At 73.4% G+C, this 57,010-nt stretch carries 53 protein-coding genes (1 of these 53 cut by a window edge); 44 read left to right on the forward strand and 9 right to left on the reverse strand.

Going from position 1 to position 57,010, the window contains the following annotated elements; translation table 11 throughout:
* Positions 1–176 (forward strand): carboxyl transferase domain-containing protein (locus ACZ50K_RS30970; RefSeq protein WP_366481243.1); only part of this gene is annotated, 176 nt, incomplete at its 5' end.
* Between the two features lie 261 nt (positions 177–437).
* On the opposite strand, the gene ACZ50K_RS30975 is transcribed toward ACZ50K_RS30970, so the two are convergent.
* Complete coding sequence (locus ACZ50K_RS30975; RefSeq protein ID WP_468909115.1) at positions 438–1,346, reverse strand: sigma-70 family RNA polymerase sigma factor; 909 nt, start codon at positions 1,344–1,346, stop codon at positions 438–440.
* Positions 1,347–1,765: 419 nt separating this feature from the next.
* Between ACZ50K_RS30975 and ACZ50K_RS30980 the strand changes: the two genes are divergently transcribed.
* The gene (locus ACZ50K_RS30980) at positions 1,766–3,283 is read left to right on the forward strand and encodes an MFS transporter (RefSeq protein ID WP_468909118.1); all 1,518 of its coding nucleotides are present in this window, start codon (positions 1,766–1,768) and stop codon (positions 3,281–3,283) included.
* 72 nt (positions 3,284–3,355) lie between these two features.
* A complete protein-coding gene (locus ACZ50K_RS30985) occupies positions 3,356–3,772 on the forward strand; it encodes a pyridoxamine 5'-phosphate oxidase family protein (protein ID WP_468909121.1) in 417 nt (138 codons plus the stop codon).
* A gap of 105 nt (positions 3,773–3,877) precedes the next feature.
* Here the strand turns inward: ACZ50K_RS30985 and ACZ50K_RS30990 are convergent, their stop codons facing one another.
* Positions 3,878–4,345: a nuclear transport factor 2 family protein gene (locus tag ACZ50K_RS30990; protein ID WP_468909123.1), complete on the reverse strand. Its 468-nt coding sequence runs from the start codon at positions 4,343–4,345 to the stop codon at positions 3,878–3,880.
* Positions 4,346–4,489: 144 nt separating this feature from the next.
* Here ACZ50K_RS30990 and ACZ50K_RS30995 point away from each other — a divergent pair, with 144 nt between their 5' ends.
* From ACZ50K_RS30995 to ACZ50K_RS31050, 12 genes are all read left to right on the forward strand, one after another.
* Positions 4,490–5,962 carry an FAD-dependent monooxygenase gene (locus ACZ50K_RS30995; protein WP_468909126.1) on the forward strand — a complete coding sequence of 491 codons (1,473 nt, stop codon included), beginning with the start codon at positions 4,490–4,492 and terminating at the stop codon, positions 5,960–5,962.
* A 44-nt stretch (positions 5,963–6,006) separates the two neighbouring features.
* A complete protein-coding gene (locus tag ACZ50K_RS31000) occupies positions 6,007–6,705 on the forward strand; it encodes an antibiotic biosynthesis monooxygenase family protein (RefSeq protein ID WP_468909128.1) in 699 nt (232 codons plus the stop codon).
* Between the two features lie 111 nt (positions 6,706–6,816).
* Positions 6,817–7,146 carry a TcmI family type II polyketide cyclase gene (locus ACZ50K_RS31005; RefSeq protein WP_468909131.1) on the forward strand — a complete coding sequence of 110 codons (330 nt, stop codon included), beginning with the start codon at positions 6,817–6,819 and terminating at the stop codon, positions 7,144–7,146.
* Positions 7,143–8,414 (forward strand): beta-ketoacyl-[acyl-carrier-protein] synthase family protein, encoded by a 1,272-nt coding sequence (locus tag ACZ50K_RS31010; protein ID WP_468909133.1) that lies wholly within the window; start codon positions 7,143–7,145, stop codon positions 8,412–8,414. Before ACZ50K_RS31005 ends, ACZ50K_RS31010 begins: the two co-directional genes overlap by 4 nt.
* A complete protein-coding gene (locus ACZ50K_RS31015) occupies positions 8,411–9,622 on the forward strand; it encodes a ketosynthase chain-length factor (RefSeq protein ID WP_468909135.1) in 1,212 nt (403 codons plus the stop codon). The genes ACZ50K_RS31010 and ACZ50K_RS31015 overlap by 4 nt, the downstream gene beginning before the upstream one ends.
* Before the next feature lie 65 nt (positions 9,623–9,687).
* Positions 9,688–9,963, forward strand: a complete 276-nt coding sequence (locus ACZ50K_RS31020; protein ID WP_468909137.1) for a phosphopantetheine-binding protein — start codon at positions 9,688–9,690, stop codon at positions 9,961–9,963.
* Between the two features lie 16 nt (positions 9,964–9,979).
* Complete coding sequence (gene fabG, locus ACZ50K_RS31025) at positions 9,980–10,771, forward strand: 3-oxoacyl-ACP reductase FabG (protein ID WP_468909139.1); 792 nt, start codon at positions 9,980–9,982, stop codon at positions 10,769–10,771.
* A 56-nt stretch (positions 10,772–10,827) separates the two neighbouring features.
* Positions 10,828–11,763, forward strand: coding sequence for an aromatase/cyclase (locus ACZ50K_RS31030; protein ID WP_468909141.1), 936 nt, complete (start codon positions 10,828–10,830; stop codon positions 11,761–11,763).
* An 11-nt stretch (positions 11,764–11,774) separates the two neighbouring features.
* Positions 11,775–13,304: an FAD-dependent oxidoreductase gene (locus ACZ50K_RS31035; RefSeq protein ID WP_468909341.1), complete on the forward strand. Its 1,530-nt coding sequence runs from the start codon at positions 11,775–11,777 to the stop codon at positions 13,302–13,304.
* Between the two features lie 65 nt (positions 13,305–13,369).
* Positions 13,370–14,875, forward strand: coding sequence for an FAD-dependent monooxygenase (locus tag ACZ50K_RS31040; protein WP_468909144.1), 1,506 nt, complete (start codon positions 13,370–13,372; stop codon positions 14,873–14,875).
* A gap of 59 nt (positions 14,876–14,934) precedes the next feature.
* Positions 14,935–15,927, forward strand: coding sequence for an alpha/beta hydrolase (locus ACZ50K_RS31045; protein ID WP_468909147.1), 993 nt, complete (start codon positions 14,935–14,937; stop codon positions 15,925–15,927).
* A 10-nt stretch (positions 15,928–15,937) separates the two neighbouring features.
* Positions 15,938–17,269 carry an MFS transporter gene (locus tag ACZ50K_RS31050; protein WP_468909149.1) on the forward strand — a complete coding sequence of 444 codons (1,332 nt, stop codon included), beginning with the start codon at positions 15,938–15,940 and terminating at the stop codon, positions 17,267–17,269.
* A gap of 55 nt (positions 17,270–17,324) precedes the next feature.
* On the opposite strand, the gene ACZ50K_RS31055 is transcribed toward ACZ50K_RS31050, so the two are convergent.
* Positions 17,325–17,726, reverse strand: coding sequence for a RidA family protein (locus ACZ50K_RS31055; protein ID WP_468909152.1), 402 nt, complete (start codon positions 17,724–17,726; stop codon positions 17,325–17,327).
* 112 nt (positions 17,727–17,838) lie between these two features.
* On the opposite strand from ACZ50K_RS31055, the gene ACZ50K_RS31060 reads away from it, so the two are divergent.
* Together ACZ50K_RS31060 and ACZ50K_RS31065 are read left to right on the forward strand one after the other, a co-directional pair.
* Positions 17,839–18,813: a helix-turn-helix transcriptional regulator gene (locus tag ACZ50K_RS31060; RefSeq protein ID WP_468909154.1), complete on the forward strand. Its 975-nt coding sequence runs from the start codon at positions 17,839–17,841 to the stop codon at positions 18,811–18,813.
* Between the two features lie 20 nt (positions 18,814–18,833).
* Entirely contained in the window at positions 18,834–19,175 is a 342-nt protein-coding gene (locus ACZ50K_RS31065; RefSeq protein WP_468909157.1) for a hypothetical protein, read from the forward strand.
* 120 nt (positions 19,176–19,295) lie between these two features.
* Here ACZ50K_RS31065 and ACZ50K_RS31070 read toward each other — a convergent pair whose 3' ends face one another.
* Complete coding sequence (locus tag ACZ50K_RS31070) at positions 19,296–20,381, reverse strand: methyltransferase (protein ID WP_468909159.1); 1,086 nt, start codon at positions 20,379–20,381, stop codon at positions 19,296–19,298.
* A gap of 231 nt (positions 20,382–20,612) precedes the next feature.
* On the opposite strand from ACZ50K_RS31070, the gene ACZ50K_RS31075 reads away from it, so the two are divergent.
* The 15 genes from ACZ50K_RS31075 to ACZ50K_RS31145 all read left to right on the forward strand — a co-directional run bounded on the left by ACZ50K_RS31075 (position 20,613) and on the right by ACZ50K_RS31145 (position 39,883).
* Positions 20,613–21,743: an inositol-3-phosphate synthase gene (locus ACZ50K_RS31075; RefSeq protein WP_468909162.1), complete on the forward strand. Its 1,131-nt coding sequence runs from the start codon at positions 20,613–20,615 to the stop codon at positions 21,741–21,743.
* On the forward strand, positions 21,740–23,065 hold the full coding sequence (locus tag ACZ50K_RS31080) for an SCO3242 family prenyltransferase (RefSeq protein WP_468909165.1): 1,326 nt from the start codon (positions 21,740–21,742) through the stop codon (positions 23,063–23,065). The genes ACZ50K_RS31075 and ACZ50K_RS31080 overlap by 4 nt, the downstream gene beginning before the upstream one ends.
* Positions 23,066–23,372: 307 nt before the next feature.
* A complete protein-coding gene (locus ACZ50K_RS31085) occupies positions 23,373–24,215 on the forward strand; it encodes a sugar phosphate isomerase/epimerase family protein (RefSeq protein WP_468909167.1) in 843 nt (280 codons plus the stop codon).
* Entirely contained in the window at positions 24,212–24,829 is a 618-nt protein-coding gene (locus ACZ50K_RS31090; protein WP_468909169.1) for an EboA domain-containing protein, read from the forward strand. The genes ACZ50K_RS31085 and ACZ50K_RS31090 overlap by 4 nt, the downstream gene beginning before the upstream one ends.
* On the forward strand, positions 24,829–25,719 hold the full coding sequence (locus tag ACZ50K_RS31095) for a TatD family hydrolase (protein WP_468909172.1): 891 nt from the start codon (positions 24,829–24,831) through the stop codon (positions 25,717–25,719). Before ACZ50K_RS31090 ends, ACZ50K_RS31095 begins: the two co-directional genes overlap by 1 nt.
* Positions 25,720–25,722: 3 nt before the next feature.
* Positions 25,723–26,901: a metabolite traffic protein EboE gene (gene eboE, locus ACZ50K_RS31100; protein WP_468909175.1), complete on the forward strand. Its 1,179-nt coding sequence runs from the start codon at positions 25,723–25,725 to the stop codon at positions 26,899–26,901.
* Positions 26,898–28,358 carry a nucleotide pyrophosphatase/phosphodiesterase family protein gene (locus ACZ50K_RS31105; RefSeq protein ID WP_468909178.1) on the forward strand — a complete coding sequence of 487 codons (1,461 nt, stop codon included), beginning with the start codon at positions 26,898–26,900 and terminating at the stop codon, positions 28,356–28,358. The genes eboE and ACZ50K_RS31105 overlap by 4 nt, the downstream gene beginning before the upstream one ends.
* 62 nt (positions 28,359–28,420) lie before the next feature.
* A complete protein-coding gene (locus ACZ50K_RS31110; protein ID WP_468909180.1) occupies positions 28,421–29,896 on the forward strand; it encodes an FAD-dependent monooxygenase in 1,476 nt (491 codons plus the stop codon).
* Between the two features lie 156 nt (positions 29,897–30,052).
* Positions 30,053–30,889: an NAD(P)H-binding protein gene (locus tag ACZ50K_RS31115; RefSeq protein ID WP_468909183.1), complete on the forward strand. Its 837-nt coding sequence runs from the start codon at positions 30,053–30,055 to the stop codon at positions 30,887–30,889.
* Between the two features lie 45 nt (positions 30,890–30,934).
* Positions 30,935–31,855, forward strand: coding sequence for an alpha/beta fold hydrolase (locus tag ACZ50K_RS31120; RefSeq protein WP_468909185.1), 921 nt, complete (start codon positions 30,935–30,937; stop codon positions 31,853–31,855).
* Positions 31,856–31,891: 36 nt separating this feature from the next.
* Positions 31,892–33,409, forward strand: a complete 1,518-nt coding sequence (locus tag ACZ50K_RS31125) for an FAD-dependent monooxygenase (RefSeq protein ID WP_468909187.1) — start codon at positions 31,892–31,894, stop codon at positions 33,407–33,409.
* A 208-nt stretch (positions 33,410–33,617) separates the two neighbouring features.
* The gene (locus ACZ50K_RS31130; RefSeq protein ID WP_468909190.1) at positions 33,618–34,253 is read left to right on the forward strand and encodes a hemerythrin domain-containing protein; all 636 of its coding nucleotides are present in this window, start codon (positions 33,618–33,620) and stop codon (positions 34,251–34,253) included.
* A gap of 162 nt (positions 34,254–34,415) precedes the next feature.
* Positions 34,416–36,239, forward strand: a complete 1,824-nt coding sequence (locus ACZ50K_RS31135) for an FAD-dependent monooxygenase (protein ID WP_468909191.1) — start codon at positions 34,416–34,418, stop codon at positions 36,237–36,239.
* A 258-nt stretch (positions 36,240–36,497) separates the two neighbouring features.
* On the forward strand, positions 36,498–38,459 hold the full coding sequence (locus ACZ50K_RS31140) for an FAD/NAD(P)-binding protein (protein WP_468909194.1): 1,962 nt from the start codon (positions 36,498–36,500) through the stop codon (positions 38,457–38,459).
* Positions 38,460–38,491: 32 nt separating this feature from the next.
* Positions 38,492–39,883: a nitrosuccinate lyase gene (locus tag ACZ50K_RS31145; protein WP_468909344.1), complete on the forward strand. Its 1,392-nt coding sequence runs from the start codon at positions 38,492–38,494 to the stop codon at positions 39,881–39,883.
* A gap of 43 nt (positions 39,884–39,926) precedes the next feature.
* Here the strand turns inward: ACZ50K_RS31145 and ACZ50K_RS31150 are convergent, their stop codons facing one another.
* The 4 genes from ACZ50K_RS31150 to ACZ50K_RS31165 form a co-directional block, all read right to left on the reverse strand.
* Positions 39,927–40,385 carry a carboxymuconolactone decarboxylase family protein gene (locus ACZ50K_RS31150; protein WP_468909196.1) on the reverse strand — a complete coding sequence of 153 codons (459 nt, stop codon included), beginning with the start codon at positions 40,383–40,385 and terminating at the stop codon, positions 39,927–39,929.
* Positions 40,386–40,595: 210 nt separating this feature from the next.
* Positions 40,596–40,757 (reverse strand): hypothetical protein, encoded by a 162-nt coding sequence (locus tag ACZ50K_RS31155; RefSeq protein ID WP_468909354.1) that lies wholly within the window; start codon positions 40,755–40,757, stop codon positions 40,596–40,598.
* 80 nt (positions 40,758–40,837) lie between these two features.
* Positions 40,838–41,590, reverse strand: a complete 753-nt coding sequence (locus tag ACZ50K_RS31160) for an SDR family NAD(P)-dependent oxidoreductase (protein WP_468909199.1) — start codon at positions 41,588–41,590, stop codon at positions 40,838–40,840.
* A 40-nt stretch (positions 41,591–41,630) separates the two neighbouring features.
* A complete protein-coding gene (locus ACZ50K_RS31165) occupies positions 41,631–42,623 on the reverse strand; it encodes a ScbA/BarX family gamma-butyrolactone biosynthesis protein (RefSeq protein ID WP_468909201.1) in 993 nt (330 codons plus the stop codon).
* A 566-nt stretch (positions 42,624–43,189) separates the two neighbouring features.
* Between ACZ50K_RS31165 and ACZ50K_RS31170 the strand changes: the two genes are divergently transcribed.
* The 5 genes from ACZ50K_RS31170 (at position 43,190) to ACZ50K_RS31190 (ending at position 47,584) form a co-directional block, all read left to right on the forward strand.
* On the forward strand, positions 43,190–44,320 hold the full coding sequence (locus tag ACZ50K_RS31170) for a cytochrome P450 family protein (RefSeq protein WP_468909203.1): 1,131 nt from the start codon (positions 43,190–43,192) through the stop codon (positions 44,318–44,320).
* A gap of 166 nt (positions 44,321–44,486) precedes the next feature.
* Positions 44,487–45,149, forward strand: coding sequence for a ScbR family autoregulator-binding transcription factor (locus tag ACZ50K_RS31175; RefSeq protein WP_468909206.1), 663 nt, complete (start codon positions 44,487–44,489; stop codon positions 45,147–45,149).
* A 218-nt stretch (positions 45,150–45,367) separates the two neighbouring features.
* Complete coding sequence (locus tag ACZ50K_RS31180) at positions 45,368–46,195, forward strand: AfsR/SARP family transcriptional regulator (RefSeq protein ID WP_468909209.1); 828 nt, start codon at positions 45,368–45,370, stop codon at positions 46,193–46,195.
* 52 nt (positions 46,196–46,247) lie between these two features.
* Positions 46,248–46,922: a ScbR family autoregulator-binding transcription factor gene (locus ACZ50K_RS31185; RefSeq protein WP_468909212.1), complete on the forward strand. Its 675-nt coding sequence runs from the start codon at positions 46,248–46,250 to the stop codon at positions 46,920–46,922.
* Positions 46,923–46,933: 11 nt separating this feature from the next.
* Positions 46,934–47,584: a phosphopantetheine-binding protein gene (locus ACZ50K_RS31190; RefSeq protein WP_468909214.1), complete on the forward strand. Its 651-nt coding sequence runs from the start codon at positions 46,934–46,936 to the stop codon at positions 47,582–47,584.
* A gap of 88 nt (positions 47,585–47,672) precedes the next feature.
* On the opposite strand, the gene ACZ50K_RS31195 is transcribed toward ACZ50K_RS31190, so the two are convergent.
* The gene (locus ACZ50K_RS31195) at positions 47,673–48,689 is read right to left on the reverse strand and encodes an AfsR/SARP family transcriptional regulator (RefSeq protein ID WP_468909216.1); all 1,017 of its coding nucleotides are present in this window, start codon (positions 48,687–48,689) and stop codon (positions 47,673–47,675) included.
* A 364-nt stretch (positions 48,690–49,053) separates the two neighbouring features.
* Here ACZ50K_RS31195 and ACZ50K_RS31200 point away from each other — a divergent pair, with 364 nt between their 5' ends.
* The 7 genes from ACZ50K_RS31200 to ACZ50K_RS31230 form a co-directional block, all read left to right on the forward strand.
* On the forward strand, positions 49,054–50,010 hold the full coding sequence (locus ACZ50K_RS31200) for an aromatase/cyclase (RefSeq protein WP_468909217.1): 957 nt from the start codon (positions 49,054–49,056) through the stop codon (positions 50,008–50,010).
* Positions 50,011–50,175: 165 nt separating this feature from the next.
* The gene (locus ACZ50K_RS31205) at positions 50,176–52,299 is read left to right on the forward strand and encodes a condensation domain-containing protein (RefSeq protein ID WP_468909347.1); all 2,124 of its coding nucleotides are present in this window, start codon (positions 50,176–50,178) and stop codon (positions 52,297–52,299) included.
* Between the two features lie 601 nt (positions 52,300–52,900).
* Positions 52,901–54,058, forward strand: a complete 1,158-nt coding sequence (locus ACZ50K_RS31210; RefSeq protein WP_468909219.1) for a bifunctional DNA primase/polymerase — start codon at positions 52,901–52,903, stop codon at positions 54,056–54,058.
* A complete protein-coding gene (locus tag ACZ50K_RS31215; RefSeq protein ID WP_468909221.1) occupies positions 54,055–55,572 on the forward strand; it encodes a DNA primase family protein in 1,518 nt (505 codons plus the stop codon). Before ACZ50K_RS31210 ends, ACZ50K_RS31215 begins: the two co-directional genes overlap by 4 nt.
* Positions 55,569–55,970 (forward strand): DUF6009 family protein, encoded by a 402-nt coding sequence (locus ACZ50K_RS31220; protein ID WP_468909223.1) that lies wholly within the window; start codon positions 55,569–55,571, stop codon positions 55,968–55,970. The genes ACZ50K_RS31215 and ACZ50K_RS31220 overlap by 4 nt, the downstream gene beginning before the upstream one ends.
* A 120-nt stretch (positions 55,971–56,090) precedes the next feature.
* Positions 56,091–56,675: an O-methyltransferase gene (locus ACZ50K_RS31225; RefSeq protein WP_468909226.1), complete on the forward strand. Its 585-nt coding sequence runs from the start codon at positions 56,091–56,093 to the stop codon at positions 56,673–56,675.
* Positions 56,676–56,941: 266 nt separating this feature from the next.
* Positions 56,942–57,010: the 5' portion of a nucleotide-binding protein gene (locus ACZ50K_RS31230; protein ID WP_468909228.1), read on the forward strand. It continues 663 nt past the right edge of the window; 69 of the gene's 732 nt are visible here — the first part of the coding sequence; its start codon is at positions 56,942–56,944; the stop codon falls past the right edge of the window.

A 57,010-nucleotide genomic window follows, 5' to 3' on the forward strand; every position in this document is an offset into this window, starting at 1 on the left:
TGGTCAAGGAGTACAAGGCCGAGCTGATGCACCCGTACTACGCGGCCGAACGCGGCCTCGTCGACGACGTCATCGACCCCGCCGAAACCCGCGAGGTCCTCATCCGGTCGCTGGCGATGCTGCGGAACAAGCACGCCGACCTGCCGTGCCGCAAGCACGGCAACCAGCCCCAGTAACGACCGGGGCACCCCCGGGAGCCGGACGCCGCATGGCGTGCGGCCGAGGGCGGGGGACGCCACCACGGCCGCACGCCGTCGGTGCGTCCCGCCGGCCGCGGGTCACCCGGGGGTGCTGCGGCAGGACGCCGGGCCACCGTGGCCCGGCCGGGAAGAGTGCGGCTGGAGCGGCATCGGACCGCCCGGGCCGCCCGCGGGACCGGGAAACGGCGAAGGGCCGTACGGACACGTCCACCGTGTCCGTACGGCCCTTCGCGCGTGTCAGCCGGCGGACTCCGGGACGGCCACCTCCAGGCGGACCACCTCGGACTGGGCCATCACCACCGACACCTCGGTGATCCGCTCGTCCGCGACGGTGAACATCATCACCCGGACCTCGCCGCCGACCCGGGCGACCACCCCGACCCCGCCGTTGACCAGGGCCACCTGCGCGCTCTGCGCGAACTGGGCGAAGGTGGCCGCCTGACGGGCCACCAGGGCGGCACCGCGGACCGCGGTGAGGGCGCCCGGTATGCCGCTGTCGGACCGCGAGACGACGTCAGGGTCGAGGACCTCCAGCAGTGCCTCGAAGTTCCCGTCGCGGGCCGCCGAGAGGAACGCGTCCACCACCTTGCGGGTCCGGGTCAGATCGGCCGCCGGCAGGGTGTCCGCGCCGCGCACCCGGCGCCGGGCGCGGCTGGCCAGCTGCCGGGCCGCGGCGGGGGTGCGCTCCACGATCGGCGCGATGTCCTCGAAGGGGACGGCGAACAGGTCGTGCAGGACGAACGCGAGCCGTTCCGCGGGGGCCAGCTTGTCGAGGACCACCAGCATGGCCACCCCCACCGAGTCGGCGAGCAGCGCCTCCTCCTGCGGATCGGGCTGCCGCGGCCGGCCCGGGCCGGCCGAGCCCGCCCGGTCGGTGGGACCCGGCTCCGCCGGGCGTACGTCGAGGGGCTCCTCGCGGCGGGAGGTGCGGGAGCGCAGCAGGTCCAGGCAGACCCGCCCGACCACCGTGGTGAGCCAGCCGGCCAGGTTGTCGATGTCCCGGGCGTCGGAGCGGCTGAGCCGGAGCCAGGCCTCCTGGACGGCGTCCTCGGCCTCGGTGAGCGAGCCGAGCATCCGGTAGGCGACGGCCCGTAACCGGCCCCGTTCCTCCTCGAAGCGCTTCGCCAGCCACTCGTCCTCGTGCATGTATTCCGTCCTCGGCTCTCGTCCGCTCTCGTCCGCCCGGCAGGTGACGCACCGTCATGTCATGGGCGACCCGGGGTGATTCTGTCAGTCTCCGCCGCCTTTTCGGGATCCGTTACCGAGCGGGTCTCCAGTGTTCCCCGACCGGCTTTCGAGCGTGCCTTGACACGGTGATGCCATCGGACACGCAGAGGAGGAGCTGATGTACGACAGCCACGAAGCACCGCCGATCCGACTTGCCGGGGCCGAAGAGGACGAATGGTCCGACTCGCACATCGTCCGCGGGATCGACTGATCGGCGATCGGTCCGGCGGGACTCAAGGAGGAGTCGAGGGAGTCCGGGCAGGCTGCCTGGCAGCAGCCCGGCATCGCCGGCGACCGCTCTCACACACTCGATTTCTGCTTAGCTGAGGAGTTACGCAATGGCTGCCCCCGACTTGGTCAAGAGCGGGACAGGAGCAGGGGCCGGCTACAAGGCCGGCACCATCCTGGCCTTCGTCTGCCTGGCCCAGTTCATGGTCTTCCTCGACGTGTCGATCGTGAACCTGGCGCTGCCGTCCATTCAGGACGGTCTGGGCATGTCCGATGTCAGTCTGGAATACGTCGTCACGGCGTACGCCACCGTGCTCGGCGGATTCCTGCTCCTGGGCGGTCGGCTCGCCGACCGCTACGGACGCCGGAAGCTTCTGCAGACAGGTCTGACGATCTTCGCCCTGGCCTCGTTGATGGCGGGTCTGGCGGACAACGGAAGCTGGCTGATCGCCGCCCGCGCGGTGCAGGGCTTCGGCTCCGCGATGATCGCCCCCGCCGCGCTGTCCATTCTCACCAACACCTTCCCCGAGGGCCCCGAGCGCAACAAGGCGCTGGGCCTGTGGGGTTCGCTCTCGGGCATCGCCTCCATCGTGGGCGTCATCCTCGGCGGCGTCCTGGCCGACAGCGTCGGCTGGGAGTACATCTTCTGGATCAACGTGCCGATCGGTCTGATCGCCGCACTGCTGGCCCCGAAGATCGTCCCGGACAGCAAGGCCGAAGGCCCGCGCACCCGGTTCGACTTCTTCGGCGCCACCTTCCTCACCGGCGCCCTGCTGCTGCTGATCTTCACCCTCGGTGAGGCCACGCACGTGGGCTGGGGCTCCGGCCGCACCCTCGGCAGCCTGGCCGCCGTGGTCGCACTGCTCGCCACCTTCCTGGTCATCGAGACCAAGGTCGAGGCGCCGGTGATGCCGCTGCGCGTCTTCAAGCTCAAGTCGGTGAGCACCGCGAACATCGCCGCCGTGGCCGTCTTCGGTGCCTTCTCCGCCCTGTTCTTCTTCGCCAGCATCTTCATGCAGCAGGTCTACGGGTACTCCCCGCTGAAGGCCGGCTTCGCCTACGTGCCGCTGGCCCTCTGCGTCGCCGTCGGCGCCGGCGTGGCCTCCGGCCTGATCGCCAAGGTCGCGGCCCGGATCATCCTGATCATCGGTCTGGCCACCACCATCGGCGGCCTGCTGCTGCTCTACCGCGCCCCGTCCGGCGGCAGCTACGCGGTGGACCTGCTCCCCGGGTTCATCCTGCTCGGCCTCGGCTGCGGCATGTGCTTCGTGACCCTGCAGATCGCGGCCTTCGCCGGGATCAGCGACCAGGAGGCCGGCGTCGCCGCCGGTCTGATCAACACCAGCCAGGAGGCCGGCGGCGCGCTCGGTCTCGCCGTCATCGTCACCATCGCCTACAACGGTCTGGCCGGGAAGCTCGCCGAGACCGGCGGGGACGCGGCCCGGATCATCGAGGTCCAGGAGAACGCCAACCACAACGCCTTCCTCGCGGCGGCCTGCTTCGCCGGAGTGGCCCTGCTCATCGCGGCCTTCGCCTTCCCGAAGGCCAAGCCCGTCCAGCCGGCCCCGCCGGCCGCGGGCGGCACCGGGACGCCGGCTCCGGCCACGGAGACCGTCACCACCGTCTGATCCACGGCCGCGCCCCCTCCCCGCCGGGGAGGGGGCGCGGTCTTCCGCGTCGTACTGGAGAAGGAAGAACTCGTGTCGCAGTCCACGGCCCGCGCGGCCGCGCTCGCGGTGTCGGCCCAGGTCGACGCCTTCCTCTCGGAACCGGAGATCGCCACCCTCACCACCCTGCGGCCGGACGGCTCGCCGCACGTGGCGCCGGTCCGGTTCACCTGGGACCGGGAGGCGGGCCTGGCCCGCATCATGACGGTGGCCACCTCCCGCAAGGCCCGCAACCTCCTGGCCACCCCGGGCAGCCGGGCCGCGCTCTGCCAGGTGTCCGGGTTCAGCTGGGTCACCCTGGAGGGCACCGCCCGGGTGGTGGAGGAACCGGGCCGGGTGCACGACGGGGCCCGGCGCTACGCCAAGCGGTACTGGTCGGCCCCGCCGAACCCGCCCGGCCGGGTGGTCATCGAGATAGCGGTCGACCGGGTGCGCAGCCTGAACGTCTGAACGTTCCGTACGTCCCGGATGTCACGGGCACGACGAGGAGGGCGGCGGTACCGGGAGGGAACTCCCGGTACCGCCGCCCTCGTGCGTACCACGGGCCGCGCGGGTTCAGCGGACGGCCGGCGGGGTGCCGTTCGTCCAGACCACCTCGAAGGAGAGCGCGGACAGCCGCCAGCCCTCCGGGGTCTCGCGGGCCTCGCCGCGGACGAAGGTGCCCGCCTGGAAGACGGGGGCCGGGGCGTCCTCCGGGGTGCCGGCCGGCCGGTGCAGCACATGGGTGGCGATGACGTTGGCGCGCAGCCCCGCCCGGTCGCCGGAGACCTCGACCACCGCGGGGGATCCCATGTGCTGGTGCCGGGCGAACTTGGCGAGGGAGATCCGGTGGAATTCCGGTACCCCGTCGATACCTTCCTGGCGGGCGTTCGGCGGAAAGGCGATCACCACGTCGTCCGTGAAGATCCGCTTGGCCCATCCGGCGTCTGTCGAGTCATCGTCAAGGCCGATGAGATAAGCGTCGAGAAGGGCCGCGACTTCGGCAGTCGATTGACTCGACCGGCTTGATTGGCTAGTAGTCATGCCTCAGGATGAGCTCGAATGAGGCTGGTGGCCAAGGCCTTGCGCAAAGGATATGACGTTCCTGTAGAAAACCTGTACTAGTGGCTATTTACTGTCCTGGTAGCCCCTCGCAATACTGGTAAAACACCAGTCGGAAGAGGGCAGATGGACACCTTTGACGCAGACGTAATCATCGTGGGAGCCGGCCCCACCGGACTCATGCTCGCAGGCGAGTTGGGTCTGAATGGAGTTTCGGCCACCGTCGTCGAGCGGCTCGCCGAGCCGATGCAGCAGTCGCGTGCCCTCGGATTCTCGGCGCGGACCATCGAAGAATTCGACCAGCGCGGGCTCCTTTCTCGCCTCGGCGAGGTCGACGTCATTCCTTTCGGGCACTTCGGTGGAGTTCCCATCGACTACCGGCTGCTTGAGGGCGGCTCGTACGGCGCTCGTGGAATTCCGCAGTCCCGCACCGAGGGAATGCTGGCCGGCTGGGCAGCCGAGAAGGGCGCCCAGGTGCGCCGCGGCGTCGAGGTCACCGGTCTGGAGAGCGACGATTCGGGGGTGACCCTGACGGTCACCACCCCCGAGGGCGAGAGCACCCTGCGCGCCCGCTACGTGGTGGGCTGCGACGGAAGCCGCAGCGTGGTCCGCAAGCTGGCCGGCATCGAGTTCACCGGCACCGACGCGGCCATCGAGCTGCGCTTCGCGGACGTGGCCGGAGTCCCGCTGCGGCCCCGGTTCAGCGGCGAACGGGTGCCCGGCGGCATGGTGATGGTGCTCCCGATCGGCCCCGACCGCAGCCGGGTCATCTACTTCGACCGTGCGGAGCCGCTGCGCACCAGCCCGGACCCGATCACCTTCGAGGAGGTCTCGGCCGCGTTCCAGCGCCTCACCGGCGAGGACATCAGCGGCGGGACCCCGCTGTGGGTCAGCTCGACCACCGACACCAGCCGGCAGGCCGCCCAGTACCGGAGCGGCCGGGTGTTCCTGGCCGGCGACGCCGCCCACATCCACCTGCCGATCGGCGCGCAGGGCATGAGCGCCGGCGTGCAGGACGCGGTGAACCTGGGCTGGAAGCTGGCCCTGGACATCAAGGGGCAGGCCCCCGAGGGGCTGCTCGACACCTACCACGCCGAGCGGCACCCGGTCGGCGCCCGGATCCTGGCCAACACCCTGGCCCAGCGGATCCTCTACCTCGGCGGCGACGAGATCACCCCGCTGCTGGAGGTGTTCGCCGAGCTGGTGGACTTCCCGGCGGTGCAGCGCCACCTCATCGGGATGGTGACCGGACTCGACATCCGGCACGAGGTCGGCCCCGGCGAGCACCCGCTGCTCGGCCGCCGGCTGCCCGGCCGCGAGGTCGTGGTCAAGGGCGACAAGCGCAGCAGCCTGGAGCTGCTGCACGCCGGCCGCGGCGTCCTCCTCGACCTGCACGACAACGCCGCGCTGAGGGCCGCCGCCGACGGCTGGGCCGACCGCGTGGACGTGGTCACGGTCGTCAACTTCGACTGCGACGCCCCCCTCGACGGCCTGCTGATCCGCCCCGACGGCTACGTCGCCTGGGCCCCGCCGCAGGGCGAGCCCACCGAGGGCCTGACCGAGGCGCTGTCCCGCTGGTTCGGCCCGGCCTCCGCCTGACCTTTCCCGTCTGCCCCATCCGTTCTACCGAGGAAGCGAAGAAGATGCCCAAGATCTCCACGCAGGACAACCACCTCACCGTCCTGAACCTGTTCACGACGGATGTCCCGGAGAACCAGGACAAGCTGATCGAGGAGATGACGAAGATCGTCAACGCGGCGACGTACGAGGGCTGGATGTCCAGCACCGTGCACGCCGGCGTCGACAAGCCGGGCACCGCGAACTTCATCCAGTGGCGCAGCGGCGAGGACCTGGAGAAGCGCTACGCCGGCGACGAGTTCAACCACCGCACCATGCCGGTCTTCGGCGAGATCACCACCTCCATCAAGCTCCTCCAGAACGAGGTGGCCTTCACCCAGGAGCACCCCTCGCTGGGCGGCACCATCGAGATCGGCCCGCAGCGCGACGACTACACCGTCATCGCCGTCTTCCCGGTCCTCAAGGAGAACCAGGAAGAGCTGATCGACGCCCTCGGCCCGGCCCAGGAGTACTTCCTCCAGTCCCCCGGGTTCCGCTCCCACGTGGTGCTGCGCGGCCTCCGCGCCCGCGGCCTGGAAGGCTCCTTCGCCGTCTCCTACTCCCAGTGGGACAGCCAGGAGAACTGGGAGGCGCACCGCGACGTCCCGCAGGACCAGAAGCCGGAGGCCCGGGTGAAGGCCGAGGGCCGCATCCGCGCCGTGGTCGCCGGGATCCCCGACATCAACACCTACCGGGTCGTGCACACCCGCTCCGCCGGCGAGTAGTCCGCTCCGCCGTCCCGGAACCACCACGAACGCCCGGCTCCCCCCGGGGGCCGGGCGTTCCCGGGCGAACCGCCCGTTCCGACACACGAAACCGCTGAGGAGCGAGACCGTATGCACAGCACGCTGATCGTCGCCCGGATGGACCTGGCCTCAAGCGCGGACGTGGCCCGGCTGTTCGCCGAATTCGACGCGACGGAGATGCCCCAGCGGATGGGAACGCGGCGGCGCCAGCTGTTCTCCTACCAGGGCCTGTACTTCCACCTGCAGGACTTCGACACCGACAACGGCGGGGAGCTGATCGAGGGCGCCAAGTCCGACCCGCGCTTCGTGCAGATCAGCGAGGACCTGAAGCCGTTCATCGAGGCCTACGACCCGAAGACCTGGCGGTCCCCGGCCGACGCCATGGCCACCCGCTTCTACAACTGGGAGGGGAAGGCGTGACCGGGCGGCGAGTGGTCATCACCGGAATGGAGGTGCTCGCGCCCGGCGGAGTCGGCCGCGAGAACTTCTGGAACCTGCTGAGCGACGGCCGGACGGCCACGCGCGGCATCACCTTCTTCGACCCGGCGCCGTTCCGTTCGCGGGTGGCGGCCGAGGTTGACTTCGACCCCTACGACCACGGCCTGACCCCGCAGGAGGTCCGGCGGATGGACCGGGCCGCCCAGTTCGCGGTGGTGGCCTCGCGCGGCGCGGTCGCCGACAGCGGCCTGGAGGTCGGCTCCCTGGACCCGTACCGGATCGGGGTGACCGTCGGCAGCGCCGTCGGTGCCACCATGGCGCTGGACGAGGAGTACCGGGTCGTCAGCGACGCCGGCCGGCTCCCGCTGGTCGACCACCGGTACGCCTCCCCGCACCTCTACAACCAGATGGTGCCCAGCTCCTTCGCGGCCGAGGTCGCCTGGGGCATCGGGGCGGAGGGCCCCAGCACGGTGGTCTCCACCGGCTGCACCTCCGGCCTGGACTCGGTCGGCTACGCGGTGGAGCTGCTCCGCGAGGGCGCCGCCGACGTGATGATCGCCGGTTCCTCGGACGCGCCGATCTCCCCGATCACCATGGCCTGCTTCGACGCGATCAAGGCCACCACCCCGCGGCACGACGAGCCGGGCCGGGCCTCCCGCCCGTTCGACGGCACCCGCAACGGGTTCGTGCTGGGCGAGGGCGCCGCCTTCTTCGTCCTGGAGGAGCTGGAGAGCGCCCGGGCCCGCGGGGCGCACATCTACGCGGAGATCGCCGGGTACTCCACCCGCTCCAACGCCTACCACATGACCGGTCTGCGCCCCGACGGGGTGGAGATGGCCGAGGCGATCCGGCTGGCGCTGGACGAGGCGCGGATGAACGGCGACGAGATCGACTACATCAACGCGCACGGCTCCGGCACCAAGCAGAACGACCGGCACGAGACCGCCGCGTTCAAGCGGAGCCTGGGCGACCACGCCTACCGGACCCCGGTGAGCTCCATCAAGTCGATGGTGGGGCACTCGCTGGGCGCGATCGGCTCCATCGAGATCGCCGCCTCGGCGCTGGCCATGGAGTACGACGTGGTCCCGCCGACGGCGAACCTGCACACTCCGGACCCGGAGTGCGACCTCGACTACGTCCCCCTGACCGCGCGCGAGCAGCTGACCGACGCGGTGCTGACGGTGGGCAGCGGCTTCGGCGGCTTCCAGAGCGCCATGGTGCTGGCCAACCCCGAGAGGAGCCTGGTATGAGCACGTCGGTCGTGGTGACCGGCCTCGGTGTGGCCGCCCCCAACGGGCTGGGCGTGCAGGAGTACTGGGCGGCACTGCTCGGCGGGAAGAGCGGCATCGGCCGGATCACCCGCTTCGACCCCTCCGACTATCCGGCGAAGCTGGCCGGGCAGATCCCCGGCAGCGTCGCCGAGGACTCGCTGCCCAGCCGGCTGCTGCCGCAGACCGACCGGGTGACCCGGCTGGCCCTGGTGGCCACCGACTGGGCGCTGGAGGACGCCGGGATCGTGCCCTCCGAACTCCCCGAGTTCGACATGGGCGTGGTGACCGCGAGCGCGGCCGGCGGCTTCGAGTTCGGCCAGGGCGAGCTCCAGGCGCTGTGGAGCAAGGGCAGCCAGTACGTGTCGGCGTACCAGTCGTTCGCCTGGTTCTACGCGGTGAACAGCGGTCAGATCTCCATCCGCAACGGGATGAAGGGCCCCGCCGGTGTGGTCGTCAGCGACGAGGCGGGCGGCCTGGACGCCCTCGCCCACGCGCGGCGGCAGATCCGCAAGGGCACCAAGGTCGTGGTGTCCGGTGCGGTGGACGCCTCGATCTGCCCGTGGGGCTGGGTGGCGCAGATCGCCAGCGGCCGGCTGAGCACCTCGGAGCAGCCGGACAGCGCGTACCTGCCCTTCGACCGGGACGCGCACGGGTTCGTGCCGGGCGAGGGCGGCGCGATCATCATCGCGGAGTCCGCCGAGTCGGCCCGCGAGCGCGGGGCGCACGTCTACGGGGAGATCGCCGGCTACGGCTCCACGATCGACCCGAAGCCGGGCAGCGGCCGGGAGCCCGGTCTGCGCAAGGCCATCGAGATCGCCCTCGGCGACGCCGGGATCCAGCCGGGCGACGTGGACGTGGTCTTCGCGGACGGTGCGGGCGAGCCGCAGCTGGACCGGGCCGAGGCCGAGACCCTGAACGCGGTGTTCGGGGCGCGCGGGGTCCCGGTGACCGTGCCGAAGACGATGACCGGACGGCTGTACTCCGGTGCCGCCCCGCTGGACCTGGCGGCGGCGTTCATCTCCATGCGGGAGGGCATCATCCCGCCCACCGTCAACGTGGACCCCTGCCCGGAGTACCAGCTCGACCTGGTGCTGGGCGAGCCGCGCACGGCCGACGTCCGCACCGTGCTGGTGCTGGCCCGCGGCCACGGCGGCTTCAACTCCGCGATGGTGGTCCGCTCCGTCTGACCGATCCGTCCACACCACACCCCGGGCACGCCGCGGCGGCGTCCCGTACCGATGAAGGGAACGACATGGCCAGCAAGTCTTTCACCCTGGACGATCTGAAGCGGATCCTGCTGGGTGCCGCCGGTGTGGCGGAGGGGGTCGACCTCGACGGCGACATCCTGGACTCCACCTTCGCCTCGCTGCAGTACGAGTCCCTGGCGCTGCTGGAGGCCGGCAGCCTGATCGAGCGCGAGTACGGCATCTCGCTGGACGACGAGGCGGTCGACGACACGATCACCCCCGCCGCCCTGATCGCGGCCGTCAACCGCCAGCTGGCGTCCACCGACGCCGTGGCCGCGTGAAGGGGCTGACGCGACGATGAGCACTCAGAACGACAACGGGCGGGTCGCGCTGGTCTCCGGCGGGACGAGCGGCATCGGGCTGGAATCGGCGCGGCTGCTGGCGGCGCAGGGCCACCGGGTGTTCATCGGTGCCCGCAACGCGGAGAACGTGGCGGCCACCGTCAAGGAGCTCCAGGCCGAGGGCCTGAACGTGGACGGCGGGGTCCTCGACGTCCGCGACGGAGACTCCGTCAAGGCGTTCGTGCAGGCCGCCGTGGACCGGTTCGGGACCGTGGACGTGCTCGTCAACAACGCCGGCCGGTCCGGTGGCGGGGTCACCGCTGACATCGCGGACGAGCTGTGGGACGACGTCATCGACACCAACCTGACCAGTGTGTTCCGGCTGACCCGGGAGGTGCTCAACACCGGCGGGATGCGGCACAAGGACCGCGGCCGGATCATCAGCATCGCCTCCACGGCCGGCAAGCAGGGCGTGGTGCTCGGCGCCCCCTACTCGGCTTCCAAGCACGGGGTCGTCGGCTTCACCAAGGCCCTGGGCAACGAGCTGGCGCCGACCGGGATCACCGTCAACGCGGTCTGCCCCGGATACGTCGAGACGCCGATGGCGGCGAAGGTCCGGCAGGGCTACGCGGCCGCGTACGACACCTCCGAGGACGCGATCCTGCAGAAGTTCCAGTCGAAGATCCCGCTGGGCCGCTACTCCACCCCGCAGGAAGTGGCCGGTCTGGTCGGCTACCTGGCCTCGGACTCCGCCGCGTCGATCACCTCGCAGGCGCTGAACGTCTGCGGCGGCCTCGGCAACTTCTGACCCGCCCGGACCCCGTACCGGACCCCCGTACCGCACCCTTGTAGAGGACACCGAAGATGACGACCCGTGAGGTTGAGCACGAGATCACCATCGGCGCCCCGGCCGGGGCCGTCTACCGGCTGCTGGCCGAGGTGACCAACTGGCCGCGGATCTTCCCGCCGACCATCCACGTGGACCGGGTGGAGGCCGACGGGGCCGAGGAGCGGATCCGGATCTGGGCCACCGCCAACGGCGACGCCAAGAACTGGACCTCGCGGCGGACCCTCGACCCGGAAGGCCTGAAGATCACCTTCCGGCAGGAGGTGCCGGCCCCGCCGGTGGCCGCGATGGGCGGCACCTGGATCCTGGAGCCGCTGGGCGAGGCCGAGACCCGGGTCCGGCTGCTGCACGACTACAGCGCCATCGACGACGACCCGCACGACCTGCTGTGGATCGAGCGGGCGGTGGACAAGAACAGCCTGTCCGAGCTCGCCGCGCTCAAGAAGAACGTGGAACTGGCGCACGCGGCGGAGGAGCTGACGTTCTCCTTCACCGACACCGTGCAGATCAACGGCTCCGCCAAGGACGCCTTCGACTTCATCAACGAGGCGGACCGGTGGGCCGAGCGGCTCCCGCACGTCGCCGTGGTCCGGCTGGACGAGGACACCCCCGGCCTCCAGACCCTGGAGATGGACACCCGCGCCAAGGACGGCTCGGTGCACACCACCAAGTCGTACCGGGTGGTGTTCCCCGACCACAAGATCGCCTACAAGCAGGTCACGCTGCCCGCGCTGATGGTGCTGCACACCGGCGAGTGGACGTTCGTGGAGACCGACGGGGTCACCGCCGCGTCCTCCCAGCACACCGTCACCCTCAACACGGACAACATCGAGAAGATCCTCGGTCCGGAGGCGACGGTCGCGGACGCCCGCGCGTACGTGCACACCGCGCTCAGCACCAACAGCACGGCCACGCTCAACCACGCCAAGGCCTACGCCGAGCAGAAGAGCTGACCGTGACCGAGGTGCCGGACCTGGACACCCAGGTCGTGGTGGTCGGCGGCGGCCCGGTCGGGCTGCTGCTGGCCGCGGAACTGAAGCTGGCCGGCGCCGAAGTGGTCGTACTGGAGCGCCGGCACTCCCCCAGCACCGAGTCGAGGGCGTCCACGCTGCACGCGCGGACCATGGAGATCTTCGACCAGCGCGGACTGATGCCGGACTTCGGCACCCCGCCGAACGAGCCCCGCGGCCACTTCGGCGGGCTGCCGCTGGACCTGACGCTGCCCGGCCCCTGGCCGGGCCAGTGGAAGGTCCTCCAGACGAAGACCGAGGCGGTCCTGGAGGAGTGGGCGCTCGCCCTGGGCGTGGACGTCCGCTGCGGACACGAGCTGACCGCCCTGGCCGAGACCCCGGACGGGGTCACGGCCGAGGCGGTCGGCCGGGACGGGGCCGCCCTGCGGGTCCGGGCCCGCTACCTCGTCGGCTGCGACGGCGAGGACAGCACGGTCCGCCGGCTGACCGGGGCGGCGTTCCCCGGGCACAACGCCCGGCGGGAACTGATCCGTGCCGACGTGGACGGCATCGAGGTGCCCAACCGGCGGTTCGAACGGCTCCCGCAGGGACTGGCCATCGCGGCCCGCCGCCCCGACGGGGTGACCCGGGTGATGGTGCACGAGTTCGGCTCCACCGCCCGGCCGAGGACCGCCGAGGCGGAGTTCGCCGAGGTCGCCGACGTCTGGAAGCGGGTCACCGGGGAGGACATCTCCGACGGCACCCCGCTGTGGGTGAACTCCTTCGGGGACGCCAACCGGCAGCTGGAGCGGTACCGGCACGGCCGGATCCTGTTCGCCGGGGACGCCGCCCACCGGCAGATGCCGATCGGCGGCCAGGCCCTCAACCTGGGCCTCCAGGACGCCTTCAACCTGGGCTGGAAACTGGCCGCCGAGGTGGCCGGCACGGCCCCGCCGGGCCTGCTGGACAGCTACCACACCGAACGCCACGCGGTGGGCCGGCGGGTGCTCGCCAACATCGAGACCCAGGCCGACCTGCTGCTCGGCGGCAGCGAGGTGGAACCGCTGCGCGCGCTGCTGGGCGAGCTCATCGGCCACGAACCCGTACGGGCCCATCTGGCGGGCATGATCAGCGGCCTCGACATCCGCTACCCCGTCCGGGACGGCGGCGACGGGAACGACGGGGACGGCGGCGGAGACGGGGACGGCGGCCCGGCGCACGAGCTGGTCGGGGCGCGGCTGCCCGCCCTCCGGCTGCTCTCCGCCGAGGGCGCGGCGGGAGCCGCGCTCAGCACCCCCGAACTGCTGCGCACCGGCCGCGGCCTGCTGCTGGACCTGCGGGGCGGCGCCGAGGTGCCGGCCGCGGTGCGCGGCGGCTGGGCCGACCGGGTCGCCGTGGTCGCGGGGCGGCCGGAAGGGCCGGGACCGCTGGACGGCACCGGCTGCGTACTGGTCCGCCCGGACGGCTACGTCGCCTGGGCCGGGCCCGGAAGCGGCGGCGGGCTGCGGGCCGCCCTGGAGCGCTGGTTCGGCCCGGCCCGCTGAGCCACCCGGCCACGGCCCGCCGGACGCACGAACGGACAGGACTCACACCGGAGAAGAGGAACACCATGGTAGGGACAGCCGCTGACGCGGACGTCATCATCGTCGGCGCGGGTCCGACCGGGCTGATGCTCGCCGGGGAACTGCGCCTGGGCGGGGCCAGCGTCATCGTCACCGAACGACTGGCGGAGCCGACCGGGCAGTCCCGCGGCCTGGGCTTCACCGCGCGCGCCATGGAGGTGTTCGACCAGCGGGGCCTGCTCCCCCGGTTCGGCCAGGGCGAAACGCTGGAGATCAGCCCGCTGGGCCACTTCGGCGGGGTGCAGTTCGACTACACCGTGCTGCCCGGCGCCCACTTCGGGGCCCGCGGCATCCCGCAGAACATCACCGAGAAGGTCCTGGAGGACTGGGCCACGGAGCTCGGCGCCGACATCCGGCGCGGCTGGGAGTTCCTCGACCTGTCCGAGGGCTACCTCGACGGCGAGGACGTCGAGATCACCGTCAGCACCCCGGACGGGATCCAGCGGCTCCGCGCCTCCTACCTGGTGGCCGCCGACGGCGGCCAGAGCAGCGTCCGCAAGGCCGCCGGCTTCGACTTCCCGGGCAGCGCGGCCACCAAGTCGATGTTCCTCGCCGATGTCACCGGCTGCGCGCTGCGGCCCCGGTTCCTCGGCGAGCGGCAGCCCAACGGCATGGTGATGGCGGCCCCGCTGGCCGAGGGCGTGGACCGCATCATCGTCTGCCCCGACGGCACCCCGGCCCGCGGCCGGGACGCCGAACCGGTCACCTTCGCCGAGGTCGCCGCCGCCTGGCAGCACATCACCGGCGAGGACATCAGCGGCGGCGGCGCCGAATGGGTCAGCTACTTCACCGACGCGGCCCGGCAGGCCACCGAGTACCGGCGCGGTCGGGTGCTGCTGGTCGGCGACGCCGCCCACATCCACCTGCCGGCCGGCGGACAGGGCCTGAGCACCGGGGTGCAGGACGCCGCCAACCTGGGCTGGAAGCTGGCCGCGGTGGTGGCCGGCGGCGCCCCGGACGGCCTCCTCGACACCTACCACGGGGAACGTCACCCGGTCGGACAGCGACTGCTGATGAACACCAGCGCCCAGGGCACCGTCTTCCTCGGCGGACCGGAGGCGGACCCGCTGCGCGCCCTGTTCTCCGAGCTGATCCAGCACGACGTGGTCAAGCGGCACCTGGCCGGCATCGTCAGCGGCCTGGACATCGCCTACGAGTTCGGCGACGGCGGCCACCCCCTCCAGGGGCTGCGGCTGGCGAACCGGGCCCTGGTCGCCGCCGACGGCAGCGAGACCACCACCACCCGCCTGCTGCACCCCGGCAAGGGCGTCCTCCTGGACCTCGCCGACCGGGCCGACCTGCGGGAGGCGGCAGCCGGATGGCGGGACGCGGTGACGGTCACCACCGCCACCGCGAAGCCCCTGGAGGGCGAGGACCCGCTGGACGGTGCGACCGCCCTGCTGGTCCGCCCCGACGGGCACGTGGCCTGGGCCGGAGACAGTATCGAGGAACTGACCGACGCGCTGCGCCGCTGGTTCGGCGACGCGCGATGACCGCACGCCGCCGCGGTCCGTCCTGCGGGCCGCGGCGGCCGGCCGTACGGGGGTAACCGATGGACAGCACGATGACCGCGGCGTCCGTGGAGTCGCTCGCCTCGCTCGCGCTCGCCACGGCGGGCCGGCCGGAGTCCGCGACGCCCTCCCGGGCGGGCACGGCCACCGCCGTCGCACCGGCCGTCGCACAGGACCCCGGGCTCTCGCCGGGAGTACGCCGGATCACCCTCGACGCGGGCGGCGTCACCCTGTCGGCCCTGTTGAGCACACCGGACCGCGAAGAGCCCCGGGCCACCGTGGTCGCCGTGCACGGCGGAGGCATGACCGCCGGCTACTTCGACGGGCAGGCACACCCGGAGACCTCGCTGCTGACGCTCGGCGCGAGCCTGGGCTACACCGTCCTCGCCGTGGACCGGCCCGGCTACGGGGACTCCGCCGCACTGTTCCCGGACGGGCTGGCCCTGGCCGAGCAGGCGGTCCTGCTGCGCGCCGCCCTCTCCGACTTCACCTCCCGCTACTCCGCCGGGGCCGGACTGTTCTGGCTGGCCCACTCGTACGGCGGCAAGCTCGCCATGTCCACCTGCGCCGGACTGACCGGCCGGGACGGGCTGCTGGGGATGGACATCTCCGGCTGCGGGCACCGGTTCGCGCCGAGCGACCCGCACGAGGGGCTCAAGCAGACCCAGCGGCACTGGGGCCCGCTGCGGCTGTACCCGCAGGGCACCTTCCGTACGAGCACCTCGGTGGTGGCGCCGATGCCGCCGCTGGAGGCCGGGGAGCTGGGGCACTGGACGGAGCTCTTCGCGGCACTGGCGCCGCGCATCCAGGTCCCGATCCGGCTGACCTTCGCCGAGCACGAGGCCTGGTGGCACCACGGGGACCACGACCTGGCGGACCTGGCGAGCCGGCTCACGGCGGCACCGCGGGTGCAGATCGACCGGCAGCCGGACGCCGGGCACAACATCAGCCTGGGCTGGGCCGCCCGGTCCTACCACCTGCGGGCGCTGGCCTTCCTGGAGGACTGTGTGACCCGCACCGGACGCGCGGCGTGACCCTCCGACCGTGAACCGCCGCGAACGGGGCTACCCGGTCCCCTTCCGCTCGCTGTCCGTCCGCAACTTCCGGCTGTTCGTGTCCGGTCAGGTGGTGTCGGCGGCGGGCACCTGGATGATGGTGGTGGCCCAGGACTGGCTGGTCCTGGGTCTCACCGGCGGTTCCGGGACCGCCCTGGGCCTGGTCACCGCCCTGCAGTTCACCCCGCTGCTGCTGACCCTGTACGGGGGCCGGCTCGCCGACCGGTACGACAAGCGGATGCTGCTGACGGTCGCGAACCTGGTCTCCGGGCTGCTGGCCCTGGCACTGGCCGTGCCGGCCCTGACCGGGCAGGTGCGGCTCTGGCACATCTGGGTGTGCGCCTTCGGACTGGGGCTGGTCAACGCGGTGGAGGTGCCGACCCGGCTGTCGTTCGTCAGTGAACTGGTCGGACCGGACCTGCTGCCGAACGCCTCCGCGCTCAGCGGCGCCTACTTCAACATCGCCCGGGTGGCCGGTCCGGCGCTCGCCGGGGCGCTGATCACCGCGGTGGGCACCGGCTGGGTGATGGTCCTCAACGCGGGCAGCTATCTGGCGACGGTGGCCGGCCTGCGGATGATGCGGCCGGCCGAGCTGGTGCGCGGCCCGCCCCCGAGCGGGCAGAGCCGGGTGTCGGACGGGATCCGCTATGTGCGGGGCCGCCGGGACCTGGTGATGCCGGTGGTGCTGGTCGGGGTGATCGGCCTGTTCGGGCTGAACTTCCAGCTGATGCTGCCGCTGCTGGCGAAGACGGTCTTCCACGCGGACGCGGCCTCGTTCGGGCTGCTGACCACCGCCTTCGCGGCGGGCGGACTGCTCGCGGCCCTGCTGACCACGGCCCGCAGGGGCCGGCCGGCGGCCCGTACGGTGGTGCTGGCGGCGCTGGCCTTCGGTGTGGTGGAGACCGCCACCGCCTGGGCGCCGGGGTTCGCGGCGGCGCTGGTGATGCTGTTCCTGACCGGGTTCGCGGCCCTGTACTTCGCGCAGGCCGCCAACCACCGGATCCAGCTGGGCAGCGATCCGGCCTACCGGGGCCGGGTGATGGCCCTGTACACGCTGATCCTCCAGGGCAGCACCCCGCTGGGGAGCCTGCTGTCCGGCTGGTTCGCGGAGCATCTGGGGGCCCGTTCGGTGCTGTTCGTCGGCGGGCTGGTGTCGGTGGCGGCGGCGCTGGGCGCGGCCTTCGCGGAACGCCGTGCGGCCGTCCGCCGGCCCACCGGTCCGGCCCCGGCCGAAGCGGTGACCGATCCGGCGGCCGATCCGGCGGCCGGGGCCGCCCCGAGGGAGGCCCGGGACCGGCGGGACCCGATAGCGCCGGGCTGACCGGGACGCACCCCCGTGGTGCCCCGGTCGGCCGGGTGGCGGCGGTCGGTCGGGGTCAGGCGGCGGCGGTGGCCTCCAGTTCGACGAGTTGGCCGGGGACGGCCAGCCGGGTCACGCCGAGCATGGTGGTCGCCGGGGCGGCGCCGGCGGCGGCCAGGCGGGCCGTCAGGACCCCGTAGTGCGGGAAGAGCAGGTCGACGTCCGTGGTGTAGACGTTGAGCCGGACCAGGTCCGCGAGGGTCATGCCGGCCCCGCCCAGCACCGCCTCCACGTTGTCGAGGCTCAGGGCCAGCTGGGCCGCCATGTCGCCCTCGTGCAGGGGCACGCCCTCGCCGCTCATCGCGGTCTGCCCCGAGACGTGCAGGGTCCGGGTGTGCCCGGAGACCAGCTCGCCCTGGTTGAACCCCATCGGCAACGACCAGGTCACCGGGTTGACCGCGGTCCGTCGTATCGCCATGCCGTCTGCTCCGTCCGTACGTCCGTCCGTGCGCACGGTTCGTGCGCTCGCTACGCAGAGCCTCGCAAGGCATCACGACATCCACCGTCAGGTATTCCGATAGTGTTTTCGGATGCGCGCCGATCGGCTGGTCTCCCTGGTGCTGCTGCTCCGCCGACGCGGCCGGCTCACCGCCGACACCCTGGCCCGCGAGCTGGAGGTGTCCACCCGAACCGTCCTGCGCGACATCGAGGCACTGTCCGCGGCCGGGGTCCCGGTCCACTCAGAACGCGGCCGGTACGGCGGGTTCGTCCTCGCCCCCGGCTTCCGGACCGAGCTCACCGGCCTCAACCACGAAGAGGCGCTGGCCCTGCTGACCGCCGGAAGCGGTCGCGGCGAGCTGGTGTTCGGGCTGGGTTCGGCGCTGGCCTCGGCGATGCGGAAGGTCGTCGACGCGATGCCCGAGGGCCAGCGGGCCACCGCGGACGACGCCGTCGGACGGTTCCTCGTCGACCCGGAGACCGATCTGCTCTCCCGTCGGCCCGTCACCGAGCAGGTGCCCGGCGGCACGATGACCGAAGTGCGGCGCGCGGTGCTCGCCGGCCGCAAGCTGCGCATCCTCTACACGCCCGCCGGCGGGACCGCGCAGTGGCGCACGGTGGACCCGATCGGGCTGGTCACCGTCCGGGACCGGGCCTATCTGCTGGCCACCAGGGAAGGCGAGGACCGCACCTACCGGCTGTCGCGGGTCTCGGCCGCCGAGGAACTCGGGGAGCCGGCGCTGCGGCCGGGCCGGGTGGACCTGGAGCGGATCTGGCGGCAGCGCTCGGCGGACTTCCTGGCCGGCGGCGACCACCTCACCGTCCTGCTGCGGGTGGCCCCGGCCCGGCGGGAGGAACTCCTGGACACGGCACTGGCCGTCCGCGCGGAGGAACCCGAGCCGGACGGCCGGCTCCGGCTGGAGGTCACCTTCCAGGACGCCCGCCACGCCGAATGGGCCCTGTGGCAGCTCGCCACCGACGCCGAAGCCCTCTCCCCCCAGTCCCTCCGCACCGCCCTCCACCACCGAGCCACCACCCTGGCCGCCCGGTATCGGCCCGCCCCCTGACGGGTTCGTATCGTGAGGTCGTGAAGACGATGGAGCGCGTCACCTATTCGGAACTCTCCAAACGTCCCGGAGACGTCGCCGAGCGCCTCACCCGCGCCGACCGGATCCGTATCGAACGGCGCGACGGCGCCGACCTGATACTGACCACAGTCGAGCGCGAGGAGCGCCGCGAACAGGCCGTCGACACCATGGCCGCCACCTTCTCCGCGCTCATGAGAACCGAAGCCGGCGCCAGCGCACTGCTGGCCGCGCTCCCGGAGATCTTCCCCTGGGTCCGGCACCTCGATTCCGAGGAGTACGCCGAAGCCATCCGGCTCCGCGCCGACCGGGACACGGACTACGGCCCGGTGACCGCCCCGTGACCCCCAAACGGGGAGACCGGGCGGCAGCACCACCGGTCGGCGACGAATGGGACATCCGGTTCGACAACGCCGAGGCGGCGAAGGGACCGCCCGGCGGGGCCGGCCGGGTGGGGGTGGGGGTCAGATGGGGCGGGCTTCGATGATGGAGATGGCCGCGGCGGTCTGGTGGACCTTCTCCAGGGCGAAGCCGGCCTGGGCGAGGAGTTCGGCGTACTGCTCGGGGGTGCGTTCCTTGCCGCCGACCAGCAGCATCAGCCACAGGTCGATCAGCTTCGCGGAGTGCGGGCTGTTGCCCGGGGTGGGGACCATCTCCATCAGGAGGACCTTGCCGCTTCCGCCGCCGATGGCCGTGCGGACGTTGCGGAGGATCTCCAGGGCCTGGCCCTCCGGCCAGTCGTGGACGATGTGCTTCAGGAGGTACGCGTCCCCGCCGGACGGCGGTACGTCGAACAGGCCCCGGTTCTCCACCGCGCAGCGGTCGGCGACCCCGGCCCCGGCGAGGAACTCCTGGGCGCCGTTGGTGTCCACCCGGGGGTCGACGAGGATGCCGCGGCTGTTCGGGGCCTTCTCCAGGATGCCGGCCAGCAGACCGCCCTGGCCGCCGCAGAAGTCGACGATGGTGGCGTACTTGGAGAAGTCGTACGCGGACACCAGCGGCAGGGTCTCGGTGACCGACATGCCGCCCATGCCCCGGGTGAACACCTCCCCGTACTCGGCGTTGAGCTCCAGGTACTCGAAGGCGCCCATGCCGCGCCGCTTGGGGAGGCTGGCCTCGCCGCTGCGGACCGCGTCCACCAGGTAGGCCCAGTCCTCCCAGTGGGTGGGGTGGCCCATCAGGATCGCGGTGTCCCGCATGGACATCGGGACGTCCGAGCGGAGTGCGCTGCCCATGGGGGTGAGCGCGAACCGGCCGTCCTTCTGCTCGGTGAATATCGAGTAGCTGGCGAGCAGCCGCAGCAGCCGGTAGAGGGACTCGGGGTGGGCGTCGAGTTCGGCGGCCAGCTGGTCGACGGTCAGCGGGCCGTCCGCGAGGGCGTCGGCGACGTTGAGTTCGGCGGCCGCGTAGATGGCCTGGGTGACCATGGAGCCCTGGGCGAGTTCCAGCAGCGCGAACGGGGCGGGCGCGAGCTTGCGCGTCAGGCTCTGCAGACCCGACCGCACCCCTTCTACGGTGCGGACGACGCGCGGGGGTGGCAATGCGGGCATGAGATCTCCTCGGGAGCCGGCCGACAATCCTGCTGACAGCGTGGATCCGGCCGCATGGAAACGTCTCGGGCCGGGCTCGATCGCGCCTTGAGAACGGGACTCGGCACGGCCGGGCGGCGGCATGCCGGAGTTACCGTTTCGTCCCGCGGACCGGGATCGAACATCGAGTTCGAGCCAGTCGTTGCCGTCCGCGTCCCCCGCGAAGCGCCGATGTGCCCTGGAGGCCGGCCCATGAAGCGTCATACGGATGGAACGGATGGACCCAGGACCGGGGTGTGGCTGATCGGGGCGCGCGGTTCCGTGGCCACCACGGTGGTCGCCGGGTGTGCCGCGCTTTCCGCCGGACTGTGGCCGGCGGCCGGGATGGTCACCGGCACCGCGGCGTTCGAGGGGGCCGGGCTGCCGCCGCTGGACGCGCTGGTGTTCGGCGGGCACGACACGGCGGCCGGACCGCTGCCGAAGCGGGCCGAGGAACTGGCCGCGGGCGGGGTCCTGCCGTACGGGCTGCCGGCGGCCGTCCACCGGGAACTCGTGGAAGCGGACGCGGAGATACGCCCGGGCGGGCCCCTCCCGGACGACGGCCGGACGGACGAGGAGCTGATCGGGGCGTTCGCCGCGGACATCGCGGACTTCGTGCGGCGGCGCGGGCTGGCGCGGGCGGTGGTGGTCAACGTGGCCTCCACCGAACCGGTCCCGGACGGCGGGGAGCGGTGGCCGGCCAGTTCGCTGTACGCGGCGGCGGCGCTGCGGGCCGGCTGCGGATACGTCAACTTCACCCCGTCGGCGGGGCTGCGGCATCCCGCCCTGGCGGCGGCGGCCGCCGCATCCGGGCTTCCGTACGCCGGCCGGGACGGCAAGACCGGGCAGACCCTGCTGCGTTCGGTGCTGGCCCCGATGTTCGCGCAGCGGGAGCTGCGGGTGCGGGCCTGGTCGGGCACCAACCTGCTGGGCGGCGGGGACGGGGCGGCGCTCAGCGAGCCCGCCGCGGCGGCCGCGAAGAACGCCGGGAAGAACCGGGTGCTGGAGGACGCGCTGGGCGGACTCCCGGAGGGCGCCACGCACATCGACGAGGTTCCGGCACTGGGCGACTGGAAGACCGCCTGGGACCACGTCGCCTTCGAGGGCTTCCTCGGCACCCGGATGGTCCTCCAGACCACCTGGCAGGGCTGCGACTCGGCGCTGGCCGCACCGCTGGTGCTGGACCTGGCCCGGCTGCTGGCCCGCGCCCACGAGGCGGGACTGGCCGGTCCGCGCCCGGAACTCGGCTTCTACTTCAAGGACCCGGACGGTACGGGCGCCTCCCTGGCCCACCAGTACGAGGAACTCCTCGGCCTCGCCGCACTGCTGCGGAACCCCGCGTGAGCGGCGGCGGCGTGCGCCGGACCGGGGGCGGCGGGTCCGGCACCGGCCGGGCCTGGGCGGAACTGCTGCGGGTGTCCGCGCTGTTCACGGTGCCCGGGGACGCGCTGGCCGGCGCGGCCGCGGCCGGGGTGCGGCCCGGCGCGCGCACCGGGCTGGCGGTCGGCGCCTCCCTCTGCCTGTACGAGGCGGGGATGGCCCTCAACGACTGGGCGGACCGGGAGGAGGACGCGGTGGAACGCCCCGGCCGGCCCATCCCCTCGGGCCGGATCCGGCCCGAGGCCGCGCTGGCCGCCGCCTCCGCGCTCACGGCGGCCGGGCTGGGGCTCGCGGCCTGCGCGGGCCGCCGGGCGGCCGGAGTGGCGGGGGTCCTGGCCGGCGCGGTGTGGGCGTACGACCTGGGCCTGAAGCACACCAAGGCGGGCCCGGCGGCCATGGCGGCGGCCCGTTCCCTGGACCTGCTGCTGGGCGCGGCGGCGGCCGCACCGCCGTCCGGGCTGCGGCGCGCCCTGCCCTCGGCGCTGGTGCTGGGCGGGCACACCTACGCGGTGACCTCGGTGTCCCGGCGCGAGACCCAGGGCGACGCCCCGCTGACGGCGCTGGCCGCACTGGGCTGCACCCTCGCCCTGGCCGTCCTGACGGCCCGCCGCGCCGGGGCCGCCCGGCCGACCGGTGGTCCGGCCGGTCCGGCCGCCTGCCGCGGGCTCAACAGCCCCCGGGGCACGGCCGTGGCGGCCACGGTCCGGGCGTGGCCGGCCGTCGGCCGGGCCGCTCGGGACGGCGTGCGGGCCGCGGCGCTGCCGGCGGGTGCGGGGCCGCGGGGCACGCTGGCGGGCCCGGCCACCGTCCGGGCCGCCCTGGGCGGCTTCCGGAGCGGGGCCGTCAGGCGGGGTGACGCGTACCGCGTACGGACCCTGACGGACACCGCGCTGGCGGGTGCCTGGCGGCTGACCGGCAGCCGGGGCCTGGCGGCGCTGGCGGGCTTCGGGCTGGCCGGTCTGGCGGCCGCCGGCACGCGCCCCGCCCACCCCGCCCACCCGGGGCCGTCGGCCGCCGGGGCCCCGGAGACCCGGGCGCTCGCCGGGGCACTGGCCGGGGTCGGGCTGGCCGGACTGTACGCGGGCACGGCCGGGCGCCCGCTGGCGCACGCCGTGCTCAACCCCTCGCCGCCGCTGACCCAGCGGGCCGTCGGCGGCGGCATCCGGGCCATGATCCCGCTCCAGGCGGCGCTCGCCGCCCGGGCCGGGGCCCCGGGGACCGCGCTGGCCCTGGTCGGCCTGGTGCCGGTGGCCCGCCGACTGGCCCGGAAGGTGAGCCCCACATGAGTCGTGAGCCGCACGTGAGTCGTGAGCTCCACGTGAGCGCCGTTCCCGCCGCGCGGCCCGGCCCGACCGGCCTGGTGCCCGGACGGGCCGGGCTCCGGTCCCGGTCACGCGCCGCCGGGCTCCGCCCGGGCCGGCCCGCCGCCCGGTACACCGCGGGCCGTCCGGCCCCTCGGCCCGGTCCGGCTCCTTGTCCCGCCCCGGGCAGCCGCACGGCCCGACGCCCCCTCCGGCCGGGCGGTGTTGCCGCCCGGGTCACCGGGGCCCCGGCCCGTACCCACGCCCGCACCTCCCGGAAGGCGGACCGCCGATGAGCCCCCGGTTCGGCTACGGCACCAACGGACTGACCGATCTGCGGCTGGACGACGCCCTCGCCCTGCTCGCCGACCTCGGCTACGACGGGGTCGGACTGACCCTCGACCACATGCACCTCGACCCGATGGCCCCCGGCCTGGCCGCCCGCACCCGGGTGGTGGCACGGCGGCTGGAGCGGCTCGGGCTCGGGGTGACCGTGGAGACCGGCGCCCGCTACGTCCTGGACCCGCGCAGCAAGCACGGGCCCTCCCTGCTCGATCCGGACCCGGAGCTCCGCGCGGTACGGGCCGGACTGCTGGTCCGCGCCGTGCGGGTGGCCGCCGACCTCGGCGCGCACGCCGTGCACTGCTTCAGCGGGGTGCTGCCCGGGGGCCGGGACGCGGAGACCGCCTGGAAGGACCTGGCGCACGCCCTCGGGCCGGTCCTGGACGTGGCCGAGCGGATCGGGGTACCGGTCGCCGTGGAACCGGAGCCGGGCCATCTCCTCGCCACCCTCGACGACTTCCACCGGCTGCGGACCGAGCTCGGCGCTCCCCCGGTGCTCGGGCTGACCCTCGACATCGGGCACTGCCAGTGCCTGGAGGAGCTGTCGCCCGCGGACTGCGTACGGGCCGCCGCGCCCTGGCTGCGGCACGTGCAGATCGAGGACATGCGGCGCGGGGTGCACGAGCACCTGCCGTTCGGCGAGGGGGAGATCGACTTCCCGCCGGTGCTGGCCGCCCTGGACGAGGTCGGCTACCGCGGGCTGGCCGTGGTCGAACTGCCCCGCCACTCCCATGCCGGGCCCGAACTCGCCGCCCGGTCCCTGCGGTTCCTGCGCGACGGAGGCCACCGATGACCCGCCCCGACACCGAAGCCCCCGCCGGGACCGCAGCCGCCGCCGAAGCCACCGCCGAGCGCTGGCTGGCGGAAGCCGTGGCGGCGGCCCGCGACGGCGCGCCCGGCTGGGAGGCCCGGTTCGCCGAGGCAGGCCGGCGCTGCGGCGGCCCCGGCGGCCCGGCCTCACCGGCCGCCGACCGCGCCCGGGTCCGGCTGCTGGCCGCCGCCCGCCCCGACCCCGCCACCACCGCCCGCCTCTACCGGCAGGGCACCGCCGCCGAACGCCGGGCCGTGCTGCTGGCGCTGCCCGCCCTCGCCCCGGCCGCCGAGGACGGGCTGCCACTGGTCGAGGACGCGCTGCGGACCAACGACACCCGGCTGGTGGCAGCCGCCGTCGGCCCGTACGCCGCCGCGCACCTGCCCCCGCACGCCTGGCGGCACGCCGTACTGAAGTGCCTGTTCACCGCCGTCCCGGTGGACGCGGTCGCCGACCTCGCCCGCCGGGCCGCCGGGGACGCGGAACTGGCCCGGATGCTCGACGGGCAGGCCGCCGAGCGGACCGCCGCCGGCCGCCCGGTCCCCGCGGACCTCCACCGCGTACGCAATCTGACCCGAGAGGCGGCGCCGGCCTGATGCGCATCTTCGACCCGCACATCCACATGACCTCCCGCACCACCGACGACTACGAGGCGATGCACGCGGCCGGCGTCCGGGCCCTCGTCGAGCCCGCCTTCTGGCTCGGCCAGCCCCGGACCTCCCCGGAGTCCTTCCTCGACTACTTCGACGGACTGCTCGGCTGGGAGCCCTACCGGGCCGCCCAGTACGGCATCGCCCACCACTGCGCCATCGCCCTCAACCCCAAGGAGGCGAACGACCCCCGCTGTGTCCCGGTCCTCGCCGAACTCCCCCGCTACCTGGCCAAGGACGGGGTCGTCGCGGTCGGCGAGATCGGCTACGACGCGATGACCCCCGCCGAGGACTCCGCGCTGGCCGCCCAGCTGGAACTGGCCGCCGCGCACGGCCTGCCCGCCCTGGTCCACACCCCGCACCGGGACAAGCTCGCCGGACTGCGCCGGACCGTGGACGTGGTGCGGGAGTCCGACCTGGACCCCGGCCGGGTGGTCCTGGACCACCTCAACGAGACCACGGTCGCCGAGGCCAAGGACGCCGGCTGCTGGCTGGGCTTCTCCGTCTACCCCGACACCAAGATGGACGAGGACCGGATGGTGGTCCTGATGAAGGAGTACGGACCGGAGAAGGTGCTGGTCAACTCGGCCGCCGACTGGGGCCGCAGCGATCCGCTGAAGACCCGGGCGGTCGGCGAGGCGATGCTGGCCGCCGGCTTCGACGAGGACACCGTGGACCTGGTGCTGTGGCGCAACCCGGTCGCCTTCTACGGGCTGAGCGGCCGACTGCACCCCGAACCGGTCCTCCTCGGCACCGGCGCCACGGACACCACCGGTGGCACCGACGGCCCGCCCGCCCTGCACGAGGGCAACTCGATCCTCCGCGGCGGGGAATGACCGATGCGCTTCCGCCACCCCGACGGGTCCACCGTGCACCTGGCCTACTGCACCAACGTGCACCCCGCCGAGACCCTCGACGGGGTGCTGGCCCAGCTCCGCGAGCACTGCGAGCCGGTCCGCCACCGGCTCGGACTGGACCGGCTCGGCATCGGCCTCTGGCTTGCCCGGGACGCGGTCGGCGCGCTCCGCGCCTCCCCGGCGGCCCTGCGGGCCCTCCGGTCCGAACTGGCGGTCCGCGGCCTGGAGGTGGTCACCCTCAACGGGTTCCCGTACCAGGGGTTCGGCGCCGAACGGGTCAAGTACCGGGTGTACCGGCCGGACTGGACCGAACCCGCCCGCCTCGCGCACACCGCGGACCTGGCGGTGCTGCTGGCCGGGCTCATGCCGGAGGACGCCGGGCACGGCACCGTCTCCACGCTGCCGCTGGCCTGGCGCACCCCCTACGACACCGATCCGGCGGCCGCCGGGGCCGCCCGGGCCGCCCTGGTCCGGCTGGCCGCCCGGCTGGACGCCCTGGAGGAGGACACCGGCCGGTCCGTCCGCATCGGGCTGGAGCCCGAACCGGGCTGCACCGTGGAGACCACCGCCGACGCCCTCGCCCCGCTGGCCGCGATCGGCTCCGGCCGGATCGGCCTCTGCCTGGACACCTGCCACCTCGCCACCTCCTTCGAGGAACCCGCCGCCGCCCTGGCGGGCCTCGCGGCGGCCGGCATACCGGTCCACAAGGCGCAGCTGTCGGCGGCCCTGCACGCCGAACGGCCGGACCTGCCGGAGGTGCGGGCCGCCCTCGCCGGCTACGCCGAGCCCCGGTTCCTCCACCAGACCCGTACCCGCACCCCGGACGGCCGGCTGCACGGCACCGACGACCTCGCCGAAGCCCTCGCCGGAGGCACCCTCCCGGACACCGCCCCCTGGCGCTCGCACTTCCACATGCCGCTGCACTCCGCCCCCGAACCGCCGCTGGCCACCACCCTGCCGGTGCTCCGCGACACCCTGGCCGGCCTCCTCGGCGGGGACACCGCCCGCACCCACCACCTGGAGGTGGAGACGTACACCTGGCAGGCGCTGCCGCCCGCCCTGCGCCCCACCGGCCCGGCCGGACTGGCCGACGGCATCGCCGCCGAACTGGCGCTGGCCCGCGACCTCCTCACCGACCTGGGACTCAAGGAGCTGACATGAGCGACCCCACCGGCGCCCCCACCCCGCTGCTGGTCCTGGACGTGGTCGGGCTGACCCCCCGGCTGCTGGAGCGGATGCCGCACCTGCGGGAGCTGGCCGCCCGCGGGTCGAGCGCCGAGCTGGGCACCGTACTGCCCGCCGTGACCTGCTCCGCGCAGGCCACGTTCCTGACCGGGGCCCCGCCGAGCGGGCACGGGATCGTCGGCAACGGCTGGTACTTCCGCGAGCTGGGCGAGGTCATGCTGTGGCGGCAGCACAACGGGCTGGTCGGCGGGGACAAGGTGTGGGACGCGGCCCGCCGCGCCCGCCCCGGGTACACGGTCGCGAACATCTGCTGGTGGTACGCGATGGGCGCGGACACCGACATCACCGTCACCCCCCGCCCGGTCTACTACGCGGACGGCCGCAAGGAGGCCGACTGCTACACCCGGCCGGCCGCCCTCCACGAGGAGCTGGAGGAACGCTTCGGGACCTTCCCGCTGTTCGACTTCTGGGGGCCGCGGGCCGGCCTGCCGTCCTCCCGCTGGATCGTGGACGCGACCCGGCACGTGATGGCCTCCCGCGACCCCGACCTGACCCTGTGCTACCTGCCGCACCTGGACTACGACCTCCAGCGGTTCGGCCCCGACGACCCGCGGGCGCACCGGGCCGCCGCCGAACTCGACCGGATCCTGGCCCCGCTGCTGGCGGACGCCCGACGGTCCGGGCGGACGGTCGTCGCCCTGTCCGAGTACGGCATCACCCGGGTGTCCCGGCCGGTGGACGTCAACCGGGCGCTGCGCCGGGCCGGGCTGCTGGAGGTGCACGTCCAGGACGGGATGGAGTACCTCGACCCGGGCGCCTCCCGGGCCTTCGCGGTGGCCGACCACCAGATCGCCCACGTGTACGTGCGGCGCCCGGAGGACCTGCCGGAGGTGCGGGAGGTGCTGGCCGGGCTGCCCGGGGTGGACCTGCTGCTGGACGAGGCGGGGAAGAAGGAGCACGGGCTGGACCATCCCCGGTCCGGGGAGCTGGTGGCGGTCGCCGAGCCGGACGCCTGGTTCACGTACTACTACTGGCTGGACGACTCCCGGGCACCGGACTTCGCCCGGCTCGTCGACATCCACCGCAAGCCCGGCTACGACCCGGCCGAGCTGTTCATGGACCCGCACGACCCGTACGTGAAGGTGCGGGCGGCGCGGGCGCTGGCCCGGAAGAAGCTCGGGATGCGCTACCGGATGGCCGTGGTGCCGCTCGACCCGGCGCCGGTGCGCGGAAGCCACGGCCGGCTGCCCGCGGACCCGGCCGAGGGGCCCGTGCTGGTCTGCTCCGAGCCCGGCGCGGTCACCGCCCCGGTCCCGGCGACCGGGGTCAAGGCACTGCTGCTGAGGCTGGCCGGGCTGGCGGATCCGGACCCGGCGGGCCCCGCGGATGAGTCGCCCGCAGCCAGGATTCCGGCCGGGCTCCACCAGAACTGACCAGGCTTCTGGATGACCCAGGGACATCGGTCTGCCCATCGATCTGCACAAGGAGTCCGAACATGGCGAGGGAAGCGATAGTCGTCGGCGCGGGTCCGGTCGGGCTGATGCTCGCCGGCGAACTCAAGCTCGGTGGCGTGGACGTCGCCCTGTACGACAAGCTGCCCGCACCCAGTGGCGAGTCCCGCGGCCTGGGCTTCACCGGCCGGACCGCCGAGGTGTTCCAGCAGCGTGGACTGCTGTCCCGGATCGGCGAGTTCCGGTGGGGGCAGCACGGCCACTTCGGCGGGGTCCGGATCAACTTCGACGCCCTGGAGGAGAGCCACTACGGGGTGATGGGCCTGGCCCAGTCCCGGACCGAGGAGATGCTCGGCGGCTGGCTGGCCGAGCTCGGGGTCCCGGTGATCCGGGGACACGAGCTGACCGGCTTCCGGGAGACCGCGGACGGGATCACCGCCGAGTTCGAGGGTCCCGACGGTCAGGTCGAGGAGACCGCGCACTACCTGGTGGGCTGTGACGGCGGCCGGAGCACCGTCCGCGCGCTCGCCGGGATCGCCTTCCCCGGCGAGGAGGCCACCCGCGCCATGTACCTGGCCGACGTGGTCGGCGGGAACGTCCGGCCGCGGCCGATCGGCGAGCGGATCCCCGGCGGCGGCATGGTGCTGTCGGTGTCCACCAAGCCGGGCACCGACCGGATCGTGGTCCACGAGCCGGGGGTCCGGCCGCACCACGGCGAGGGCGAACTCACCTACACCGAGGTCGCCGACGCCTGGCTGCGGCTGACCGGCGAGGAGATCCACGGGGCGGCCGCCAGCTGGATGTGCGCCCTCACCAACGCCCAGGGGCAGGCCGAGGAGTACCGGCGCGGCCGGGTCTTCCTCGCCGGGGACGCCGCCCACGACCACGCCCCGATGGGCGCCCAGGGCGTCAGCGTCGGCCTCCAGGACGCCGTCAACCTGGGCTGGAAGATGGCCGCGGACATCCGCGGCTGGGCCCCCGAGGGCCTCCTCGACACGTACCAGTCCGAGCGGCACCCGGTGGGCCGCAAGCTGCTCCGCAACACCCTCGCCCAGTCGCTGCTGTACCTGAGCGGCGAGGAGATGGAGCCGATGCGGGCCGTCATGCGCGAGCTGGTGCAGATCCCGGAGGCCGCCCGGCACCTGGCCGGCGAGGTCAGTGGCCTGGACATCCGCTACGAGGTCGGCGCCACCGGCCACCCGCAGCTGGGCCTGCGCGTGGAGCCCACCCTGGAGCTGGACCTCGCCGACGGCTCCGGCCGCACCACCGTCGCCGAACTCCTGCACGCGGGCCGCGGCGTCCTCGTCACCGGCCCCGGACACGGCGCGGAGCGGGAACTGGCGGCCGGCTGGGCCGACCGCGTCGACTCGGTCACCGGCGCCTGGACGCGCACCGAGACCTCCGGAGGACAGCCCGTGCCGGAGGCCGTCCTGATCCGCCCCGACGGGCACGCCGTGTGGGCCGCCCCCTCGGGCGGCGACCTGTCGGACGCCCTGAAGGCCTGGTTCGGGTCCGCCTGACCCGGCCGCCGCACGGCCCGGACCCCCGGTCCGGGCCGCCCCAAGCCGGTCCGGACCCTGAACCGGGCCGCGCCCCCGGCCCGGTGCCCGCCCCGCCCCCGGGCGGACACCGGGCCGGGGATCCCCCGTGCCCCCAACGTCCCCGGAGGGACAGTCATGACCGTTCTCGTCACCGGAAGCCGCGGCAAGGTCGGCTCCCACCTCATCGGCCTGCTGCACGCCCAGGGCGCCCGGGTCCGCGCCGGTTCCGCCGACCCGTCGAAGCTGAGCCTGCCGGCCGGCGTCGAGTCCGTACCCCTCGCCCTGGACGACGCCTCCGGGTTCCCGGCCGCGCTGGCCGGCGTCGAATCGGTGTTCCTGTACTGCGAGCCCGCACAGGTCGACGCGTTCGTGAAGGAGGCCGAGAAGGCCGGGGTCCGACACGTGGTGATCATGTCCTCGGACGCGGTGCTGCTGCCCGACGCCGCCGACAACTGCATCGCCGCCCCGCACCTGCGGGTGGAGCAGGCCTTCGAGGGCACCTCCATCACCACCACCCCGCTGCGCTGCGGGGCCCTCGCCGGCAACGCGCTGCCGTGGGCCTGGGCGCTGCGCGCCGGCGGCACGGTCAACCTGCCCTTCCCGGGCAGCTACGCCGACCCGGTCAACGAGAAGGACATCGCCGAGGCCGCGTTCGCCGCGCTGACCAAGCCGCACTTCCAGGGCCGCTCGTACCACCTGACCGGCCCGGAGGCGCTGACCTTCGCCGAGCAGGTCCGGATCGTGGAGGCGGCCGCCGGCCGCAACGTGCCGGTCCGGGTGGTCACCCCCGAGGCGTGGAAGGCGGCCCGGGCCGGCTACATCCCGGCGGACATCGCCGACCAGCTGCTGGTGCTGTGGGCGCAGGACACCGAGCCGCTGAAGCTCACCGGGGACATCGAGGAGCTGACCGGCCACCCGGGGCGCACGTTCGCCGACTGGGCGAAGGAGAACGCGGACGTGTTCCGCGGCTGACAGACCGTACGAGCGGGGAAGACGGAACGAAGGGAACAGCCCGAGATGTCGGTGGAACTGGACGTGAACGGAGTGTCGGCCGAGCCGGAAGGCCTGACCGACGAAGAGCTGGCGCGCTCTCTGGACGGAGAGTTCCACAGCAGACACGTGGACCTGCCCGGTGTGCGGCTGCACTACGTGGAGGGCGGCGAGGGCGAGCCGGTGTTCCTGCTGCCCGGCTGGCCGCAGACCTGGTGGGAGTTCCACAAGATCATGCCGGCGCTGGCCGAGCGCTACCGGGTGATCGCGGTCGACCTGCGCGGGATGGGCGGCTCCGGCCGCCCGGACAGCGGCTACGACAAGAAGACCATGGCCGGCGACATCCTGGGGTTGGCCAACAAGCTCGGCTACCGGCAGATCAACCTGGTCGGGCACGACATCGGCGCGATGGTGGCCTACAGCTTCGCCGCCAACCACCCGGCGGCGATCAACCGGCTGGCGCTCCTCGACGTGGTGCACCCCGACGAGAGCCGCTACGACATGCCGCTGATCCCCCGTCCGGACCGCGGCTTCAACATGTGGTGGTGGGCCTTCAACCAGGTGCCGGAACTGCCCGAGAAGCTGATCGAGGGCCGGATGCGGCACCTGATCGACTGGCTGTTCGACAACTCCCTGGTCGACCGGTCCTCCATCTCCCCCTTCGACCGCGCCGTCTACGCCCGCGCCTACGACGCGCCGGAGGCCATCCGCGCGACCAACCGCTGGTACCAGGCCTTCCACCAGGACATCGAGGACATCAAGTCCTACGGCAAGTTCGGGGTGCCGCTGCTGGGCATCGCCTCGCCCGTCAGCCACGACCAGTTCCAGCGGCTGCTGCCCGGCCTGGCCCCCGACGTACGGGTGGTGAAGGTGGACCGGGCACTGCACTGGATCCCCGAGGAGCAGCCGGAGCTGGTCCTCCGGGCGCTGACCGAATTCTTTGGCTGATCAGTCTTCACCTACCTGTACGAGGAGAGCGAGCCCATGGGCAAGGACGTAATAGTCGTCGGGGCGGGACCGGTCGGGCTGATGCTCGCCGGCGAGATCCGGCTCGGCGGCGCGGACGTCGCCGTGTACGAGAAGCTGCCGGCGCCGAGCGGCGAATCGCGCGGGGTGGGCTTCACCAAGCGCGCCGCCGAGGTCTTCGACCAGCGCGGGCTCCTCGCCCGGTTCGGCGAGGTCGAGTACGCGCAGGGCCACTTCGGCGGCGTGCGCATCGACTTCTCCAAGCTGGAGGACAACCACTACAGCGTGCGCGGCATCCCGCAGTTCCGGACCGAGGAGCTCCTGGAGGGCTGGGTCCGCGAACTCGGGGTGACCGTCCACCGCAACCACGAGGTCACCGGCTTCGAGGAGACCCCCGACGGGGTGGTCGTCAGCTACCAGGGCCCCGACGGACCCGGCACCGAGACCGCCTCCTACCTGGTGGGCTGCGACGGCGCCCGCAGCATCGTCCGCAAACTGGCCGGAATCGACTTCCCCGGCTGGGACGCCACCCGAGGCATGTACATGGCCGACCTGCTCGGGGCGAACATCCGGCAGCGCCCGATCGGCGAACGGGTCCCCGGCGGCATGGTCATGGCCTTCAACCTGGAGGACGGGGTCGACCGGATCGTCATCCACGACGAGAACCTCCGCCCGCAGGACAAGAGCAAGCTGTCCTTCCAGGAGATCGCCGACGCCTGGCAGCGGATGACCGGCGAGTCCGTGCACGGCGCCGAGGTCCGCTGGGTCAGCGCCTTCACCGACACCACCCGGCAGGCCGCCGAATACCGCCGCGGCCGGGTCTTCCTGGTCGGCGACGCCACCCACATCCACATGCCGGCCGGAGCCCAGGGCATGAGCGTCGGCGTCCAGGACGCCGCCAACCTCGGCTGGAAACTGGCCGCCGCCGTCGCCGGCTGGGCCCCCGAGGGACTCCTCGACACCTTCCAGTCCGAACGCCACCCGGTCGGCGAGGGCCTGATGCGCAACACCCGCGCCCAGACCCGGCTCTACCTCACCGGCGAGGAGATGGAACCGATGCGCGCGGTGATGCGCGAACTGGTCGAGATCCCCGAGGTGGCCCGCCATCTGGCCGGTCTGGTCAGCGGCATCGACATCCGCTACGAGACGGGCGGTTCCGGCCACCCGCTGCTCGGCCTCCGGCTGCCCGACCTCGCCCTGGAGACCGCCGACGGCACCGCCACCCGGGTCGCCGAACTCCTGCACACCGCCCGCGGGGTCCTGATCGTGACCGGCGGCACCGCGGCCGACCCGGCCGTCCGGGAGGCCGCCGCCGACTGGGCCGCGCGCGTCGACCTGATCGAGGCCGTCTGGGACCCGGCGGGCACCGTCCCCGGCGGTCCCCCGCCGGCCGCGGTGCTGCTCCGGCCCGACGGACACGTGGCCTGGGCGGCACCCGACGGAGGCGATCTTCGAGAAGCCCTCGAATCCTGGTTCGGCCCTGGTCGAGGGGCACTTGAGGGCGCCTCCGCAGGCTCGAAGACCGCCGTAGTGTGAACGGGACCGGCGCTCCGCCGGGTTGCGCGGACGGCCATGAGCACCGCGAGAGACACGGAGTGACGAGCCGCTGAACCCCCGGGAGCTCCCCGGGGGACAGCACCTCGGCCGCCCCTCCGTGAGGGCACTCTCGCCGCGTCCGGCACCCGGCGGGGCGGGAGTGCCCGCCGTCGACGGCGGGCAGGGGACCACGGCAATCGGGAGAGCCATGAGCGGCACCTTCAAGCACGACATGACCATGATGTTCGTCATCCACGACGCCCTGCGCCGCGAGCTGGACCAGGTGGCCCGGATCGCCGCCAAGGCCGGCGACGACCCGCGCGAACTGCTGCGCACCGCGGCCGGCTGGGAGATGTTCAAGAGCTACCTGCACGTCCACCACGGCGCCGAGGACGAGGCCCTGTGGCCGGCCGTCCGCGAGGCGCTCGCCGGACGCCCGGACGACCTCGCGGTGATCGACGCGATGGAGGCCGAACACGCCACCATCGACCCGCTGCTGGACGCGGTCGACGCCACCCTCGCCGACCCGAACGGGGCCGACCGCCTCGCCGACGTCGTCGACGCCCTCGTCTCCGGGCTGGGCGGGCACCTCAAGCACGAGGAGGCCGACGGCCTCCCCCTGTTCGACGCCGTCGCCACCCCGCAGCTGCTGATGGCCTTCGGTCAGGCGCACACCAAGCGGATCGGCCCGGACAGCCCCCGCTACCTCCCCTGGCTGCTCGACGGGGCCTCCGAGTCCGCCTCCGAGCAGGTCCTGCGGGTCCTGCCGGAGCAGGCCCGGGCGGCGTACCACGGCGCATGGGTCCCGGCCTACGCGGCCAGCGACCGCTGGAGCGTCGGCTGACCGCCGACCACCCCGCCGGGCGGCCCGGTCACCGCGGATGTCCCGCGGTGGCCGGGCCGCTCCCGTATGCACCCGCACCACACCCTTACCGCCGCACACCCCGCACACCCCGCACATCCCACGGAGCACACGCGTGAACGAGGAACGAGAGAGGACCAGCGGATGAGCAACGCCACCCCGCGCGTCGCGGTCATCGGTGCCGGCATCGGCGGGCTGGCCGCCGCCATGATGCTGCGCCGCGCCGGACTCCACGTGGACGTCTACGAACAGGCCCCGGCCCTCCCCGACACCGGCGCCGCACTCCACCTCCCGCCCAACGCCGGCCGGCTGCTGCACCGGCTCGGACTCGGCGCCCGGCTGCGGCAGGTCGCCGTACGGCCGGAAGCCCTGGAGGTCCGGCAGTGGGACACCGGCCGGGTGCTCGACCGCCGGCCCCTGGACGACGGCGCGGACCCCGGACCCGGCAGCCCGCACCACACCGTTCACCGGGCCGACCTCCAGCGCCTCCTCGGCGAGCAGCTGCCCGCCGGCCACCTCCACCTCGGACACCGCTGCACCGGCTTCGCCGAGGACGAGGACGGGGTCCGCCTCGACTTCGCCGACGGCAGCAGCCGCCGGGCCGACGTCCTCGTCGCCGCCGACGGCACCCACTCCACGGTCCGCCGCGCCCTGACCGGACCCGAACGCCCGGCCTGGTCGGGCACCGCCGCCCTGCACGCGGTGGTGCCCGCCGAAGCGGTCCCGGGCCTGGCCGCCGACACCGTCTTCGCCTGGACCGGCACCCGGGAACGGCTGTTCGCCGCCCCGGTGCGGTCCGGCCGCGAACTGTCCTTCGTCGCCCTCGTCCCCGACCCCGCCGACCAGGGCGAGTCCTGGACCCGGTCGGCCGACCGGGAGACCCTCGCCCGGCACCTCGACGGCTGGGAACCCGCCGTGCTCGACCTGGTCGCGGCCGTCACCGAAGCCGGCCACTGGTCCCTCTACGACCGGGAACCCCTCCCCCGCTGGAGCACCGCCCGCACCACCCTGCTCGGCGACGCCGCCCACCCGCTGCCCCCGCACCACGGCCAGAGCGCCGGCCAGGCCCTGGAGGACGCGGTCGCCCTGGCCTCCTGCCTGTCCCGCCAGCCGGCCGGCCCGGACCGGATCGCCACCGCCCTGCGCCGCTACGAGGAACTCCGCCGCCCGCACACCGCGCGGATCCGCGCCGAGGCCCCGGCCGGACGGCCCGCCGACTCCCCGTCCCAGGGCCCCTCCTGGATCCACCGCTACGACGTGGACGAGGCCCTCTCCGACCCCGGCCCGGCCGCCGACTGGGCGGTGGCCAACCCCGGCGCCCGGATGTACGAGGAGTTCCTCGCGGTCCACGCGGTGCTCCGCCGGGGCACCGAGATGGTCGCGGAGGGCTTCGAGCACCTGGCGGACGGCCGGCCCGTCGGGGTGGCGGCACTCGCCGACACCACCCAGTGGCTGATCGAGTTCACCCACCACCACCACATCAGCGAGGACGACCTGTTCTGGCCGGTCCTGCGCGAGCTGTACCCGGAGGCGGGCCCCCGGTTCGACACCCTGGCCCACGAGCACGACGAACTCAACGGCGAACTCGACGCCCTGGAAGCCGCCCTGCGCCGGCTGACCGCCCCCGGCACCGGCGAGGCCGCCGCCCGGACCGCCGCCCGGGACGGCGCCCTCGCCGCCCGCCGGGTGCAGAAGGTCCTCGGCGACCACCTCGACACCGAGGAACCGGTGGTCCAGGGCCTGTTCCCCGGGGTCGAGGGCGACGAGATCGACCGGCTCCGCAAGGCCATCACCGAAGGCGGCCCGCGCACCGGCGCCCACCTGGTCTTCGGCCTCCTGGAGGACCCGGTGATCGCCCGCGGCTACGACCTGATGGTGGAGAACTTCCCCCCGGCCGCCCGCGCGATGCGCCCCCAGCTCCTCGACCGGTTCCGCCAGACCCTCCGGGAGCTGCACCTGGCCGAATGACCCACAGGGGTCCCCCGGGCCCGCGGCACCTCCCCCACGACGGGACCGACGGGCCGCCGCATGCGATCCCTGAGCGCCTGCTGAGCGCCTGCTGAGCGGCTCCTGAGCCGCTCAGGAGGCGCTCGTGAGGCGCTCTAGTCGGCTGAACCAGGCTTGATCTCGGACGGAGAGCGGCCCTGACCGGGCCGTGCCCCCTGGGCGCCCGGGACTCCGGCCGACGCGTGGATGGCACACCCGATACGGACCTGGAGAGTGACCATGACCAGCCGGCAGCTCGACGTCTGCCTGATCGGCGCCGGACCACGAGGGCTCTCCGTTCTCGAACGGATCTGCGCCCACGCCGCCGCCCGGGGGGACCAGGGCCCCCTCACCGTCCATGTGGTCGACGACTGCCCGCCGGGCCCCGGACAGGTGTGGCGCACGGACCAGTCCGAGCACCTCCTGATGAACACCGTGGCCAGCCAGGTGACCATGTTCACGGACGAGAGCGTGACCCTGAAGGGGCCGCTCTCCCCCGGTCCCAGCCTCTACGAATGGGCGCGCTTCCTGACCCTGATGGGCCCCGTCGAGGACTGGGGGCACGGCGAGGCCGTCCTCGCCGAGGCCCGGGCCCTCGGCCCGGACTCCTATCCGACCCGGGCCTTCTACGGGCACTACCTGGAATGGGTGTTCAGACGGGTGGTCAAAACCGCCCCGGACCGCATCCGCACGGTGGTGCACCGGGCCCGCGCGGTCACCCTGGACGACGACCCGGTGGCCGGCACGCAGAGCGTCCGGCTCTCCGACGGCACCCTGCTGGACGGACTGCGGGCCGTGGTGCTCGCGCAGGGCCACCTGCCGGTGCGCAGCTCCGCCCGGCAGCGCGAACGGGCCGCGTTCGCCGCCCGGCACGGACTGACCTACGTCACCCCGGCCAACCCGGCGGACGCGGACCTGTCGGCGGTCCGCCCCGGCGAGACGGTGGCGCTGCTCGGACTGGGACTCAACTTCTTCGACCACATGGCCCTGTTCACCCTGGGCCGGGGCGGCCGCTTCGAGCGCCGCGACGGCCGGCTGGCCTACGTGGCCTCCGGGCTGGAGCCGAAGCTGGTGGCCGGCTCCCGGCGCGGGATGCCCTTCCACTCCCGGGGCGAGAACCAGAAGGGCGCGCACGGCCGGCACATACCGGCCCTGCTGACCCCGCGGACCGTGGAGCAGCTGCGCGACCGGGGCCGGCAGGAGGGCGGTCTGGACTTCCGCCGGGACCTGTGGCCGCTGATCGCCAAGGAGACCGAGACCATCTACTACGCGGGGCTGCTGGCGGAGGCGGGCCGGCCCGCCGAGGCGGACGCGCTGCGCGCCGCCTATCTCGCGGTGCCGCCGGGAAGCTTCCTGGAGCAGGAGCTGCTGGCCGGGGCGGGGATCGGCGAGGAGCTGCGCTGGGACTGGGCGCGGATCGCCCACCCCTACCAGGGGCTGGAGTTCGCCGGGCCGGACGCCTTCCGGGGCTGGCTGCTGGACCACCTCCGGGAGGACGTGACGGCGGCCCGGGCCGGGAACCTGGACGGGCCGCTGAAGTCGGCGCTGGACGCGCTGCGGGACCTGCGCAACGAGATCCGGCTGATCGTCGACCACGGCGGTCTGACGGGCGGTTCGTACCGGGACGACCTGGACGGCTGGTACACGCCGCTGAACGCGTTCCTGTCGATCGGCCCGCCGGCCAGCCGGATCGAGGAGGCCGTCGCGCTGATCGAGGCGGACGTGCTGCGGGTGCTGGGCCCGGAGGCCCGGCTGCTGCCGCCGCAGGACGCGGACGCCGCGTTCCTGGTGGAGTCCGCGCTGGTGCCGGGCTCGCGGGTGGCGGCGACCACGCTGATCGAGGCGCGGCTGCCGGAGATCGACCTGCGGTCCACCGCGGACCCGCTGCTGCGGCATCTGCTGGACACCGGCCAGTGCCGGCCGTACGTGCTCCCGGGGCCGGGTCTGGACACCCACGAGACGGGCGGGGTGGAGGTCACCCGGGCACCGTTCCACCTGGTGGACTCGGCGGGCCGGGCGCACCCGCGCCGGTTCGCGTACGGGGTGCCGACCGAGTCGGTGCACTGGGTGACGGCGGCGGGCATCCGGCCGGGGGTGGACTCGGTGACCCTCCAGGACTCGGACGCGATCGCGGGCGCGGTGCTGGAGCTGGTCTCGGGCGAGGAGGCGGCCCGGCTGCCCGAGAAGGAGCTGGTCCGTTGACGTACGAGATCCCGCGGGCCGACCGGGCCCGGCTGTCCGCGCTGGCGGAGCTGTCGGGGCTGTCCGACAGCGGACTGCTCAGCCCGGTGCGGGCCGGCACCCGGGCGGAGGCGGCCACCGCGGACGAGGCGTGGCTGCAGGCGATGCTGGACGCCGAGGCAGCCCTGGTACGGGCCCAGGCCGCGGTCGGTACGGTCCCGGCCGAGGCGGCCCGGGTGATCACCGGCCTGGCCCGGCGGGAGAACCTGGACCTGCTGGCGGTGGCCCGGGGCAGCCGGGAGACCGCCAATCCGGTGGTGGGCCTGGTGCGGGAGTTCACCGCGGTGGTGGCCCGGCAGTCGCCGAGCGCCGCCGAGTTCGTGCACCGGGGGTCGACCAGCCAGGACATCTTCGACACGGCGGCGATGCTGGTGGCGGCCCGGGTGCTGGAGCCGCTGGTGGCCGACCTGGACGCGGTGGCGGCGGCGCTGCGCGGGCTGGCGGCCGGACACCGGGACACCGTGCTGGCGGGCCGGACCCTGGCCCTGCACGCGGTGCCGACCACCTTCGGGCTGAAGGCGGCGGGCTGGCTGCTGCCGGTGGAGGCGGCCGCGGAGCGGTTGCGGCGGCTCCGGGCGACCGGGCTCCCGGTGCAGCTGGGCGGGGCGGCGGGCACGCTGGCCGGCTATCTGGAATACGCCGGAGAGGCCGATCCGGGGGGCTATGCGGCGGAGTTGGCGGAACGGTTCGCCGCCGAATGCGGGCTGTCCGCGCCCGAGCTGCCCTGGCATGCCGCCCGCACCCCGATCGCGGCGCTCGGCGCCGAACTGGCCCTGGCCACGGGGGTCCTGGGGAAGATCGCGGTGGATGTGCAGTCGATGGCCCGGACCGAGGTGGCGGAGGTCTGCGAACCGGCGGTGGCCGGCCGCGGGGTGTCCTCCGCGATGCCGCACAAACGGAATCCCGTGCTGGCCACCCTGATCCGGTCGGCGGCCCTCCAGGTGCCCGCCCAGGCGGGGGTGCTGGCGCAGGCGATGCTGTCGGAGGACGAGCGGTCGGCGGGCGCCTGGCACGCGGAGTGGCAGCCGCTGCGGGAATGCCTGCGACTGGCCGGCGGGGCCGCGGAGACGGCCCGTGAGCTCGCCGAGGGCCTGGTCGTCCGTCCGGAGCGGATGCGGGCGAACCTGGAGCTGACCGGCGGGCTGGTGGTGACCGAGCGTCTGGCGGCGGTGCTGGCCCCGGCACTGGGCAAGACGGCGGCCAAGGAGCTGATGAGCGGGGCCTCGGCGGAGTCCGCCCGGACCGGGCGGCCGCTGGCGGAGGTACTGGCCGGCTCCGAGCTGCTGGGCCGGCACTTCGGGGCCGGGGAGCTGGCCGGCCTGCTCGACCCGGCCGGGTACACGGGCGCGGCGGGGGCGCTGACCGACGCGGTGCTCAAGCGGTGACGGGCGGGCGGGCGGTCCGCCGACCGCCCGGGCCCGGCCCCGGTCAGTTCCAGGCGGCGCCGGCCATCTGCCGGGTGGCCACATTGATCCGGTTCCAGACGTTGACCGTGGCGATGGAGAGGATGAGGGCGGCCAGCTGCTCCTCGTCGTAGTGCCGGGCGGCCTCCTCGTAGACGGCGTCCGGGACCGGGTCGCTGGTGTCGGCGACCCGGGTGACGGCCTCGGCCAGGGCCAGGGCGGCGCGTTCGGCGTCGGTGAAGTAGGGGGTGTCGCGCCAGCCGGCGACCGCGTGGATCCGCTCGTCGGTCTCGCCGAGCTTCTTGGCGATCTTCGGGTGCATGTCCAGACAGACCCCGCAGGAGTTGATCTGGCTGGCCCGGATGTGGGCGAGCTCCAGGGTCCGCTCGCTGATCCCGGTCTTGACCACGGCCTTGCCGATGGCGAGCAGGGCGGGCATGGCGCCGGGAACGACCGTGGCGGGATTTCCCATACGAGCAGTCATGTCAGTGATCCTCCGGTTTGGTGGGCAGGTGCCCGTTTCGGTCCGTCACAGCAATGACGGATCGGGGACCGGTGATGTGACCGTGCCGGGGAAGTTTTTCTACCGGGGCGGGGGCGCCCGGGAGCGGACACGGGGCGTGCGCCGCCGCCCGCGCGCCCCCGCCTCTCCCGTCTCCCCCTTCACCCGCTTCACTCGCCTGACCGGGTCCCCTCAGGAAACGAGCAGGCGGAGGCCCAGATCGGCCGAGTCGAGGTGAGTGAGCCCGCCGTGGCGCTCGCCCCACCGGCCGGAGCCGAGGTCGCCGGCGAGCGAGGGGAATCCGGCGAGAACGCCGGCGAACTCGGGCAGGTAGTCGCGAGTGAGCCATGGCACCGACTGTGCGGCCTGACACCACGTGAGGGTCAAGGGCCGCACCGCCGGTGCCGGGAAGCCGTGGCCGCGGCCGCGCGGGGTCAGCGTGCGGTGCGGCCGCCGTCCACCGGGACGGTGGCCCCGGTGAGGTAGGAGGCGCGGTCGCTGCACAGCCAGGCCGCGGCCTCGGCGATCTCCTCGGTGGCCGCGAGGCGGCGGACCATGGACTTGGCCGCCATGGCGGGTTCCCGGGTGAGGTCCTCGTCCAGGTACTCGGCGAGCATGTCGGTGCGGGTGGCTCCGGTGGCGAGGGCGTTGACCCGGATGCCCCGGCCGCCGTACTCGTTGGCGGCGGCCTTGGTCAGACCGATCACCGCGTGCTTGGCCGCGATGTAGGGGGCTCCGGCGACGGTGGCGACCAGTCCGGCGGTGCTGCTGTTGTTGACGATGGCACCGCCGCCGCCCTCCAGCATCGCCGTGATCTCCGCCTGGAGGCAGTTCCACACCCCGCGCACATTGGTGTCCATGACCCCGTCGTAGACCTCTTCGGACATCAGGTGCAGCGGTTCGGGCAGTGCGGCCAGGCCGGCGTTGTTGAAGGCGGCGTGCAGACCGCCGAAGGCCTCGGTGGCCGCGGCCACCGCCCGGGCCGCGTCGGACCGCAGCCGGACGTCCGCGAGGACGTACTGGGCGCGGTGGCCGGCCCGGGTGAGTTCCTCGGTGAGCTCGGCGAGCTCCTTCTCCCGGCGGGCGACCAGGGTCACGGCGGCGCCCTCCCGGCAGAAGACCCGGGCGGCGGCGGCGCCGATCCCGGTGCTGGCGCCGGTGATCAGAGCCGATTTCCCGTTCAGCATGCGGCCTCTCCAGTCACCCGTGTCACAACTGCGTTCGACTCTAGACGGCGGTGGGGGTGCCGGTGACGGTGGCCTCGAAGATCAGGTTGCCGTGCTGGTGGCCGGTGACCCGTACGGTCCTGGTGCCGGACGGGCCGCCGGGCAGCAGCCGGGCGTCGATCCGGCACTCCGCGTCGAGCTCCGCGTAGTTGTGGAAGGTGCTGCTGATCGCGGAGGGCACGAACCCGCCCGCGGCGGGCAGCCGGACGCAGGCGGCCTGCCGGGCGGCCTCGATCAGGACCATGCCCGGGTGGTGGTCGTTGGCGTGCTCGAAGAGGATCGGGTGGCCGAGGTCGGGGCTCAGGAGCCACTGGTCGGGGTGGTCGGTTGCGGCGAGAACCACGTCGAAGGGGAGCAGCCGGCCGGCGGCGGCCGCCGGGATGGGGGCGGTGCGCGGCAGCGGCTTCAGCTCCGATCCGGGTCCGTGGTTCCCGCGGAGTCTGCGGTAGACGGCAGGCGGGACGCAGCTGAAGGTGGCGCTGCCGGTGGCCGCGACCCGCCCGTTGCGGCGTATGACCACCTCCAGCAGCCCGGAGAACTTGCTGCCCTTCCAGGCGAAGTCGGTGCAGGTGGCGATGAGTTCCAGTTCGGAGGGGTCGCTGCCGATGCGGAGTTCGGCCGGGTCGGTGCTGAACCCCAGGCTCCAGAGGAGGACGTTGTGGCCGAGCGGGACCCCGTACTCCGCGTGGCAGAGGAACAGTCCGACCTGGCGGATGGTCTCGCCGGCCTGGACCGGGTCGTGGCTGGTGCCGTCCGGGCTGACGAAGAAGGTGTGGGCGCGGGGCCACTGGCCGGTGAGGGCGAAGGTGTCGTCCCCGATCCGTTCGTAGCCCGTCAGGAAGACCTCGGCCAGCGAACTGCGGTGCACGTACTCCCGGGGGACCGTGGTCGTCAGGCTCGGGTGCTCGTTGCAGCGCGTCCAGGGCGCCGTCGTCGCGGATAACGGGACGGAAGTGACGGACCGGGCGTTCTGTTCGAACGTGAGCAGGGTCATGGACTTCTCCACAGAGCCGGATCGACGGATGAGGGGCTTCTGACACGCAAGATACGTACTCTCCGGTTTTGTTTGCAAGGTGCCAATGCCGCGCTCTTGTCTCGGCTGCCCCTGGCGTCACCTGTGAGCCTGCTGTCCCGTCAGGTCCCATTCCCAGCCCACCCCGACCAGCGATGATCCCCGAATCCGGGGGTCGTCCGAGGGGGCTTTCGCCCAAGTGGGAAGCGGGCTTCCGCTCTGTTCGTCCGGATCTGGCCCGGAGTCGGATTCAGGCCGGTGGCTTGGGCCCGACGGGCCGGTAACACGCCGCGCCACCTGGGTCGGTATCGGTGGCAAGGGCGCGGCGAAGCTGCCAGAATTGGCTCCGCCGCCGGTAATGGAAGAACCGGCCAGGCGGTTTGTAATAGGGATCCGAGGTGTTCGGTTCCTTGACCGCCAGAGCAGGAGATGTCCTGATGCTCCGTCAATGCCCGATATCGATAGATCCGCTAGGGCGTAACATCCACGCCGAAGCGGGTCTGCTCAGGGAGCGTGGTCCGATCGTCCCGGTCACCCTCCCCGGGGGAGTGCCCGGCTGGGCCGTGGCGGGCTCCGAGGCCCTCCGCGGACTGCTGGCCGACCCCCGGCGGGTCTCCAAGGACGCCTACCGGCACTGGCGGGCCTGGATCGAGGGCGAGGTCACGCATAGCTGGCCGCTGTCCATCTGGGTCTCCGTGCAGAACATGATCACCGCGTACGGGGAGGAGCACACCCGGCTGCGCAAGCCCGTGGTGACGGCGTTCAGCCCCCGCCGGGTGGCCGCCCTGCGGCCGCAAATCGAGGCCGTCTCCGCGGAGGCCCTGGACCGGCTCGGCGCACTCGCCCCCGACGAGGTGGTGGACCTGCGGGCGCACTACGCCCATGTGGTGCCCACCCGGGTGATGTTCGAGCTCTTCGGGATCCCCGAGCGCTCCTGGGCCATGCTCCACAAGATCATCAACGGGTTCTTCGACACCGGTCTGTCCGTCGAGGAGGCCCGGCAGAACTCGGTGGACCTGTACGAGACCATGACCGACCTGGTCGCCTACAAGCGCTCCCACCCCGGCGACGACCTGACCAGCGCGCTGATCGGGACCCGGGACGAGCAGGACGGCGCCCGGCTGAGCGAGAAGGAGCTCACCGACAACCTGATCCTGCTGTTCACCGCCGGGTACGAGACCTCGGTCAACCTGATCTCCAGCGCGGTGGACCTGCTGCTGCGCCACCCCTCCCAGCTGGAACTGGTCCGGTCCGGGGCGGCCGCCTGGGAGGACGTGGTGGAGGAGACGCTGCGGCTGGAGCCGCCGGCCGCCAACGGCTTCCTCCGGTTCGCCGTGGAGGACATCGAGATCGGCGGCGGGGTGATCCCGAAGGGGGACCCGTTCGTGGTGTCCTTCGCCTCCGCCGGCCGGGACCCGGCCGTGCACGGCACCGACGCGGACCGTTTCGACATCACCCGGGCGACCCGGGGCGATCACATGGCCTTCGGGTTCGGGGTCCACTACTGCCTCGGAGCCACCCTCGCCCGGGTGGAGGCGGCCGTGAGTCTGGCCGCACTCTTCGACCGGTTCCCGGAGGTGTCCCCGGTCGGCTGCCCGGCCGAGCGCCCCCGCATCGAATCCTTCATCTCCAACGGTCTGAGCGAACTGCCCGTCCGTCTGGGCAAGTCCGCCGTCTGAGTCCGGAGGTGTCCGGAGAGTGCGCCCGGACACCTTCGGCGCTCGACGACCGCCGGAGGCTTTGTCAACTCCCGCTTGATAAGATACGGACCTTCTGGTTGGTTTTGCTGAGGGGTGTGGATCCTGTAGGGGGACACGCCGGCGGCTGAAGACTTTCGGAGGCACCGTGGCACGGCAGGAGCGTGCGGTCCGTACGCGTCGCGCGATCTTGGAGGCGGCCGCGGCGGTCTTCGACGAGCGCGGCTACGAGGCTGCGACCATCGCGGACATCCTCGCCCGCGCAGGGGTCACCAAGGGGGCCCTGTACTTCCACTTCGCCTCCAAGCGGGAACTGGCCCAAGGGGTGCTGGACGAGCAGTTCGCCGAGGGCGGGGTGCCCAGCCGGGACAGCAAGCTGCAGGAACTCGTGGACGTCGCCCTGCTGCTGGCGTACCGGATGAAGCGGGACCCCATGCTCAGCGCCGGCGCCCGGCTCTCGCTCGGCCCCGACATGCGCGAGATCTTCGGCGGCGGTTCGGTGCCGGGCTGGATCGACTTCACCGAGCAACTGCTGGCCCGGGCCAAGGCCCAGGGCGAACTCCTCCCCCATGTCGACCCGGCCGAGACGGCCTGGATCATCTCCGCCTGCTGGACCGGGGCCCAGATCTACTCCCAGACCCTGAACGGCCGCGAGGACATCGAGGAGCGGATCTGCGGGGTCTACCAGCACATCTGCCCCAGCATCGCGACCCCCGCGGTGCTCGCCAGGCTGATCATCACCCCGGAGCGCGGGGCCCAGGTGGCCGCTGAAATCGACGAGGCGGAAGCTGCCACGGCGGCAGCGGTCTGAACAGACCGCTCCGTCGGTTACGGACTCCCCGTTCCCGAGCACCACACCCGCCCCGACCAGCCATGATTCCCCAAGTCCCTTGATAGAGGCGGTTCCTGACGACCCATCGTGAGCTCATCGTCACGATAAACAGCACGACCGGTTTGGTATTGACAAACCGATGGTGCTGTTTTCTACTGAGCTCGGCGAGGGCCATCCACGGACACGGGGAGTACGGCGTGGACATCTCAGTACTGGGTGCACTGGCGGTGCGTGAGAACGGGGTCTCCATCACGCCCACCGCTCCCAAGCCGCGACAGGTGCTGGCACTGCTGGCCCTGCACGCCGACCAGGTCGTGCCGGTGGCCGCCCTGATAGAGGAACTCTGGGCCGGCGAACCACCCCGCAGCGCCCGCACCACCCTCCAGACCTACGTGCTCCAGTTACGGGCACTCATCACCACGGCCCTGGAGGCCGGCGGCGAGGACGAACGGCGCACCGCCAAGGACGTCCTGGTCACCCTCCCCGGCGGATACCTGCTCGCCAGCAACGGCGGCGCCAGCGACGTCCGGGAGTTCGACCGGCTCGCCGGCATGGGCTACCGGGCCATGGACGCCGGGGACTTCCCCGGAGCCGCACGCCTCCTCCGCGAGGCCCTCTCCCTCTGGAGCGGAGCCGCCTTCGCCGACGTGTACGGCGGAGCGCAACTGGAGATGGAGACCCGGCGCCTCGAAGAGACCCGGCTCTGCGCCCTCGACCAGCGCATCGAGGCCGACATGCGCCTCGGACGCCACCGCGAACTGCTCGCCGAGCTGACCGTGCTCGCCAGCCGCTACCGCACCCACGAGAACCTGCACGGCCAGTTCATGCTCGCCCTGCACCGGTCCGGACGCCGCGGCGAAGCCCTCGACGTCTACCAGCGGCTCCGGGGCACCCTGGTCCGCGAGCTCGGACTGGAACCCTCCACCGCGCTCCGCAGACTCCAGCGGTCGATCCTCATGTCCGGTCCCGAGCACCCCGTCGAGCCCGCCGAGGCCGGAGCGGACCGACTCGCACGCGTGGGCTGAGATGGCGGCAGGCAAAACCCCGGGATCATCCCTGGGCCGAGGAGGCGGTGCGGTGCAGGAGAGGTCTGAGCGGACCCGCCGGAAACTCGTCCGCGCCGGTGCCGAACTGTTCAACCGCAAGGGCTACGCGAACGCGACGCTCGGCGACATCGCGGGAGCGGCCGGAGTCACCAAAGGGGCGCTGTACTTCCACTTCGCCTCCAAGGACGAACTCGCCGAAGCGGTCCAGCAGCGCGGCTGCGCGATGCTCAACGAATCGGTGCGGACCCAGCGCGAGCGCGGTGTCAGGCCGCTGCAGGCACTGGTCGACCTCACCCACTGGCTGGCCCGCACCCTGCACGAGGAACCGGCGATCCCGGCGAGCTTCCGGATCACCAAGGAATGCACCGGGCAACAGCCGCCCGTCACCGACTTCCACCGGGCCTGGATCACGGCCGTCTGCGGACTGCTCCGCCAGGCCCGCGACGCCGGCGAACTCCGCGACGGAGGCCGCTGGGAGAGCGCCGAGTCCCTGGTGGCCGCGGCCGCCTGCGGCATCGAGGTGATGGCCGGCGCGGGCATGCCGTACGCGGAGCTCCGGCGCCGGGTCGGCGCCCTGTGGGCACTGTTGCTGCCCAGCCTGGTGCCACCGGGGCAGGAGGGCGAGTACCGCACCTCGGCGCCCGACCCCGTGGCCGAAGCGGCCGCCGGGCGCCGGGCGCCGCGCACCACCGACCTGATCTTCTGAAGGAGCCACCCATGACGACGAGTGAGCAGCCCGCGGCACCGGCCGTCCGGCCCGAGGACCTGCCGGCGGACCTCCTCGGCGTGCTCGGCGCCGTACTGCGGATCCAGCCCGACAAGATCGACCCGCACCAGACCTTCGCCGTGCTGGGCCTGGACTCCCTGCTGACCCTGGAGTTCGTCGCCACGGTCAACGCCCGCTACCGGGTCCGGGCGGAGGCCACCGATCTGTACGACCATCCGACCCCGGCCCTCTTCACCCGCCAGCTCGCCCTGGAACTCGCCCCCGTACCCGTCTCCGCCCCCGCCACCGGCGGTCCGGCGGCCGGACCCGTACCCGGCGCCCCGGCCGGACCGGACCCGATCCTGGAGCACCGCCGGGAGCTGGAGCTGGTCGGCGGGGAGATCCGCAGACAGCTGGCCGCGATCCTGTGCCGGGACCCCCGCGCCTTCGCCCCGCACACCCCGCTCGCCGAGCTCGGCCTGGACCCGCTGCACGCGGCGGAGTTCGCCACGGTGCTCAACCGCACCTTCGGCATGCGCCTGTCGGCGGAGTCCCTGGCCGACCACCCCACCCTGGCCGCCCTGGCCGTCGCGGTCACCGCCCACGCGGCCACCCGGGCCGCCGCGCTGGACCCGGTCCTGGACTCCGCCCGGGGCTGCTGACCTCCGGCCCCGCCTTGCCGCGGGCCGCCCGGCTTCGGGTCGCCCGGCTCCGGGCCGGTGGCAGCGGACCGGTGGCAGCGGACCTGTGTCAGCGCCCGCCGGTCCGGACCCGGGCCTCCGACTGTGCGTCCATCCGGCGGGACAGCTCCTCATGGGCCCTCGACAGGTGCTCGATGTGCTGCCGCAGCCGGGCGATCTCGGCCCCCAGGTCCAGCAGCACCGCCGCGTCCCCCGAACCGATGCCGCCGGCCGTCTGGCCGGCCGGGTCCTGGACCGCCGGCCGGCCGGCCAGGGCCGGTACGGGCGGCGCGGGGACGGCCGGGGGCCGGTGCAGGATCTCCGCCATCCGGCCGCGCAGCGCCGGACCCGGCTCCACCCCCAGCTCGGCCAGCAGCCGCCGCCGGGCCCGCTCGTACACCCCGAGGGCCTCGGTCCGGCGGCCGACCCGCTCCAGGGCGGTCATCAGCAGGTCGTAGAACCGCTCGTGCATCGGATGGTCGGCGGTCAGCCGCTCCAGCTCACCCGTGAACTCCTCCGGCCGGACCCCCGGCACCCGCAGGTTCGCCTCGTACAGGGTCTCCAGGGTGGTCAGCCGCAGTTCCTCCAGCCGGTCCGCCTCCCGCCCGCAGATCGCCCCCCGCCCGCAGCCCTCCAGGGCCGGGCCCCGCCACAGCCCCATGGCCCGGCGCAGCACGGCCACCGCGTGCGCCGGATCGGCGGCCAGCGCCCCGCGGCCCTCGGCGGACAGCCGGTGGAAGAGCTCGGCGTCGGTGGCGGGGCCGCCGGCCCGCAGCAGATAGCCCGTCGGATGTGTGGTGACCAGGTCCCGGCCGGCCTCCCCCAGGGCCAGCAGCAGCCGGCGCAGCCGGGCCACATGCGCCTGGAGGGCGTTGGCCGCGCTCAGCGGCGGCTCGTCGCCCCAGAGTTCGTCGATGAGCCGGTCGGCGGTGAGCACCTCGCCCGGGCGGACCAGCAGCGCGGCGAACAGCACCCGCTGTTTGGCGCCCGGCGGCGCGATCCAGGAACCGGTGCGGTGGTCCCGGAGCTCCACGGGACCGAGGACGCGGAAGTCCCATGGCCGGTCGGCGGGCTGGGCGAACTCCATGCTGCTCCTTCCGGCGCTCCGGTGGGACTCGCGGGAAAGAAGATCGGGCTGGGGAAGAGTGCGGGCGACGGGTGGGGAAGACGGGGTCCGGGGAACGGGTGCGCAACAGCCTGGAAGCCACGATTCCGGCAGTGTCCCCCGCCCCGAAATCTAGCAGGGAAGATCCCCGCTGAACACGGCTGACCTGCGAAGACTGCTTGACTGTCGCTCAAGGACCGGAGGCCCGGCACGGATCCGCCCGGGGATCCGCGAACACCGCGCGCGGCCGGTCCGCCGGTCCGCTCCAGCGGGATTCGAGAGGTTCTCCGGCGACTCTCCGGCGACGGCCGTCAGGCTGGCCTCCGGGGGAGAAAGGTGTGATCCGATGTCAGGTCCGCAACTCCACCGCCTGGCCTACACGGCGGTGATGGACGCTCCGGCGGGCGTGGTCTACGCCCTGCTCGCCGACACCACCCAGTGGCCGCTGTACGTCCCGCCGGTCGTCCACGTCGAGCGGCTGGACTTCGACGGGGTGCACGACCGGTTCCGGATGTGGGCCACCGCCAACGGCAGGGTGTCCTCCTGGCTCTCCCGGCGCACCCTGGACGCGTACGCCCGCCGCATCGACTTCCACCAGGAGCGGCCCGCGGAGCCCCTGCACTCGCTGAGCGGCAGCTGGACCGTCGAGGACCTCGGGCCGGAGCGGTCCCGGCTGACCCTGCACCACGCCTTCCAGGTGGTCGGCGACCGGGCCGCCGACGTCGAGTGGGTGCGACGGGCCACCGACGCCAACAGCCGGGCGGAACTGGCGCAGCTGAAGGAGAACGCCGAGCGCTGGCACCGGCTGGACGACCTGATGCTGACCTTCGAGGACTCGGTCCGGGTCGAGGGCCCGGCCCAGCTCGTCTACGACTTCCTCTACCGGGTGGGCGACTGGCCCGGCCGGGTCCCCCAGGTGACCCGCGCCGAGGTCGTCGAGGAGGTGCCCGGGGTCCAGCGGGTCAGCATGGACACCCGTGGGGTGGACGGCCGGACGCACACCTCGGAGGCCATCCGGATCGGCTTCCCCTACGCCGGACGGATCGTCCACAAACACACCAGGACCCCCGATCTGCTGGCCGCGCACGTCGGGGAGTGGTCGGTGGTCCCCGACGAGACCGGGGTGACCGTGCTGGCACAGCACCGGGTACTGCTGCGGGAGGAGGCCGTCGCGGCGGCCCTCGGGCCGGGGGCGGGGCTGGGCGTGGCCCGGTCGTACGTCCGGGAGACCGTGGGGCAGGCCTCCCGCAGCACCCTGGAACTGGCCCGCCGGCACGCGGAGTCGGCAGTTCGGAGCCTCTGAACCGGTGCCCACCCGAGCCCTGGTGGCACCGGCCCCGGCCCGCACCGCCGGCGGCCGGCGGCCGTGTCAGCGGCGTGTCAGCGGAATGTGGTCCGGTCACGCATACTCGGTCCCCTTTGCACATGTGCGCTCTCAGGCAGGGAGGAGCCGAGGACCGTGGAGTACATGACCGTGGTCATCGATCCGGGTCCGCCGCCCGCCCTGGACCTGTACGGGCCGCTGTCCCCGGCGGCCCTGGAGGCCGCGCTGGAACTGCTGGCACCGGACACCCCGACGCTGCGCCGGCACACCGCGGTGCACCACACCCTGCTGCTGCCCCCGCCGCCGTTCGAGGCCGGCCCGCTGGCCGATCTGCTGACCTCGCTGCCCGGCGAGGCGGACGGCCGCTGGGCCGGGCCCCCCGCCGAAGGCGCCCGCCGGCACCCGTCCGGCCGGCCCGGGGCGGCGGACGGCGCGGCCCGGGGCCCGGCCGGGCGGGCCACCGCCGTACAGCGGGAGGTCCTGCTGGACGGGCTGGTGCGCCCCGGCGGCGGACTGCACGTGGAACAGCTGCACTGGCGCTGGTACGGCCCCCTGGACACCGACCGGTTCATCGCCTCCTGGCGGGCCGTGGCGGGCGGTGAGGCGGCCCTGCGGGCGGCCGTGGCCCCGGCCGCGCCGCTGACGGCGGGAACCGCCCTGAGCACCGTCCGGTCCGGCCCGGGGGTGGTCCTGCAGACCGAGGTGGTCCCCGAGATCGTCCGCTACCCGCCCGGCACCGTCGACTGGCACACCCTGCTGCTCGGCGAACGCCAGCGCGAGTTCGACCTCCAGCGGCCCGGCCCGCTGCGGATCGCCGTGGTCGACGAACCGGCGGCCACCCGGGTCCTGGTGACCTACCACCACGCGTTCCTGGACGGGCACAGCATGCGGCTGCTGCTGGACTCCTTCTACCGGACCTATCTGGCCGGGGGCCGCCCGCGCGGCGGGGAACGGCGGCCCGACCTCCGCGACCACCTGGTGTGGTGGCCGGCCCAGTACGCGCAGGGCGCGGCCGTGGCCCGCGCCTACTGGGCGGCCGCCGCTCCCCCGAGGGAAGCCGCCACGCTGCCCGCACTGCCCGGCGGCCCGCCCACCGGGCGGCACGGGCACGGCCGGACCCGGCAGCGGCTCACCCCCGCCGAGGCCGCCCGGCTGCGCGCCTGGGCGGCCCACCGGGGGGCGGCCGAGAGCACCGCGCTGCACGCGGCCTGGGCGCTCCTGCTGCACCGGGCCACCGCCTCACCCCATGTGGCCTTCTCGGTGGCCGTGTCCGGCCGGGGAGTCCTGCTGGACGGCGTGGAGCGGCTGCCCGGACCCCTGCAGGCCCGCCTCCCCCGGCACGCCCTGGTCGACCCCGCCGCCCCGGTCACCGAGCTGCTGTCCGGGCTGGCGGCCCGGGCCCTGGACGCCGCCGCCTACGAGTGGGTCTCCGTCGGGCAGATCCACGCCTGGGCCGGCCGCGGCCCGACCGAGCCGGAACTCACCGAGTCCGTGCTGGCCTTCGCGGTCCCCGCCGACAGCCCCGACCCGCACACGGCCCGGATGTCCCGGGAGTACCTGCGGGAGGCGCTCGCCGCCGAGGGGGTGCGGGTGGAGCCGCCGGAGACGGTGACCCCGTACGCGGGCGTCCCGTTCAGCCTGGGCGCGCACCACGACGCCTCCGGCGGGCTGGTCCTGAGCGCCGTGCACGACCGGAGCCGGCTGCGGGACGCCGACGCGGCCGAGATCCTGGCCCAGACGGCCCGGCTGCTGCGCGAGTTCCCGCTCGCCGCCAACGCGGCGTCCACCACCGTGGGCGAGGTCCTGGCGGGGCTGGCCGACACCCGGGTGCCACTGGTCGCGCCCCCGCCGGCCCCACTGCCGCGCACCCTGCGACCGGCGGACGACCCGGCGGCGGGCACCGTCTTCCTGATCCCCCCGCCGGAGGCCCCGCCCGACTGCTACGCGGCCCTGGCCGAGGCCTACGGGGGCGCCCAGGAGCTCGCCACCCTGCCCGCGGGGACCCCGGCGACGGTGGAGGCCGTCCTGGGGGCCCTGCGGCCGGTCCTGGCGGCAGGACGGCCGCTGGTGCTGGGCTGCTTCTCCGGCGCGGCCGCGACGGCGGTGGCGGTGGCCGACCGGATCGCCTCGCACGGCTGGCCCCCGCCGCTGGTGGCGGTGGCCGGCCCGCACTCCGAGTCGGACGGCGGGCGGATCTCCGCACGGGAGCTGGCGGGGACCCTGGGCAGGTTCGGTCGCTTCGGTCGCTCCCGTCGCTTCGGTCGCTGACCCCGGTGGCGTCCCGTTCACTCTTCCGTGCGGCAGCGACCGGGGAAACAGCGACTGAACGGCTTCGGTCGCTGCTTCAGTCGCTGGACGTTTCCGCAGGTCAGGCCCTATATGAAGATCAAACAGCGACCGAAGCGACTCAAGCTCGGGTATATGAAGACATTAGCGCGCGCGCATTCGCGTCATAGATAGAGACCTTCAGTCGCTTCAGTCGCTTTTCGATCTTCGGTACCCGCTCTGAGCTGCCGTTTCGTCCAAGCGACTGAAACAGCGACCGAAAGTCCTCAGTCGCTTCCCGCAGGACGCTCGGTCGCTGCCCGGTCGCTGCCGGTCGCTGTGCACCGGCCGGGGGAGGCATCCGCTCCTCGCAGGGCCGCCGGAGGCCTGCTGGAGAGCCGCACGAGGTGCGCTCCGTCACCCGTTCGCCACGCCGGTCCGCTCCGTCCGCGAAGGTCAACGGTCCGCTAGGGTGTGACGGTCCCATAGTTGAATTTGAGTCGCTTCGGTCGCTGTTGGAGTTGGACATGCCCTCTGAGCTGCAGGTTTCATGCAGCGACTCATGGGCTGTCGCTGCCGCCGTCACCCCCGGGCAGGCCGGAACGTGACCCCGCCCGTCCCCGACACCCGGGCGGTCGCCCGCTGGTGCGCCGAGCAGGGCTGGCCGGTCCACCCGCTCGCCCCGCTGCTGAAGACCCCGCCGAAGAACTGCGTCCTGTGCCGCTCCGCCGACCACCGGGCAGCGGGCTGCCCCTGCCTGCCCGCAGGACGCTGGTGCCACGGCTTCCACGCGGCCACCACGGACCAGGACCGCATCGCCGGCTGGTGGGGCGCCACGCCCGGGTTCGGGGTGGGCGTGGCCACCGGGCCCGCCGGACTGGTCGTGATCGACGTGGACGCACACGGCGGCGAGGTCCCCGCCAGGGACCGGATCCTCCCCGGCATCACCATCCCCGACCGGGTCGACCTGACCGGACTGGCCAGCGGCTTCCACACCCTCGCCGTACTGGCCGCCCTGCACGGCGCCCCCGATCCCGCGCAGGACACCGGCACCCTCCGGGTCCGCACCCCCTCCGGAGGCCTCCACCTCTGGTACCGGGCCGGAGCCGGCCGCAGCTGGCTGTGCTCCACCGGCTCCAGCCGGGGCCGCGCCCTGGCCTGGCAGGTCGACGTACGCGGCGAGGGCGGCTACATCATCGCGCCCGGCACGGTCACCGAGGCGGGCCGCTACGAGGCCGTGGGCCCCTGCCGCACCCCCGCCGAGCTCCCCGCCTGGCTGGCCGGGGAACTGACCCGCACGGGCCATCTGGCCCCCTCGGGGACCACTCCCCCGCCGTCACCGGACAGCCGGCAGAGCCCGCAGGCCCCGTACGACGCCCCCGCCCCGCAGGCGCCCCAGTTCCCCAAACCCCATCTGAGCTCTCCCGCCCCGGCCCCCGCGCGGGCCCGGCAGGCGGTGCTGACCGCCGCCGGCCCCGGCCGGGACAAGGCCGCCGCCGTCCTCAGCACCGTGCTCGCCGAGGTCGCCGCCTGCGGGCACCGGCCCGAGGGAGCCGGGTTCTCCGAGAAGCTCAACCGCGCCGCCTACACCGTCGGCGGCCTGGTCGCCGCGGGACACCTGGCCGCCGCCGCCGGCGAGAAGGCCCTCCAGGACGTCGCCGACCACGTACGCCCCGGCCAGCAGGCCAGGGCCCGGCAGATCATCGCCGGCGGGATGACCGCCGGCCAGAGCCGCCCCCTCCACACGGGAGGCCGCCGGTGACCCAGCCCCCGCTCGACGCGGCCGCCGGCGCGGACTTCGACCCGGTGGCGGTGGCCCGGCAGATCCTCGAAGCGGGCCCCGGCCCGCTCCCCTCGCAGAACCAGCCGGCACTGGTCCAGGCGACCGCCGAGGGACTGATTCCGGACAGCCTCACCGACCGCGGCAACGCCAAGCTGTTCGTCCGCCTCTACGGGCGCGACTACCGGCACGTGCCGGGCCTCGGCTGGTACAAGTGGGCCGGTTACCGCTGGGAACTCGACGAGGACGACACCGTGGTGTGGGCCGCCGGCGAGATGGCCGAACAGCTCGCCGTGCACGACCCCACCGGCGAGCACACCACCACCGGACTGCGCCAGCACCGCCGCCGCGCCCTGTCCACGGCCGGCATGAAGGCCATGCTGATGCAGGCCAAGTCGGCCCCCGGAATGGTCCTCAACGCCAACCGGCTGGACGCCGACCCGTACGCGCTGTGCACCCCGAAGGGGGTCGTGGACCTCCGTACCGGACTCATGGGCGCCCCGGACCCCAGCAAGCACTACCACTCGCGGGCCACCTCCGTGGCCCCCGAACCGATCCCGATCAAGCGGTGGGAATCGTTTCTGCGGGACACCTTCGGGGAGGACGCCGAAGGCGCGGAGATGATCCGCTTCCTGCACCTGCTGCTCGGCTACTCCATTACCGGGGACGTCGGCGCGCAGATCATGCCCTTCCTCTACGGCATGGGCAAGAACGGCAAGTCCGTACTCCTCGACGTGATGGTCAAACTCCTGGGCGACTACGCGGACGCCGCCCCGCCCGGCTTCCTGATGGCCAAGCCCTTCGAGGGCCACCCCACCGACCTCGCCGAACTGCACGGCCGCCGGGTCATCGTCTGCTCCGAACTCAAGCCGGGAGACCGCTTCGACGAGGCCCGGGTCAAGCTGCTCACCGGCGGCGACCGGATCAAGGCCCGCCGGATGCGGCAGGACTTCTTCTCCTTCGACCCGACGCACAAGCTCTGGCTGCTGGGCAACCACCGCCCCGAGGTGGGCACCGGGGGCTTCGCCTTCTGGCGTCGCATGCGGCTGATTCCGTTCGAACGGGTGGTCCCGGACCACCGGAAGGTCGACAACCTGGCCGACGCCCTGGTGCAGGAAGAGGGGCCGGGGATCCTGGCCTGGCTGATCGACGGGGCCCGCCGCTATCTGGCGGGCGAGAAGGACCTCACCGGCCCCGGCCGGGTCCGCATCGCGACCACCGCGTACGCGGAGACCGAGGACCACATGGGGCGCTTCATCGGCGAGGCCTGCACACTCGGACCGGAACTGCGAGCCGAGCAGAGCCGGATGTACCAGGCCTACCGCCAGTGGTGCGTGGACGAGGGTGCCAACCCGGTCACCTCGCGGTCCTTCGCCGCCCGGGTGCGGGAGACCGTCGGGATGAGCAGCCCCAAGCAGATGCTGACCTCGAATCAGCGCAAGTACTACCCCGGAATCGGCCTCCTCGCCGACCCGGGTGAGGAGGATGTCCGGTGAGCGCCCTCATCGAGTCCCAGCAGATCGCTCACGAATCGGAGATCGTCTGGCTGGAGCCGATCGACGAACTGGACTACGTACGCCAGTCCCTCGACCGGCTGCAGAGCCGCCGCGGCCGCCCCCCGTACCACCGGGACGGCCGGATGGTCGGCTATGCCACCCTTTCCGGCACCGCCAAGGCCTCCCGGGTCTCCGGCACCTTCCTGCGCCGGGTGTTCTGGCTGCTCCCCCACGACCGGGACCAGCAGCCGGACGGCAGCTACGCCTTCAGCTCCCCCTCGGAGGCGATCGACCCGCGCACCCTGTCCCCGGGAGTGACCGGCCACAAGACCCGCCGTTCGGCCGGCCCGCCGTCCCCGGCGATGCGCGAACTCGGGATAACCCTCCCGGAGCACTGAGCGGAGCACCACGGCACCGAGCCATCCGACCAAGATCATTAAAACCGGGTTTTGAACTCGGGGGGTGAGGCGGGCGCAAAGCCGTTGCGCCGGATGCCGGTCCCTCCCGATGATCGCCGAATGGACGATACGCCGAGCCGTCTCCCCGGTCCCCTGCCGGCCGTCCGTGCCGCGGCACGCGAAGCCGGGTTCACCCTGTCCTGCGACGAACGCACTGGCAGCCTCCTCGGCACCCTGGCCGCCGCCCGCCCGGGCGGCCGCCTCCTCGAACTCGGCACCGGGGCGGGCGAGGGCACCGCCTGGCTGCTCGACGGGATGGACAACGGCTCCCGTCTGACCACCGTGGAACTCGACGGGCGGGTCCAGCGGATCGCCCGGACGCACATGGGTGCCGACCCCCGGGTGACCTTCGTGGCGGCGGACGGCGCCGAATGGCTGGAGCGCTACGACGGGGAGCCGTTCGACCTGGTCTTCGCGGACACCTGGCCCGGCAAGTTCACCCATCTGGACCGGGCCCTGGAACTGGTGGCGCCCGGCGGCACCTATCTGGTGGACGACCTCCTCCCCCAGCCCGGCTGGCCCGAGGGCCACGGGCCCGCGGTCCGACGGCTGCTCCACGCGCTGGAGGACCGGAGCGACTTCCGCTCCGTCCGGCTGAACTGGGCCAGTGGCCTCCTGATGGCCGTACGGACCTCCCGTCCCTGACCCGTTGCTGCCCCCTGGCCGGCCACTCCCCCACCATGATCACCAAAACCCGGTTTTAATGATCTTGAAGATCTCGCGAGGAGACCGCCCGACGGGCAGCCTCGGGGTGGCGGTTTTCAAGATCATTAAAACCGGGTTTTGAACTCCCCCCGGGATTGGTCGGTGTGAGATTCCGACATATGACCTTGACGTGCAATGCTGTCCCGGTCCGCTAGTACCGGCCCTCCTGTGGCCGGGAAGCACACGGAACCTATGGAGTACCACTCATGGCACGCATCACTGCCGTCATCAACCGCAAGGGCGGGGTCGGTAAATCGACCCTCACCGTCAATATC

The sequence above is a fragment of the Streptomyces sp. NPDC033845 genome, assembly GCF_055576225.1.

Coding starts and splice junctions, on each gene's coding strand:
- ACZ50K_RS30975 (WP_468909115.1), bottom strand. CDS start 1,346: ATGCACGAGGACGAGTGGCTGGCGAAGCGCTTCGAGGAGGAACGGGGC.
- ACZ50K_RS30980 (WP_468909118.1), top strand. CDS start 1,766: ATGGCTGCCCCCGACTTGGTCAAGAGCGGGACAGGAGCAGGGGCCGGC.
- ACZ50K_RS30990 (WP_468909123.1), bottom strand. CDS start 4,345: ATGACTACTAGCCAATCAAGCCGGTCGAGTCAATCGACTGCCGAAGTC.
- ACZ50K_RS30995 (WP_468909126.1), top strand. CDS start 4,490: ATGGACACCTTTGACGCAGACGTAATCATCGTGGGAGCCGGCCCCACC.
- ACZ50K_RS31000 (WP_468909128.1), top strand. CDS start 6,007: ATGCCCAAGATCTCCACGCAGGACAACCACCTCACCGTCCTGAACCTG.
- ACZ50K_RS31005 (WP_468909131.1), top strand. CDS start 6,817: ATGCACAGCACGCTGATCGTCGCCCGGATGGACCTGGCCTCAAGCGCG.
- ACZ50K_RS31015 (WP_468909135.1), top strand. CDS start 8,411: ATGAGCACGTCGGTCGTGGTGACCGGCCTCGGTGTGGCCGCCCCCAAC.
- ACZ50K_RS31020 (WP_468909137.1), top strand. CDS start 9,688: ATGGCCAGCAAGTCTTTCACCCTGGACGATCTGAAGCGGATCCTGCTG.
- fabG (WP_468909139.1), top strand. CDS start 9,980: ATGAGCACTCAGAACGACAACGGGCGGGTCGCGCTGGTCTCCGGCGGG.
- ACZ50K_RS31030 (WP_468909141.1), top strand. CDS start 10,828: ATGACGACCCGTGAGGTTGAGCACGAGATCACCATCGGCGCCCCGGCC.
- ACZ50K_RS31040 (WP_468909144.1), top strand. CDS start 13,370: ATGGTAGGGACAGCCGCTGACGCGGACGTCATCATCGTCGGCGCGGGT.
- ACZ50K_RS31045 (WP_468909147.1), top strand. CDS start 14,935: ATGGACAGCACGATGACCGCGGCGTCCGTGGAGTCGCTCGCCTCGCTC.
- ACZ50K_RS31055 (WP_468909152.1), bottom strand. CDS start 17,726: ATGGCGATACGACGGACCGCGGTCAACCCGGTGACCTGGTCGTTGCCG.
- ACZ50K_RS31060 (WP_468909154.1), top strand. CDS start 17,839: ATGCGCGCCGATCGGCTGGTCTCCCTGGTGCTGCTGCTCCGCCGACGC.
- ACZ50K_RS31070 (WP_468909159.1), bottom strand. CDS start 20,381: ATGCCCGCATTGCCACCCCCGCGCGTCGTCCGCACCGTAGAAGGGGTG.
- ACZ50K_RS31075 (WP_468909162.1), top strand. CDS start 20,613: ATGAAGCGTCATACGGATGGAACGGATGGACCCAGGACCGGGGTGTGG.
- ACZ50K_RS31085 (WP_468909167.1), top strand. CDS start 23,373: ATGAGCCCCCGGTTCGGCTACGGCACCAACGGACTGACCGATCTGCGG.
- ACZ50K_RS31090 (WP_468909169.1), top strand. CDS start 24,212: ATGACCCGCCCCGACACCGAAGCCCCCGCCGGGACCGCAGCCGCCGCC.
- ACZ50K_RS31095 (WP_468909172.1), top strand. CDS start 24,829: ATGCGCATCTTCGACCCGCACATCCACATGACCTCCCGCACCACCGAC.
- eboE (WP_468909175.1), top strand. CDS start 25,723: ATGCGCTTCCGCCACCCCGACGGGTCCACCGTGCACCTGGCCTACTGC.
- ACZ50K_RS31105 (WP_468909178.1), top strand. CDS start 26,898: ATGAGCGACCCCACCGGCGCCCCCACCCCGCTGCTGGTCCTGGACGTG.
- ACZ50K_RS31110 (WP_468909180.1), top strand. CDS start 28,421: ATGGCGAGGGAAGCGATAGTCGTCGGCGCGGGTCCGGTCGGGCTGATG.
- ACZ50K_RS31115 (WP_468909183.1), top strand. CDS start 30,053: ATGACCGTTCTCGTCACCGGAAGCCGCGGCAAGGTCGGCTCCCACCTC.
- ACZ50K_RS31120 (WP_468909185.1), top strand. CDS start 30,935: ATGTCGGTGGAACTGGACGTGAACGGAGTGTCGGCCGAGCCGGAAGGC.
- ACZ50K_RS31125 (WP_468909187.1), top strand. CDS start 31,892: ATGGGCAAGGACGTAATAGTCGTCGGGGCGGGACCGGTCGGGCTGATG.
- ACZ50K_RS31130 (WP_468909190.1), top strand. CDS start 33,618: ATGAGCGGCACCTTCAAGCACGACATGACCATGATGTTCGTCATCCAC.
- ACZ50K_RS31135 (WP_468909191.1), top strand. CDS start 34,416: ATGAGCAACGCCACCCCGCGCGTCGCGGTCATCGGTGCCGGCATCGGC.
- ACZ50K_RS31140 (WP_468909194.1), top strand. CDS start 36,498: ATGACCAGCCGGCAGCTCGACGTCTGCCTGATCGGCGCCGGACCACGA.
- ACZ50K_RS31150 (WP_468909196.1), bottom strand. CDS start 40,385: ATGACTGCTCGTATGGGAAATCCCGCCACGGTCGTTCCCGGCGCCATG.
- ACZ50K_RS31160 (WP_468909199.1), bottom strand. CDS start 41,590: ATGCTGAACGGGAAATCGGCTCTGATCACCGGCGCCAGCACCGGGATC.
- ACZ50K_RS31165 (WP_468909201.1), bottom strand. CDS start 42,623: ATGACCCTGCTCACGTTCGAACAGAACGCCCGGTCCGTCACTTCCGTC.
- ACZ50K_RS31190 (WP_468909214.1), top strand. CDS start 46,934: ATGACGACGAGTGAGCAGCCCGCGGCACCGGCCGTCCGGCCCGAGGAC.
- ACZ50K_RS31195 (WP_468909216.1), bottom strand. CDS start 48,689: ATGGAGTTCGCCCAGCCCGCCGACCGGCCATGGGACTTCCGCGTCCTC.
- ACZ50K_RS31200 (WP_468909217.1), top strand. CDS start 49,054: ATGTCAGGTCCGCAACTCCACCGCCTGGCCTACACGGCGGTGATGGAC.
- ACZ50K_RS31205 (WP_468909347.1), top strand. CDS start 50,176: ATGACCGTGGTCATCGATCCGGGTCCGCCGCCCGCCCTGGACCTGTAC.
- ACZ50K_RS31225 (WP_468909226.1), top strand. CDS start 56,091: ATGGACGATACGCCGAGCCGTCTCCCCGGTCCCCTGCCGGCCGTCCGT.